Source organism: Streptomyces sp. NPDC087906 (assembly GCF_055584925.1).
The window spans coordinates 91,568-149,238 of sequence record NZ_JBVJLC010000012.1; the positions used below are offsets into that span (position 1 = coordinate 91,568).

At 70.3% G+C, this 57,671-nt stretch carries 37 protein-coding genes (1 of these 37 cut by a window edge); 22 read left to right on the forward strand and 15 right to left on the reverse strand.

Annotation, left to right across the window (positions count from 1 at the left end; genetic code table 11):
* From ACZ63I_RS28705 to ACZ63I_RS28715, 3 genes are all read left to right on the forward strand, one after another.
* Window positions 1-651: IPT/TIG domain-containing protein (locus tag ACZ63I_RS28705; RefSeq protein ID WP_469342051.1), on the forward strand; the 651-nt coding region annotated here is incomplete at its 5' end.
* Window positions 652-905: 254 nt separating this feature from the next.
* Window positions 906-1,424 (forward strand): Ig-like domain-containing protein, encoded by a 519-nt coding sequence (locus ACZ63I_RS28710; RefSeq protein ID WP_469342053.1) that lies wholly within the window; start codon window positions 906-908, stop codon window positions 1,422-1,424.
* 700 nt (window positions 1,425-2,124) lie between these two features.
* Window positions 2,125-2,511: a lactococcin 972 family bacteriocin gene (locus ACZ63I_RS28715; RefSeq protein WP_469342055.1), complete on the forward strand. Its 387-nt coding sequence runs from the start codon at window positions 2,125-2,127 to the stop codon at window positions 2,509-2,511.
* Window positions 2,512-3,312: 801 nt separating this feature from the next.
* Here the strand turns inward: ACZ63I_RS28715 and ACZ63I_RS28720 are convergent.
* Complete coding sequence (locus tag ACZ63I_RS28720; protein WP_469342056.1) at window positions 3,313-6,042, reverse strand: hypothetical protein; 2,730 nt, start codon at window positions 6,040-6,042, stop codon at window positions 3,313-3,315.
* A 209-nt stretch (window positions 6,043-6,251) separates the two neighbouring features.
* Here ACZ63I_RS28720 and ACZ63I_RS28725 point away from each other — a divergent pair, with 209 nt between their 5' ends.
* The 3 genes from ACZ63I_RS28725 to ACZ63I_RS28735 all read left to right on the forward strand — a co-directional run bounded on the left by ACZ63I_RS28725 (window position 6,252) and on the right by ACZ63I_RS28735 (window position 10,340).
* Window positions 6,252-6,425: a hypothetical protein gene (locus tag ACZ63I_RS28725; protein WP_469342057.1), complete on the forward strand. Its 174-nt coding sequence runs from the start codon at window positions 6,252-6,254 to the stop codon at window positions 6,423-6,425.
* 839 nt (window positions 6,426-7,264) lie between these two features.
* Window positions 7,265-7,531: an MbtH family protein gene (locus ACZ63I_RS28730; RefSeq protein WP_469342058.1), complete on the forward strand. Its 267-nt coding sequence runs from the start codon at window positions 7,265-7,267 to the stop codon at window positions 7,529-7,531.
* A complete protein-coding gene (locus tag ACZ63I_RS28735; protein WP_469342059.1) occupies window positions 7,518-10,340 on the forward strand; it encodes a helix-turn-helix transcriptional regulator in 2,823 nt (940 codons plus the stop codon). Before ACZ63I_RS28730 ends, ACZ63I_RS28735 begins: the two co-directional genes overlap by 14 nt.
* Before the next feature lie 208 nt (window positions 10,341-10,548).
* Here the strand turns inward: ACZ63I_RS28735 and ACZ63I_RS28740 are convergent, their stop codons facing one another.
* The 6 genes from ACZ63I_RS28740 to ACZ63I_RS28765 all read right to left on the reverse strand — a co-directional run bounded on the left by ACZ63I_RS28740 (window position 10,549) and on the right by ACZ63I_RS28765 (window position 15,854).
* Window positions 10,549-11,718 carry an acyl-CoA dehydrogenase family protein gene (locus ACZ63I_RS28740; protein ID WP_469342060.1) on the reverse strand — a complete coding sequence of 390 codons (1,170 nt, stop codon included), beginning with the start codon at window positions 11,716-11,718 and terminating at the stop codon, window positions 10,549-10,551.
* On the reverse strand, window positions 11,715-12,188 hold the full coding sequence (locus ACZ63I_RS28745) for a YbaK/EbsC family protein (protein WP_469342061.1): 474 nt from the start codon (window positions 12,186-12,188) through the stop codon (window positions 11,715-11,717). The genes ACZ63I_RS28740 and ACZ63I_RS28745 overlap by 4 nt, the downstream gene beginning before the upstream one ends.
* A gap of 20 nt (window positions 12,189-12,208) precedes the next feature.
* Window positions 12,209-13,771 carry an amino acid adenylation domain-containing protein gene (locus tag ACZ63I_RS28750; RefSeq protein ID WP_469342062.1) on the reverse strand — a complete coding sequence of 521 codons (1,563 nt, stop codon included), beginning with the start codon at window positions 13,769-13,771 and terminating at the stop codon, window positions 12,209-12,211.
* Window positions 13,772-14,494 carry a thioesterase II family protein gene (locus ACZ63I_RS28755; protein ID WP_469342063.1) on the reverse strand — a complete coding sequence of 241 codons (723 nt, stop codon included), beginning with the start codon at window positions 14,492-14,494 and terminating at the stop codon, window positions 13,772-13,774.
* A gap of 35 nt (window positions 14,495-14,529) precedes the next feature.
* The gene (locus ACZ63I_RS28760; RefSeq protein ID WP_469342064.1) at window positions 14,530-14,799 is read right to left on the reverse strand and encodes an acyl carrier protein; all 270 of its coding nucleotides are present in this window, start codon (window positions 14,797-14,799) and stop codon (window positions 14,530-14,532) included.
* 113 nt (window positions 14,800-14,912) lie between these two features.
* On the reverse strand, window positions 14,913-15,854 hold the full coding sequence (locus ACZ63I_RS28765) for a chlorinating enzyme (RefSeq protein ID WP_469342065.1): 942 nt from the start codon (window positions 15,852-15,854) through the stop codon (window positions 14,913-14,915).
* Between the two features lie 340 nt (window positions 15,855-16,194).
* On the opposite strand from ACZ63I_RS28765, the gene ACZ63I_RS28770 reads away from it, so the two are divergent.
* The 3 genes from ACZ63I_RS28770 to ACZ63I_RS28780 all read left to right on the forward strand — a co-directional run bounded on the left by ACZ63I_RS28770 (window position 16,195) and on the right by ACZ63I_RS28780 (window position 25,833).
* Complete coding sequence (locus tag ACZ63I_RS28770) at window positions 16,195-16,959, forward strand: thioesterase II family protein (protein WP_469342066.1); 765 nt, start codon at window positions 16,195-16,197, stop codon at window positions 16,957-16,959.
* A gap of 53 nt (window positions 16,960-17,012) precedes the next feature.
* Window positions 17,013-20,471, forward strand: a complete 3,459-nt coding sequence (locus ACZ63I_RS28775; RefSeq protein WP_469342067.1) for a non-ribosomal peptide synthetase — start codon at window positions 17,013-17,015, stop codon at window positions 20,469-20,471.
* Between the two features lie 214 nt (window positions 20,472-20,685).
* Window positions 20,686-25,833, forward strand: coding sequence for an amino acid adenylation domain-containing protein (locus ACZ63I_RS28780; protein WP_469342068.1), 5,148 nt, complete (start codon window positions 20,686-20,688; stop codon window positions 25,831-25,833).
* Between the two features lie 147 nt (window positions 25,834-25,980).
* On the opposite strand, the gene ACZ63I_RS28785 is transcribed toward ACZ63I_RS28780, so the two are convergent.
* The 5 genes from ACZ63I_RS28785 to ACZ63I_RS28805 all read right to left on the reverse strand — a co-directional run bounded on the left by ACZ63I_RS28785 (window position 25,981) and on the right by ACZ63I_RS28805 (window position 35,423).
* Window positions 25,981-26,703, reverse strand: a complete 723-nt coding sequence (locus ACZ63I_RS28785) for a thioesterase II family protein (RefSeq protein WP_469342070.1) — start codon at window positions 26,701-26,703, stop codon at window positions 25,981-25,983.
* On the reverse strand, window positions 26,700-27,971 hold the full coding sequence (locus ACZ63I_RS28790; protein WP_469342071.1) for a cytochrome P450: 1,272 nt from the start codon (window positions 27,969-27,971) through the stop codon (window positions 26,700-26,702). The genes ACZ63I_RS28785 and ACZ63I_RS28790 overlap by 4 nt, the downstream gene beginning before the upstream one ends.
* Window positions 27,972-28,029: 58 nt before the next feature.
* Window positions 28,030-30,333 carry an amino acid adenylation domain-containing protein gene (locus tag ACZ63I_RS28795; RefSeq protein WP_469342073.1) on the reverse strand — a complete coding sequence of 768 codons (2,304 nt, stop codon included), beginning with the start codon at window positions 30,331-30,333 and terminating at the stop codon, window positions 28,030-28,032.
* Window positions 30,330-34,934: a non-ribosomal peptide synthetase gene (locus tag ACZ63I_RS28800; protein ID WP_469342074.1), complete on the reverse strand. Its 4,605-nt coding sequence runs from the start codon at window positions 34,932-34,934 to the stop codon at window positions 30,330-30,332. Before ACZ63I_RS28800 ends, ACZ63I_RS28795 begins: the two co-directional genes overlap by 4 nt.
* Before the next feature lie 99 nt (window positions 34,935-35,033).
* Window positions 35,034-35,423 carry a hypothetical protein gene (locus ACZ63I_RS28805; protein ID WP_469342075.1) on the reverse strand — a complete coding sequence of 130 codons (390 nt, stop codon included), beginning with the start codon at window positions 35,421-35,423 and terminating at the stop codon, window positions 35,034-35,036.
* Between the two features lie 189 nt (window positions 35,424-35,612).
* Here ACZ63I_RS28805 and ACZ63I_RS28810 point away from each other — a divergent pair, with 189 nt between their 5' ends.
* The gene (locus tag ACZ63I_RS28810; protein ID WP_469342076.1) at window positions 35,613-36,215 is read left to right on the forward strand and encodes an HD domain-containing protein; all 603 of its coding nucleotides are present in this window, start codon (window positions 35,613-35,615) and stop codon (window positions 36,213-36,215) included.
* 4 nt (window positions 36,216-36,219) lie between these two features.
* On the opposite strand, the gene ACZ63I_RS28815 is transcribed toward ACZ63I_RS28810, so the two are convergent.
* Window positions 36,220-36,726, reverse strand: coding sequence for a DinB family protein (locus tag ACZ63I_RS28815; RefSeq protein WP_469342077.1), 507 nt, complete (start codon window positions 36,724-36,726; stop codon window positions 36,220-36,222).
* A 230-nt stretch (window positions 36,727-36,956) separates the two neighbouring features.
* On the opposite strand from ACZ63I_RS28815, the gene ACZ63I_RS28820 reads away from it, so the two are divergent.
* Window positions 36,957-37,691, forward strand: a complete 735-nt coding sequence (locus ACZ63I_RS28820) for a hypothetical protein (protein ID WP_469342078.1) — start codon at window positions 36,957-36,959, stop codon at window positions 37,689-37,691.
* Between the two features lie 70 nt (window positions 37,692-37,761).
* Here the strand turns inward: ACZ63I_RS28820 and ACZ63I_RS28825 are convergent, their stop codons facing one another.
* On the reverse strand, window positions 37,762-39,060 hold the full coding sequence (locus ACZ63I_RS28825) for an MFS transporter (protein ID WP_469342079.1): 1,299 nt from the start codon (window positions 39,058-39,060) through the stop codon (window positions 37,762-37,764).
* A complete protein-coding gene (locus tag ACZ63I_RS28830; RefSeq protein WP_469342081.1) occupies window positions 39,057-39,806 on the reverse strand; it encodes a 2OG-Fe dioxygenase family protein in 750 nt (249 codons plus the stop codon). The genes ACZ63I_RS28825 and ACZ63I_RS28830 overlap by 4 nt, the downstream gene beginning before the upstream one ends.
* Before the next feature lie 311 nt (window positions 39,807-40,117).
* Here ACZ63I_RS28830 and ACZ63I_RS28835 point away from each other — a divergent pair, with 311 nt between their 5' ends.
* The 11 genes from ACZ63I_RS28835 to ACZ63I_RS28885 form a co-directional block, all read left to right on the forward strand.
* Window positions 40,118-43,177, forward strand: a complete 3,060-nt coding sequence (locus tag ACZ63I_RS28835; RefSeq protein WP_469342082.1) for a condensation domain-containing protein — start codon at window positions 40,118-40,120, stop codon at window positions 43,175-43,177.
* A 50-nt stretch (window positions 43,178-43,227) separates the two neighbouring features.
* Window positions 43,228-43,941 carry a thioesterase II family protein gene (locus tag ACZ63I_RS28840; protein ID WP_469342084.1) on the forward strand — a complete coding sequence of 238 codons (714 nt, stop codon included), beginning with the start codon at window positions 43,228-43,230 and terminating at the stop codon, window positions 43,939-43,941.
* Window positions 43,938-44,768 (forward strand): SDR family oxidoreductase, encoded by an 831-nt coding sequence (locus tag ACZ63I_RS28845; RefSeq protein ID WP_469342086.1) that lies wholly within the window; start codon window positions 43,938-43,940, stop codon window positions 44,766-44,768. Before ACZ63I_RS28840 ends, ACZ63I_RS28845 begins: the two co-directional genes overlap by 4 nt.
* 144 nt (window positions 44,769-44,912) lie before the next feature.
* A complete protein-coding gene (locus ACZ63I_RS28850) occupies window positions 44,913-47,708 on the forward strand; it encodes a non-ribosomal peptide synthetase (RefSeq protein ID WP_469342088.1) in 2,796 nt (931 codons plus the stop codon).
* A gap of 20 nt (window positions 47,709-47,728) precedes the next feature.
* The gene (locus ACZ63I_RS28855) at window positions 47,729-49,138 is read left to right on the forward strand and encodes a condensation domain-containing protein (RefSeq protein ID WP_469342089.1); all 1,410 of its coding nucleotides are present in this window, start codon (window positions 47,729-47,731) and stop codon (window positions 49,136-49,138) included.
* Window positions 49,139-49,278: 140 nt separating this feature from the next.
* Window positions 49,279-49,866: a cysteine hydrolase family protein gene (locus tag ACZ63I_RS28860; RefSeq protein WP_469342090.1), complete on the forward strand. Its 588-nt coding sequence runs from the start codon at window positions 49,279-49,281 to the stop codon at window positions 49,864-49,866.
* A gap of 74 nt (window positions 49,867-49,940) precedes the next feature.
* Window positions 49,941-50,972, forward strand: a complete 1,032-nt coding sequence (gene hypE, locus ACZ63I_RS28865; RefSeq protein ID WP_469342091.1) for a hydrogenase expression/formation protein HypE — start codon at window positions 49,941-49,943, stop codon at window positions 50,970-50,972.
* A gap of 27 nt (window positions 50,973-50,999) precedes the next feature.
* Window positions 51,000-53,381 (forward strand): carbamoyltransferase HypF, encoded by a 2,382-nt coding sequence (hypF, locus tag ACZ63I_RS28870; RefSeq protein ID WP_469342092.1) that lies wholly within the window; start codon window positions 51,000-51,002, stop codon window positions 53,379-53,381.
* 26 nt (window positions 53,382-53,407) lie between these two features.
* Entirely contained in the window at window positions 53,408-54,748 is a 1,341-nt protein-coding gene (locus ACZ63I_RS28875) for a PLP-dependent aminotransferase family protein (protein ID WP_469342093.1), read from the forward strand.
* Window positions 54,745-55,476: a gamma-glutamyl-gamma-aminobutyrate hydrolase family protein gene (locus ACZ63I_RS28880; RefSeq protein ID WP_469342094.1), complete on the forward strand. Its 732-nt coding sequence runs from the start codon at window positions 54,745-54,747 to the stop codon at window positions 55,474-55,476. Before ACZ63I_RS28875 ends, ACZ63I_RS28880 begins: the two co-directional genes overlap by 4 nt.
* Window positions 55,477-55,584: 108 nt before the next feature.
* Window positions 55,585-57,671, forward strand: the 5' portion of a protein-coding gene (locus ACZ63I_RS28885; RefSeq protein WP_469342096.1) for a M20/M25/M40 family metallo-hydrolase. Its footprint extends 280 nt past the window's final position; the window shows 2,087 of its 2,367 coding nt (coding positions 1-2,087); the start codon lies at window positions 55,585-55,587; its stop codon lies beyond the right edge, outside the window.

A 57,671-nucleotide genomic window follows, 5' to 3' on the forward strand; every position in this document is an offset into this window, starting at 1 on the left:
TTCGGCGGCAACGCCGCCACCACGTTCACCGTCAACTCCGCGACGCAGATCACCGCCGTGGCACCCGCCGGAACAGGAGCGGTGCCCGTCACCGCCACCACCGTCGGCGGCACCACCGGCCCCGTCTATTTCTTCTACCTGAACGCGCCCTCCCTCATCGCCGTCTCCCCCAACCAGGGTCCGGCGTCGGGCGGTACAACGGTCACCCTCACCGGCACCGGCCTGTCCGGAGCCACGGCGGTGGCCTTCGGCGGCAACGCCGCCACCACGTTCACCGTCAACTCCGCGACGCAGATCACCGCCGTGGCACCCGCCGGAACAGGAGCGGTGCCCGTCACCGCCACCGGGCCGGGCGGGACCAGCAACACCGTGGTGTACACCTACGTGGCGGCCCCGGTGCTCACCGCTCTCTCGCCGGCTCTGGGGCCGACGGACGCGGGGGCCGGCATCACCCTCACTGGCACCGCGATGACCACCACGACCACCGTCTCCTTCGGTGCCGTACCCGCCGCGTTCACCGTGTTGTCCGACACCACCGTCGTCGCCCAAGCGCCCGCGGGACCGGCGGGGCCTGTCTCCGTCAACGTCACCACGGCCGGCGGCGTCAGCAACTCCCGCACGTACACGCGCGTTTCACCACCCGGGATCTAGGGCCTGCCCCGAACCCCGTCGAGGGGTGCGGCGGCCTGCCTGGCGCCGCGTGGGGGGTGTGGGCGCCTGCCCGGCGTGATGCCGGGCAGGCGCCCACCCGTGTGATGCCCAGGTCCCGCCCATCCGGGGGAACCTCCGTGACCAGATCCGCGGATCGCCAATTTTTGTCATGTAATGGCAGGATTAGCCCCTTACTGTGTCGCTACTGGAGTACCGCGTCGACCTCGGCATGTGCCCGAACAAGGAGTCGAACAGTGACACGTTGGAACGATCGGGCAGCCTGGAACCTGGTCCCCCTCGCCGCCTTGACGGCGGTAGTGGCCTTCTCCTCGCCGGCAGCGGCGGCGGAGGCGTCGACGACCACGGCCCAGGCGTCACCATCGGCCGCGACGATCGGCCAACCGGTGAATCTGACCGCGATGGTGGCCTGCGCGGATGATCCCAGCGGCGGCCTGGGCATGACGTTTTTCGACGGCGGCGACATTCTGGCCACCGTCCCCGTCACCGCAGCCGGGGCCGCGGCGTACACGGCCAACCTGTCCACCGTTGGCACGCACTCGATCACCGCCGCCTACAACGGCAACGACAACTGCAGCGCCTCGAACGCCGAAACGACAGTGCTGATCTCAGCGGCGCCGACGCCTCCCACAACCCCGACCGGTTTCTGCCTCCTCGCCTGCGGCGGCCTGATCAACTTCAACGTCGGCGACATCCACAACGAGGTCAACATCTACCGCGGGGGTCGGGCGCCCTTGGTGCGCCACCACGGCTAGCCCGATCGCCGCGGAACACGGCCCGGCCCGCCGTTCCACGCAGGTCAGAACGTCTCTGCATCCCCGCGCACGGCCTCGTGAACAGTTGGAAAGCGTGTGGGGGGCGACCCCTCACGAGTTCGAATCTCGTATCCTCCGCCATTGCTCTCACCGGGCAATACGACAGTGGCTCCGACCGGTTCCGACCGGCTGGAGCCACTGTCGCGTTCCGGCCCGAGACCGGACACCGAGACCAGACACGAAAGCCCGAGGTTGGCCGCCTAAGGCGGAATATACTTCTTCCAGTTAGCCACCAAAGGCGGAATACAATACTCCGAGTTGGCTACTGAAGACGGAATATGACACTCCGAAGTTCGGATTTCAGCCAGCATTCTCAGTTCGAGGCGATAGGCGACTGGCGGCGTAGCTGTGAGATCTTCAACGAAATATCGGACGCAACCCCCCGAAGCGAGCGTCGCGAAGTGGGGAAATGTCCGGACTGAGGCGATCGGACCCGGCCAGGCCGAGTTTTCGGCCACCTGGTTCTAAATCCCTTTACAGATTGGTGCGGACCTGCGGAAGATTTCTCCTGTTCCCAACAGGGGGAATCACGGGAGGGGATTCAATGAAGATCACCGGTAGATCCGTCACTTTCGCTTTCGCGGGTGCCGCTATCGCGGCTGTCGGCCTCGCTGCGCCGGCCACCGCAGACAGTACTCAGGTGACTACCACCGCCGGCGCCACCGTCACCGTCCACCACCGCGGGGACGGCACCAAGGCCCCCGCAGAGCTGGGTAACCCCTCTGAGTGGGGTGTGGTGACGTTCAAGATGGACGCTTCGCCGGGTACCGTTCAGCCGATGTCGGAGGCGTGCATCAGCCCGTCCAGCGGTGGCACATGGTGTTACGGCTGGTACAGCACCACATCCGGCGGCACAATCATGAAGAAGTGCTACTCGAACTACGCGCAGCAGACGAAGGGGCACTCGTCCACGGCGAAGATCGGGAACGGCAGCTCTTACGATCACGCCGCGGCCGGCGACACCTCCAACGCGAGCCGCATTGCCGGTTTCGCCTACACCTGCTCCACCTACTACAGCGTGGATTAGGTTCTGCTCCCGCACCAGGCGATAGCTCTTCGGAAGGTGCGGTAGGTTGCTGCGCCACTCAGGGGCTGTGCGGTCGCCCGCGCAGCCTCAGGGTGGCGCCATCTGCGACTATGGCTGACTCACTGAACGGGGAAGAGAGATCACAAGCAGTCTGCGTACGCACGTTGTGCCGGTCGCTGCGTCGCTCGGGACGGGATTGCTGCTCGGCCTGGTGGGCCCTGTCGCGGGGAAATGGGACAACCCCGTTTGCGTTTCCGTGAGTATTCTTTTCTCCAGTGGCTGGCCGTGGGCCTGTTATGCGTTCTTGGTGGGCTGTCTTTGCCGTTCCAAGATCGAGTCAGCCTTGCTGGCATCTTTAGGGTTGGCCATCGGTGTGGTCACATACTATCTTTTCAAGGATATGAACCCCACCATTCCGGCGGGAATGGAACCGGCCACCTCCGTCCCGACCGGACTGGAATCCGGCGCCTCCCGCGAGGGGCAAATTGCCGTGTGGGGGGTAGCGTCTTTCGTGTTTGGTGCACCCGTGGGACTCGTCGGGAACCTAGCGCGAACTCCCGGAATTAGCGGCCTCTTGCTCCGCCTTCTTGTGCCATTGATTGCCTTCTTCGAGGCCACCCTGCGATTGGGTGCGGAGGCCGATGCGCAAGGGCTTAATTTTTCAGTAACCTGGAACGCGATTCGCATTGCTGCAATCGCTTCTGCTGTCGCTCTCGTCGGGCACACGGTGTGGAGCCGGCGCACCCGGCGTAGCCTTCGGAGAAGCGCCGCCGCACGCCAGTAACTGTTGGAGAAAACCTCTCACGGTGTGCCTGGGGCGGGGGACTTATCGGCGCCGGCGAGGGCCAGCCAGACTGGGTCACCGACGACGAGAGTGGAATTGGGGGCGCCTGCGGCGATGCTTTCGATGGCTTCTGCGATGTCGAACGGCTCGTGGAGCCCCTGCGGACCCGTCTCGTCGCAGATCAACGGCCTTTTGGGCTTGCCCAGGTGGGCCAGTGTCGAGCGGGCCGTTCGGGTGCGTTCGGTGTCGCCGACTTCGGTGCAGGCGACTACAGCTCGTTCCAGTATCGGGCGGGCGCCGGCGCGATCTCCTGTATGCGCGAGGAAGGTACCGAGTTGGCACAGGGCCTGGGCGATGAGTTGATGGTCTGTGCCTTCTTCGGCAAGTGCTAGTCCTTCCCGGATCCATCGGATCGCCGCCGAGCCGTGGCGGGCCGGGCACCGCGTCCAGTAGGCGGTGCCGAGTCCGATAGAGGCGACCGCCACTTTCGCCTGTGAGCCTGTTTCCCGGAAGTCGCGGACCGCCGACGCCAGGAAGGTCAGCGCGGCCAACGGTGTCCGAGGATCTTCCAGCAGGGATTGTGCGTGGGTCAGCGCCACCATGGCGCTTCCGTGCACGTCGCTCGTTTCGTGGACGAGGCGCGCCGCTCGGACCAATGCCGCGGTCGCGGCCTCGGGGCTGCCCTTCCGGCGGAGGGTATGCGCGAGAGCGGCCAGCGCCATGGCTTCGCCCCGCCGGTCGCCGCAGTTCCGGGAGAGTTCGACGTCCAGGCTGTGGGCGCGTTCGGCCCTGTCCCATTCACGGCGCAGCGCGTGGACCAGGCCAAGGTTGTGGAGCGCCGAGCTGAGCGCACCCGCGTTGCCGGCGTTCGCTGCCGCACCCACGGCTTCGGTCAGCCGTTCAATTCCCTCGTCGAAACGGCCTGTCAGACGGCAGGCATTCCCGACGAAGGCCAGCGCGGCTGCCAGATCTGCCGGCGTCAGATGTCTGGCTGCTTCCACCGCGTGCACGCCGCACTCATAGGCGTCGGCGCCGAACCAGCCCTCCTCCAGGTAGTGGTGAAGGTTGAAGGGGATCGTGTAAGCCGAGCGCCAGCGCCCGCCGTGCCGGGCGGCGGCCACCAGGGCGACGACGTTGGCCCGTTCGGCATCGAGCCAGGCCAGCGCCTGTACGGCACTGGTGAAATCATGAGTGGGCGGCGCCCCGCCCGTCGTGCTGCCTAGACAGTCGCGTGCGGCTGCCGTCAGCTTCGTGAAACGTCCGTCGATTCTCCCCGCCGCGGCCGCGGCCTCGGACGGATGCCGGTCGGCCTGCTCGGCCCCGTAGAGCCGTACCAGGTCGTGCAGCGACCACCGTTCGGCGTCCTCGGGCGACAGCAGTGCGTCGGTGTCCGCGCCACGCAGGTCGGTGCGGGTGAGCAGATGATGGCGGGCCAGACCGGCGAGGTGGCGGCGGGCATCAGGGCGGGGGAGGTCGAGTACGACGGCGGCAGTGGCCGTCGAGACGTCCGGGCCCGGCGTGGTGGCGAGCAGGCGCAGGGCGCGGGCCGGCTGCGTCGTCAGGTGCCGGTACGACAGGTCGAGGCTGGCCCGCACCGCCAGGGGCCGGCCCTCGGTGTCTTCCTCGTCGAGTTCCAGCGCGTCCAGTCGGTTGCGGACCTCGCGTAAGTCCGCTGCGTGGGCCGACAACTGCCGATCGGGGTCCGCTCGCAGCAGCGCGGCCGTAATGCGCAACGCGAGCGGCAGTCGGCCGCACAACTCGGCCAGGTCCAGGACTGCGACCGGATCGGTGGCGCAGCGTACGTCGTCGGTCTCCCCCGCCCGTAGCGCCGTGTCCAGTACGGCCACCGCCTCGTCCGGTGGCAGCGGTGCGAGGCTCACGCGGTGGGCGGGCAAGGACGAGAGCGCCTGCCGTGAGGTGACCAGGGACCGGTGCGGCGACCTGGGCAGCAGCGCGCCGACCTGGCCCAGGTCACGTACGTTGTCCAGCACCACCAACAGCGGAGTTCCTTTCGCTGTCAGGGAGTTGAGCAGGCCTTGCCAGGCATCCACCGCGCCGTCGTCGGTGCCGGGTAACTGCCGTGCCGGTACGCCCATGGCTCGCAGCAGCCTTTCCGCGACAGCGCCCGCGCGCACGGAGCCCTGCGCGCTGTACCCGCGCAGGTCCGCGAAGACGGCGCCTCCCGGAAACCAACCGCGCCCGTGCGCCTGATGGGCCGCGTGCAGGGCGAGTGCGGTCTTGCCGACCCCGCCCATCCCCGCCACCGCCGAAACGACGACTGCGGCCGAGGTCTCGGATTCGGCGGCTTCCGGGTCCAAACAGCGCAGGACTTGGCCGAGTTCGGCGGTACGGCCCGCGAAGTCGGCGGGCGGTGGCGGCAGCGTAACCGGCCCGGACACCGGCCCTGCTTCTGGTTTCAGGGCCCGGGGCCGGCCGCCGGGCCGTTCCGCTGCCCGCTCCTTACGTGCGGCGCGCACCAGGCGCAGCCAATACGCCCTGTCAGCAGGGACGTTGGCGGGGGCACCGGCACGTCGGCGAAGGTAGGCGACGAGGTCGAGAAGGAAGACTTCGCTCGCCTTCGCGGGAACCGAGATGCCGCCCAGCCACTCGCTGAGGCTTGAACTGCCCGGCCTCAGCGCGGTCGTTGGCCGACCTCCCAAGCGCCGCATCTGACCGAGCGTCGGTTCACCTGCGGCCTCGTACGCCTTCTTCAACTCGGCGAAGAACCGCTCGGTCTTGCGTCCCATCCCTGCACCGCCTCCGGCTCTGGCCCTTCCGGCCCGCGCCCGGTCCCGGAACCCTCCGGAATACCCGCCACGGCCGTCCCGACCAGGCTAGCGATGGCCCTTCACCCCGGACAGGCGGTCGCCGGAAACCCTCCGGATGCTGCTCCATCGGCATCTCACCGGTCGCGCCCCGCGGCCGTGCCGATCCCGCACGGAGCAAGGAGAACGTCATGGACCTCACCCACGCAACGCCACAGGAGCAGGCCCCCTCAACCACAGACGCGACGCCCACCGGCGCCCTGTGGAGCCGCGCCGCACGGCACTTCGCTCTCGCCATGGCCACCGGCGCGGCCGACGCCCTGGTCACTGCCGTGCTGCGGCTGCTCCAGTCGCTCTTGGGTTGAGAGCGGCAGTCGTCTCGGCACGTTGGCGAACCACCACGGACCGCCGCGCAGTTTCGTGGCAGCCGAGCTGCCTCTTTCCCTGCGACCGTCGAAGGAACGCCGTCCGTAGCTCCGGGTTCCAGGTGGGGTACGGACCTGATCCTTCTTTCGATCACGGATGTGGTCTTCTCAGGTTTGCGGCCCTCATTGACCCGAATTGGGCGAGGATTTCCTTCCTCACCCAAGCGGCGAAGTAGGCGAAGTAGGCCTAGGCGGTGCCGTGGTTCAAAGTCTTTCGGGGCCGTTTCCCGGGATTCCAATGCGGTTCATGTTCAAGATTGCGTCAAAACATTGCACAGTTCGCCCCTGGGCCGGCCGGTCAGGCGCGCCATTTGAAAAATTAGGTGTTTCTATGACGCCCACGGATCAGACGGTAAAGGTGTACACAACACGGAACAAATGGGCGCCGAGAGCGGAGCCTGGAAGGCCGCGCTGCCTTCGGTCCGCGGGCGGCCCGGCCCGCGGTCCACCAGCGCTTCGCCCAGTGGGGCCGGGCCGCTGGTCACCGATCCGGAACGACCGGGTAGGCAACGACGTTGCCGTACTTCCAGGAACACATTCCGTCCGGATGCACAGTGCAAAACCAGCCGTTCTTTTCTCAACACATCCGGATTGCCGACCTCGGCGCATTTGCAAGATCATTCACTCCGCCGTCCGGCCAGTACCCCCTGACGAAGGGCATCGGGCACCGCACCGCACCGTCGTCTTTGGTCGACCCTCCAAAGAAGATGGTGTATAAGCTGCCGTTCACATAGGCTGCTGGCCGTGCCTGCAGTTGCACGTCTCTATGGGGGAGAAGTATGTCCATCGACGAATCCGAGCGCCATCTCGTTGTCGTCAACGAGGAAGAGCAGTACTCAATCTGGCCAGAGGGAAGGACACTCCCGGCCGGCTGGCGAGCCGTGCAAGAGCCGGCGTCCAGGGAAAAATGCCTGGAATACATAGAAACGCACTGGACCGACATGCGGCCTTTGAGTCTGCGCCGCGCGATGGTGGCCGAGAGTCGCACGCCGAGTACGACGGAGACGTCGGCTCAGGAGGTGACCGCCGTTCATGGCCGGCAGTGAGTCATCTCCGCGGCATCCAGCGGCCGAGCGAGCCGCGCTGACGGCGGAGGACATGGCGAACCTCCTCGATCCGAATCGTTCCGTGCCCGCGATCGTGGAGATTCACGGCGAGCCCTGGATCGGCAAGACCCGGTTGCTGCAGCAGATCGTCGGGACAGCGAGAGAGCGAGGCTGGGCCGTCGCCCACGCCGCCGCGGTCCCCACTGCGAGTGCTTCGCCCTACCAGCTCTTCGCCGACGCCTTCGAGGAGATTCTGTCCGAAAGGGCCGAGGCGGTGCTGGAGGCCATACCGGTCGCCCACCAACGCGTCCTCGTACCGGTGTTCCCCGCCCTCGACCGGAAGGCTCACCCCGGTCCTGCGGCTTCCCCGCCGGCTGTACCGGCGGGCGCGATGGGATCGGCGCTGCGCCAGGCGTTGCGCGAGCTGGCCGGGTCGAACGGCCTGGTGCTGGCCCTGGACAACATCCACTGGGCGGACCCGGTCTCCCTGGACCTGCTGGAGAGCCTCGTACGCACGCCGCCCCATGCCCGACTGTTGATCGTGGTCGCCCATCGCGACCGGCAGTCGCCGCTCCACCTGAGCGGACTCCTGGCATCCATCCCCGGGTCACACAGAATCGAACTCGGCCCCTTGCCCGAGCAGGAGCTGACCGCTCTCCTACCGAAGGGAACGGCCCGGCCGCTGCGCAAGACCCTGCTCAGCCGTGCGGGCGGCAATCCAGGGCTGTTGCTGGCCCTGTCGGCTTCCCACGGCGCCTACGAGGGGACCGCGCCTGACGGCTCGAAACTCGCACCGTTCGCCCGCTTCCTGGACGAGTTGCGCGCCGTGTCCGACGACGGCTGGCTCGCCGCACAGTCGGCCGCCGTCCTGGGCGAGAGTTTCACCCTCCAGGAGATGCGGTCCGTGGCCGCGCTGCCCACCGAACGTCTCGCGGCGGCCACCACGGAGCTTCTGCGCGAGGACATCATCCGGCTCTGCGGGCTGGAGGGCACCTACCGTTTCCGCCATCCCGCGCTGCGGGAGACGATTTATCACACCACCGGTGAGAAATGGCGGCTGGCCGCGCACTCCGCGGCCAGCGAGCTCATGCGACTGCCTGCCGCATGGACCCACTCGGCGCTCGAACCGATGCCGTCCCGGACGCCCGTGGCCGACCACGTCCGGTCAAGGTTGCTACCGCGCGAGTTCGGCCAATCCCCCGGCGACGAGATCAGGCTCTACGAGCAGCGTGTTCGCACGGGTAAAGCCCTGGTCGTCGCAGGACGGCCGAGGGAGGCCCTGGAGATCCTCGATCGGACCTCGCGGCCGTGCATCGATGTTCCGCTGATCGTCCGGGCGGAGGCAGCCGAGTGGCGGGCGTGGGCCCAGCGTCTGCTGGGCAGGCACGCCCTCGCCGAGACGCTGCTGGAGACCGTGCGGGCAGAGGTGGCCGCCGAACCCGAGGCACTCGCGCTGGTTGAGCTGGCGCAACTCGCGGCCACGCTGGAACGAGGAAGCCTGCCCGGCGGTGACGCCCCCGGAATTCGGTGGGCCGCCGGACAGCACGACCCGTTGGCCCGCGCGTACGCCTGTTCGCTGCTCGGTGCCCAGGAGGCGGACTCGGGCCGTACGGGGCGTGCCGCCGTCCGGCTCCGTGAGATGGCCGGCCTGCTCGACGGTCTGGACGACCTCACCCTCATCGGACGGCTCGACGCTCTGTACTGGCTGGCCAGGGGCCAGTCCCGACTTGAGCAGGACGCCGAGGCCGCACGCCACTTCGAGCGCGGCCTCGGCCTGGCTGCGGCGTACGAACTCGAGTATCTGATCCCGCAGTTCGCCACAGGGCTCGCCGAGGCCTGCCTGCGTCTGGGGCGAATCGACCTCGCGATCGAGTCGGGACGCCAGGCGATGCGTGCCGCGGAACGGATCGGCGCCGACCACCTCATGGCCGAGACCGGTGCCGGGCTTGCCAGGGCGATGTGGATCAACGGCGACCAGGCGACCGCTTGGATCACGGCGCGCAGGGCCGCGGAGCAGGCGGAGGCGTGGCGGGAGCCCTGGGCGGACCGCGTGCGCCTGGCGCTGCTTGAGACGACCTTCGACACGGGTGACCAGGAGTTGTGCAAGGCTCTCCTGTCAACGGGGACCGTGCGGCGCGCGGCCACGTTCCCGATCATCGCGCTGGCCCCGGCCGCCGCTGAGATCCTGGCCCGCCTGGAGTCGCAGCGGAGCGGGTCGGACGCGGAGGCGGAGGCGGAGCGGTGGGCGACGGCGGCCGAAGCGGCCGCCGGCCGACTACAACTACCGGGTGCGACCGGACTGGCGCTGCTGGCCCGCGCGCACCAGCAGCGGCGAGCCGATCCGCTCCTGGCCGCCGCCTTCGCGTCCAGCGCGGTCGTCACGCTGACCAGAGCGGGGCGGCTGCTCGACGTGGCCCGCGCGCACCTGGCCGCTGCGGCGGCCTGGGCCGTCGTCGATTCGGCGGTGGCGCACAGCCAGCTCAACGAAGCCCGGCTGTTGCTCGACGGGTGCGGAGCACACGGCTATCTGGAATACACCGTCAGCCTGGCCGCGAACGCACCCCGTCAGTCGGCCGACGCCCGGCTGACCCGGCTGAGTTGCCGGGAGCGGGAGATCTCGGTGTTGGTCAGCGACGGCTACACCAATCAGCAGATCGCCCGTGCGCTCCAGCTCAGCCACAAGACGGTGGAGACCCATCTCGGCAGGATCTTCAAGAAGCTCAAGGTCGGTTCGCGGGCCCAGGTCGCCGCCTCGATCGGCCGGGCGAGCACGATCACGGACACGCAGTTCTCCGGCCGACCGGCGTAGACCGGCGGCGCGCGCAGATCGGATCGCCTTGGGACGCGATCTTGTGGCCCAGCCAGGAAAGTGCCTCCGCCTGGACGGACAGAGCCTCTCAAGGTTCATGGTCGCCGGGCGGGCAGGGCACTTTCGCCTTTCAGCCCCATGGCCGGTGGTACCCGAGTGAAGCGGCGAGGCTGAGCGTGGCTCGAATCGAACCGGCGGTCGGCTCCGCTCACGGTCCGTACGACATGCCCTCGAAGATCATGTCACGCATCAGCTCGCTGGCGCCCGCGGCGATCGTTCCCGCCATCGCGTCGCGATAGTGGCGAGCCGCCGCCGAACCCTCGGCATAGCCCTGCGCACCGTGGTACTGGACACAGATCCGGGCCGTCTCGACCGCCAGTTCCGTCGCCCTCAGTTTGAGAATCGAGGCGGTCTGACCGTCCAGATCGCCTTGGCTGTGACGCCATGCCGCCCGGTGTGCGAAGTGGCGTACCAGCTCGAACTCCGCCACCAGATCCGCCAGTCGATGCTTGACCGCCTGCTTCGCGGCGAGCGGCGCGCCTCCCACGTGGTGCTCGCGGACGAATGCTCCGAGCACCGCCAGACAAGCGTGAACGCCGCCCACGGCGAGGATTCCGGCGACCAGCCGCTCGAACTCCAGTGCCTTCATCAGGTACATCAGCGCGCGATCCGGGCGGCCGATCAACTGATCGTTCTCCACCCGGACCTGATCGAAGTCGATGCGGCACACATCCGCGCTGCGCATGCCGAGCATCGGCTCGGGCCGACGGGTCACACCGGGGCTCTGTCCGTGGACGAGGACCAGGCCGGCCCCCGTCAGGCCTCTGTCCGAGGTGGCCTGACGGGTCCTGACGAGGGTGACGAACAAGTCGGCTCGGGAGCCGTTCGCCACAGGCCACTTACAGCCGTTGACGTAACGGCCGGAGTCATCGGCCGACAGGGCCTCTGTACGCAGCCGGCTCAGATCCGAGCCCGCACCGTCCTCGCTGATCGCCAACGCGACGACGCGCTCTCCGCTGCGGATCCGCGGCAGGTATCTCGCCTTCTGCTCGGCGGTGCCGAACAACTCCAGGTAGGAGGCGGCCATATAGGCGTGCACCCCGACAGCCGCCCGGATGCCCGCGTAGCCTGTTCGGCCCAGCTCCTCCAGGAAGACCGCACTGCGCAGGAAGTCCTCCCCGCTGTGTCCGAGCGCCAACAGACCCTGCTCGCCCAGTGCCCGCCATCCCTTTGCCGGGATGTACGCGTTCTGTTCCCACTCCTCCGCGTAGGGCAGCACCGACTGCGCGAGCAGGTGGCGTATTCGCGCCCTGAACTCGGCGTGCCCGTCGAACGAATACGGGTCCCGTATGGCTGACTCCCCGTCCGGCGGGCTCACTTGACGGAAACCACCGTGTGCTCGTCCAGGATGTCCACGATCTTTCCTGGAATCTTGAAGACCGCGTTGGGAGTGCCGGCGGCGGCCCAGGTCTCGTCGAAGGTCAGCAGATCCTCGTCGACCAGCACGGTTAGCTGCTCGCGGTGACACAGCGGTGGCACACCGCCGATGGCGTATCCGGTGACCCGCTTGACGAACTCCGCGTCCGCCTTGCCGATCTTGCCCCCGACGTGAGCCGCGATGGCCTTCTCGTTCACCCGGTTCGGTCCGCTGGCGAGCACCATCACCCCCTCGCCCGTCGTCTCGTCGCGGAACACCAGGGACTTCACGATCTGGGACTTCTGGCAGCCCAGCGCCTTGGCCGCGTCGTCCGCGGTGCGGGTCGAGTCGGGCAGTTCGACGACGGTCAGATCCAGACCGCGCTCCTGGAGGGCGTCCTGGAACTGCTGCGCGCGCTTACTGATGATCATACTGGCGTAATTCCCCTTGCTTAAAGGTGAGATGAGAGCAGGACCCGGCGGTCGACCTTACCGGTCGGGGTCAGCGGCAGCGCGGCACAGAGGTGGATGCCGGAGGGAACCATGTACCCGGGGATCCGCCTCCTGAGGTGTGCCCGCAGCACCTCGGTCGTGCAGACCTCGCCATGCGGCACGACGAAGGCCACCAGCGCCTTTTCCCCCGTCGCGCGCTCGGTGACCATCACATAGGCCTGCTTCACGGTGGGGTGGGACTCTATGTGGTGGGCCACTTCGGCGAGTTCGATGCGGAACCCGCTGACCTTCACCTGGTCGTCCTGACGCCCTTGGAAGACCACGTCTCCGTCGGCGCGGAGATAGGCGCGGTCACCGGTGCGATAGAGACGCTCGGGCAGCCCGGCCACGTCGCGGTCGATGAACCGCTCCCGGGTGATGTCCGGCATCCCCAGATACCCCGGAGAAAGGCCGGCGCCCGCCAGCAGTACCTCACCGGTCTCACCTGGTGCGCACAGCGTGTCGTCGTCCACCACGTACAAGCGGGTGTTCTGTATCGGCCGGCCGATGGGGAGCGCCGGATCCTCCGGGCGCACTTCCCTGACAGGGTGGAACGTGGCGAAGGTCGTGCACTCGGTGGGACCGTACACACTGACCAACCGCTCCCGGCCGTAGTGCCGCAGCGCCTTCTCGATGTGCTTGAGGGAGTGCGCCTCACCACCCGTGAGAATGGTGTCAAGGCCGCCGAGGGTCTCGGGCGCCTCGTCCACGACCGTGTTGAACAGGGCCGTGGTCAGGAACAGCACGGTGACACGGTGCTCGTCCAGAACCCGCTTCAGCTCGGACAGACGCACATGCTTCCCGGGGTACAGCACACAGGTTCCCCCGTGGAGCAGCGCACCCCAGATCTCGAATGTCGCCGCGTCGAAGGAGACGGAAGCCAACTGCAACAGCGTGGTGTTCGCGTCGAGGCGCGCGTATACGGCGCCGAACACCAGGCGCGCGATCGCCTGGTGCTGGATCGTGACGCCCTTGGGTCTGCCCGTCGAGCCCGAGGTGAAGTTGATGTACGCGATGTCCTGGGGGCCGACGGGCACTGCCGGGTTCGTCCGGCCGCGCGGCGGCTCGGCGTACGTGGCAGGGACGACCTCGCACTCGGGGAAGCGCTCGGCGAGCGCGGTGTCCCGATCGGTGAGCACCCGGCGACAGCGGGCCTGACCGAACAGGGTACGCAGCCGTTCATCGGGCCATGAGGCGTCGAAAGGGAGATAGGCCGCACCGCACTTGAGCACCGCGAGCAGGCCCACGATCAGTTCGGGGGACCGCTCGACGCACACCCCGACGGCATCGCCCGGGTGTACGCCCCGCGACCGCAGCACGTCCGCGAGACCGTTGGCGAGTTCGTTGAGTTCGCCGTACGTCAGCGTTCGGTCACGGTGGACGACGGCCACGGCGGCGAAGTGCCGGTCCACGCAGTCCTCGAAGAGATCCTTGACGCTGGACTCGTCGGGAAAGGGAACGGCGGTCCGATTGATCTCCTTGTGGATCGACAGCGCCTCCGCTGTGCAGACCAGGCTCTCCACTCACGTCCCCAATCGGGCGTTGACGACCGCCAGCAAGGGCCGGCTGTGTGTCTCCAGGAAGAAGTGCCCGCCGGCCATGTCGAGCAGCTCACAGTCCCGCTCGGTGAAGAGCTTCCAGTCCCGCATGGACTCGCGCCCGTCGATCGGGTCGTCCTGGCCGTACAGGGCGGTGACGGGTACGGTCACACCCTTGTCGTGCCGGTCACCCCACAACTCCGCCAGCCGGATCTCCGCGCGCGTTGTCGGCAGGAAGAGCCTCATCAGCACCTCGTCGTCCAGGACTTCGGCGGGGGTGCCACCCATGTCACGGAGGGCGTCCAGGAATCCGGCGTCCGTCAACTCGTGCAGGTACGGGCGGCGTTGGGGATCGCTGGGGCTGCGGGACGCGGCGAGGAAGAGCCTCCGGGTGAGATCACCGTGCTCGGCCACGGCCACATGGGCCAGTTCGTAGGCCAGTCGTGCCCCGAAGCTGTGGCCGTAGAAGGCGTGGGGCTCGTTCAGGTAGGGGGCCAGGGCCGCATAGGTGTCCGCGATCAGCGGCTCCCACTCGGTGTAGTGGCCTTCCGCCAGTCTTGGCCCCCTGCCGGGCAGCCTGACAGCGAGCAGTTCGATGTGAGCGCTCAGACCGTCCGCCCAGGCCCTGAAGAGATCGGGGCTTCCGCCTGCGTAGGGGAAACAGATCAGCCGGGTGACCGGCACGCCGGACGCCGCCCTGAGCCTCATCACCCATCTGTCGCTGTCAGGCAGCACCGTGGCGCCTAGCTCTCGCCGACGGCGCCCACGGGCGAACCGTTGCGTCGGATCGTCGCCGCGATGTCCCGCAGCCTGCTCTCGGCGTACAGGTCGTCGGGGGGCAGGGCGTCCTCGCCATATGTCCCTTCTGCCTTGCCGATCAGCCTCATCGCGGTCAGCGAGGTACCGCCGGCCTCGAAGAAGTCACTGTCGGCATCCGTGACCGGAAGGCCGAGATCCTTACAGGTCTCCACCACCCAGGCGTCGATCTTGTCGTCATTGTCGGAAGCACTCATGGCGCTACTTCGTCTCCTCTCGCGCTCGGCGCTGTGGCCTTGGCTCGGACGTGCCGGGGCGTGCGGGGGCGGACGCCCCCCTCCGGGAGGGGAACCCGCCGACGCGCAGCCGCCTAGCGGACCGGGAAGCGGTATCCGTTGACCGTGGTGTCGACGAATCGGTTGTGCTGGAATTCGTCCTTGCCGGAGACGAGCACATTGCCGAACTTTTCGAGGCTCGCGGCACCGCCGAACTCCTCAAGGGCGTCGGAGTACGGATAGACCTTCACGGACGTCGGAAGATAGCGACTGGCGAATCCCAGCCGCATCTGGTCGGTGAGACCACTGTGCGGGTGAGACGCATGCATCAGCGTCGACCAGAAGATGATGAACTGGCCCTGTCGCATCACCTGGGATTCGGCCTTCGACTCGTCCGGACTCCAGTCGGGGTCCTTCTGCAGTTGGCGGTAGTCATAGCCGAAGAATCCCCTCCGCACACCGCCCTTTTCCTTCTTGTTGATGGAGTCGGCGTCGTACGTCATCGTCTTCGACTCGTCGTAGTTCATCGTCCTGTGCGAACCCGGGATGAACTGCAGGCAGCCGTTTTCGAGCGACGCCTCGGTGAAGGCGGACCACACGGTGATGGTGCCACCGAATTCGGCGTCCTCAGGCCAGACGATCTGCGGGTGCTTGGAGCCGGCCACGTTCGAGAAATTGTCGGCCTGGTGCCAGTCCGTGCCCTCGTCACCGGGGTACTTGGGGAAGAACTCGCTCCGCCAGCACAGCACGTCCGGGCCCAGCAGACTGGAGACCCGTTGGACGATCTCGGGCCTGGCGATGTGCTCCGCCAGGAAGTCGACATCGAGATGCCGGTCGTAGCTGGCCAGATTCGTGCTGCCCGAAACAGCCTTGTCCTGACTGTAGATCGCTTTCTTGCCGCTCAGCAACTTGGGACGCAATGCGCGGAGATTCTTCTCCATCTCTTCGGCTTCATACAGGTCAAATGGACCTATGAACCCGTTGCGATGGAACTGCTCGATCTCCTGGTTCGTGAGAGAGAAGTCCAGATCCTGCATTTCATACCTTTCGCCGAACACACACTGGAGCAGAGCTGGAGAACGGAGACCCAAAGAGGTGAAATCGACCTCGGATTCCTGCACCACCGCGGCGCGCCGCCCCAGGGTCGAGCCGGGCCGACAACGCAACGAGGCAGAAGGCAAGGTGCCGTCATCGTCGCCTCTTCGCAATCACCGTCAGCGCGCAACGCAGTCTGGCACGGAACGTCGCTGTGTCCGAGGAGTTGCCGCCCTTCGCCGGGTAAGGGAACTCCCCGACTGGTCGGCGTCCGTACAGGCTGCGAACCTCGATGCGACTTCACAGAGATCGTTTGACTCAACGGGAACAGTGTGGTGTTGCATGAACGCGCTACGGGTGTGGTCGGACCCGGACGAGGTCCGGATGTGGCTGCTCTGTCTGCCGCCCGGAGGTGGCGGTGCGCGGCTGTTCAAGGACTGGGCGGGGCTGCTTCCTGAGGGCCTTGGCGTGGCCGCGCTCGAACTGCCCGGACACGGTGGGCGCCCGACCGAGCCGCCGGCCACGAGCTTCGAGGACGCCGTCGCGGAACTCGCCGACGCCGCGACACCGCTGCTGGAGCGACCGGTGATGCTCTTCGGTCACAGCATGGGCGCGGTCCTCGCACTCGACCTGGCCTACGAGCTGCGTACCCGACGCGGCTGGAGTCCGGTGGCCCTGGTCGTGGCCGCGAGTGAGCCGCCCGAGCGGCACAGCGCGTCGGAGGCTTCGTCCGACGCCTCGGACGAGGAGCTGGAGACCTGGCTCCGCGGCCTCGGCGGCATGTCGGAGGAATTGCTCGCCAGCCGGGAGTTTCTCGACGAGATGCTGCCGGCGCTGCGTGCCGATCTGCGTCTCGTCGAACGCAGGACGCAGCGTACGGAGACGCCGCTCGACTGTCCGCTGCACGTCTACCTCGGCGAACAGGACCCGACGGTCGACGGGCCCGCGGCGGAGCGGTGCTGGGCCACGCACACGACGCGCGCACAGCCGCCCCGTAGCTTCCCTGGCGGTCATTTCTTCGTGCAGGAATCCGCCGAGCTGGTCCTGGCCGCGCTGGCCGACGACGCGAACGCCGCGGTCGGCGGCCGGCTCATGCGATCCGGGTGAGCGGTCCAGGCGCACGAGGGCGACGCCGAACTGGAGGAACGGGAGGAACGGGCATGGTCAAGTCGGATACATCCGCGGCCCACGAAGGCGACGCGGACAGCGGCGCTGCGGGCGGGACAGCCAGGGAGACGGCCCAACTCCCGTTGGAGGGGCTCTCGGAGGAGCGCAGGGCGCTGCTCACCCTGGAGCTTGCCCGGCGAAAGGCGGTGGCGCTCAAACCGCGACGGCTGCCGCGTGAGGGTGCTGAGCCGCGTTTCCCGCTGTCCTACGCACAGGAGCGGCTCTGGTTCCTCTCGCAGGCGGACCCGGAATCGACGGCCTATGTGATGTCCGGAGCGCTGCGCCTCCGCGGCGAACTGGACCGGCAGGCCCTCAGCGGCGCCCTCGACGAGATCGTGCGCCGGCACGAGGTGCTGCGCACCACCTTTGTCGACGAGGGCGGTCGGCCCGAGCAGCGTGTCGGGCGCCCCCGGCCGGTCCCGCTTCCTGTGCTGGACGCGGCGGCGAGCGAGGAAGCGGTCGACTCCGCGTACCGGTCCGAAACCACCACACCCTTCGACCTCACGTCCGACCTCATGGTGCGCGCCCGGTTGTTGCGTCTGTCCGACGACCACCACGTGCTCGTGCTCGGGCTCCACCACATCGCCGCCGACGGCTGGTCGCTCGGCGTCCTGCTGCGCGAACTCGGCGCGCTCTACGACGCTTTCCGGCGCGGTGCGCCCTCGCCGCTGCCGGAGCTCGAAACGCAGTACGCCGACTTCGCCGTCTGGCAGCGGGACTGGCTCGCCACCGGACCGCTGGACGAGCAGATCGGCTACTGGCGGGAGCGTCTCGACGGCGCCCCCGTGCTGGAACTGCCCGCGGACGTCGCGCCTGCGGCGGCGCGCACGTGGCGGGGCGCGTCGGAGCCGTTCGCCTTCCCGTCCGAACTCTGGAAGCGGGTGGCGGCTTTCGCCGAGCGGCACAGGACGACTCCGTACATGGTGCTGGTGGCGGCGTTCGCTGTCGTGCTCGCGCGGTGGAGCGGCGAGCGGGACGTGGTGATCGGTTCGCCGCTGGCCGGCCGGACCCACCCCGAACTGGAGCCGCTGGCCGGGTTCTTCGTCAACACCTTGCCGCTGCGCGTGGACGTTCCGGGCACGGCGTCGTTCGCGGCGCTCCTCGCCGAGGTGAAGCAAACCTGCACCGAGGCCTACGCGCATCAGGACATCCCCTTCGGCAAACTCGTCCAGGCGCTGCGGCCGGACCGCTCGCTCGGCTCTGTGCCGCTGGTGCAGGTGATGCTCGCGCTGCGCGATGTGCCGGGCCAGGCGCCCGCGTTGGCCGGGCTCGACGTGGCGGAACTGGACCTGGCGACCAACCAGGACGCCAGCAAGTTCGACCTCGTCCTCGATCTGGTCCCGGAGCAGGACGGCCGGCTGCGCAGCCGGGTCGAGTTCAGCACCGACCTCTTCGAAGCGGCCACCGCGAGGAGGGTCGCCGACGCGTTCGTCCGGGTGCTCGATGCCGCGCTGACCGAACCGGACCAGCTCGTCGACCGGCTGCCGCTGCTGTCGGGGGACGAGCGGGGCCGGCTGGTCGGCGAGCTGTCCGGGGACGGCGACGCGAGCGCGGCCGACGCCGCCGGCTGCCTGCACTCCCTCATCGCCGCGCAGGCGGAGGCCCGGCCGGACTCCCCGGCGGTCGAGTGCGGCGGCACCGTGCTCACCTACCGCGAGCTGACCGAGCGCGCCGACCGGCTCGCGCACCGGCTGCGCTCGCTGGGTGCGCGACCGGAGCAACTCGTCGGGGTCTGCCTTCCCCGCTCGGCGGACATGGTGGTCGCTCTGCTCGGCATACTCAGAGCGGGCGCCGCGTACATGCCGCTCGACCCCGGCTATCCGCAGGGCCGGATCGAGCTGATGGTCCGCGACTCGGGTGTCTCGCTCGTCGTCACCGACAGCACTGTGGCCGCCACCGGGCGGCTGAACGTGGGAGACAGGAACGGCGCCGCCCCCTCCCCCGGGCTGGTCCTCGTGGACGACATCGGTGTCGGGGGGCCCGCGGAACCACTGCCCGAGTGGGCGCACGCACGCACTCTGGCCTACGTCATCTACACCTCGGGCTCCACCGGCCTGCCGAAGGGCTCGGCCAATGAGCACGGCGGCGTGGTGAACACGCTCGCCGGACTGAACCGGACGCTCGGTCTCGGGCCGGCGGACCGGATGCTGGCGATATCCAGTCTCAACTACGACATGTCGGTCTACGAGATCCTCGGCAGCCTGCTCGCGGGCGCGTGCGTGGTGGTCCCGCCCGACGATCTCGAAGTCACCGATCCGGTGAAGCTGCGCCGGCTTCTCGTCGACGCCCGGGTCACCACGTGGAGTTCCGCGCCGGCACTCCTCGAACTGCTGGTCAACCACGTGCACGGCGGCCCCGGCCTCGACGGCGCCGCGCTGCGTATGGCCGTCCTCGGCGGCGACCGGCTACCGCCGGGGCTCGCCGAGCGGCTCGGCGAGTTGCTGCCGGATCTGCGGCTCTACAACCTCGCCGGCATGACGGAGGTTTCGTACTGCTCCACCTACCACCTCGTACGGCGGCCCGAACCGGTCCCCGGCATCATCCCGTGGGGCAGGCCGCTGCCCAACCAGCGCCTGTACGTCCTCGACGCGCACGGTGAACCCGTCCCCGTCGGCGTGCGTGGCGAGCTTTTCATCGGCGGCGCGGGAGTGCGGCGCGGTTACTGGCGACGGCCGGGCCTGTCGGCCCAGCGGTTCACGCCCGACCCGTTCGGCAATACCCCCTCCGGGCGGCTCTACCGCACCGGCGACGCCGCGCGCTGGCGTTCCTCGGGCGAGCTGGAGTTCCTGGGCAGGCTCGACCACCAGGTGAAGCTGCGCGGCCTGCGGATCGAGCCGGGAGAGATCGAGGCCGCGCTGACCTCCCATCAGGACGTCAAGCGCAGCATCGTGCTCCTGCGCGGAGCGGCCACCGACCAGCGGCTGGTGGCCTACCTCACCACCCGGGGCCAGTTGCCGCCGAGCGTCGGCGAGCTGCGCCGGTACCTGCTCGACCGGCTGCCCGACCACATGGTGCCGTCGGCGTTCGTCCTCATGGAGGAATTCCCCCTGCAGCCGAGCGGCAAGCTCGACCGGGCCGCACTGCCCGACCCTGCCGCGGACCGGCCCGAACTGTCCGGTGCCTACGTCGAGCCGACCGCACCACTGGAGTGGGTGCTCGCCGGGATCTGGGCCGAGGTGCTGGAGCTCGACCGGGTGGGGGTGGCCGACGACTTCTTCGACCTCGGCGGGCACTCGTTGCTCGTCACACAGGCGGTGTCCCGGATCCGTGACCTGTTCCGGGTGGATTTCTCGATCCGCAGCTTCCTGGCCGCGAGCACCGTGCTCGCACTGGCCGGCCAGATCCGCTCCGCCGCGGCCGAAGCGGGAATGGACGCCGACCGCACGGCGGATCTGATCCTCCAGGTGAGCGGCATGGACGCGGACCAGGTGACCAGGAGGCTCGCCGAATGATCCCGTCCGGCGCTGTCGCGCTCGCGCGACGTACCGGGTACGCGGCGGCCGGCAGCCGGCCGTCACCGGCGGCATGACCACACTCCGTCCTACCCGGCTCGGTCAGCGCGATCAGGTCCTCCTCTTCGAGTGCGCGCACTGAGCGGGCCGGCGCGGGTCCGGGCCGCGACCTCCCGCTCCGCCACCGCTGACCGACTTCGTCCGAGGAGTTCACATGGGCCCCACCTTCATCGAGACCCTCCGCCGGCGGGCCGAGAGCACTCCTCATCGCCTGGCACTGGAGTTCGAGGTCTCGGAGACAGAGATCCGTACGCTGGAATACGCCGGTCTCGACCGGGGTGCCAGGGCGGTCGCCGCGCTGATCCAGAAGCGCGCCGGACGGGGCGACCGGGTCCTGCTCCTCCACCAGCCCGGCCCCGACTATGTGACGGCGTTCTTCGGCTGCCTCTACGCCGGGGCGGTCGCTGTCCCGGTCTACCCGCCGCTCGGCGCACACGGCCTGGAGCGGGTACGGGCCATCGCCGCGGACTCCGGCGCCGTGCTCGCCCTGGTCGACTCCGCGACGCTCGCCGTGATCGATGACCGCGGCAACCGGCCCGACCTGGGTTCAGCGCTCACGTGGGTGACCACCGATGACGCGACCACAGCGCCGGAGGACTGGCGGGAGCCGGAACTGTCCCCGGACGACCTGGCATTCCTCCAGTACACATCGGGCTCCACCGGGACGCCGAAAGGCGTCATGCTCAGCCACGCCAACCTCGTGCACAACTCGGCGACGATCGGGCGCTCACTCGGCCTGGACGAGAACAGCCGCGGCGTGAGCTGGCTTCCGCCCTACCACGACATGGGACTGATCGGCGGCATCCTGCAGCCCATACACACGGGCTTCCCCTGCACGCTTCTCTCCCCCCTGACCTTTCTCCATCAGCCGATGCGCTGGCTGCGGGCACTCAGCCGCACCCGGGCGACCATCACCGCCGCCCCCGACTTCGCCTACGCCGAGGTGCTGCGCCGCACCGCGCCCGCGGATCGCGACGGGCTCGACCTGTCGGCGCTGCGGCACGCGCTCGTCGGCGCTGAGCCGGTGCACCGTGCCACGATGGAAGCGTTCGCCGAGTCGTTCCGCACAGCGGGTTTCCGCAGCTCGGCCTTCTACCCGTGCTACGGGCTCGCCGAGGCCACCCTGTTCGTCACCGGCAGGGACGACCCGGCGGCCGAGCCCGCCGTCCTGCGCGTACGGCGGCCCGACCTGGACACCGGCCGGGCAGTCGCAGCCGCACCCGGTGAGCCCGCCGCCGAGCTGACCGGCTGCGGCTGGGCGCACCACGAGGACCTCACGCTGATCGTCGATCCCGCCACGGGCGAGCCGTTGCCCACGGGCGCCGTCGGCGAGGTCTGGGTCAGCGGCCCGACCGTCGCCCGCGGCTACTGGAACCGGCCCGAGCAGACGACTGCCGCCTTCGGAGCCACGGCGCAGGGGCACCCCGGACGGACCTTCCTGCGCACCGGGGACCTGGGCTTCCGACACGGCGCCGAACTGTACGTGACCGGCCGCATCAAGGATCTGATCATCGTCCGTGGCCGCAATCTCTACCCACCGGACCTGGAGGTGACGGCCGAGCGGGCCCACCCGCTCCTGCACCCGGGCCGGAGCGCGGCGATCGCGGTCGACGACGGGACGTCGGAGCAGGTCGTGCTCGTGCACGAGGTGGTCAGGAAATTCCGGGAAGAGGACGGGCCCGACGTCGTCAGGGCCGTGCGCGAGGCAGTGGCGGCCGAACACGGGCTCGCACTCGCGGACGTCGTCCTCGTCCGGATCGGCAGGATCCCGCGCACCAGCAGCGGCAAGATCCGGCGCGCGGAGTGCCGCGCGCGCTGGCTCGCCGGAACGCTGGAGCCGGTGGCGACGGCCGAGCGGGCCGCACCGGCGGCGACGATCCCCGTCGAGCTGGCCGCGCTCGTCGCCGAGGCGCTGGACACCGACCCCGCCGCACTCGTCGCTGACGCACCGCTGGTCGGCCAGGGTCTCGACTCGCTGCGCGCCGTCCGGCTCAAGGCGGCGCTCTCCGAAGCACGCGGCGTGGACGTCCCGCTCACCCGGTTCCTGGACGGCCTCACACCGCTGGACCTCGCCGCGTTCCCCGTTCACGAACCCGCGCGACCGGCCGCTGCCCCGTTCGCGGGACCGACCGTCGTCACTCCCGAGCAGGAACGGATGTGGCTGCTCGACCAGATGGGCGCGGGTACCGCCTATCACGTCGCCGGCGGCCTTCGGCTGCACGGTCCGCTCGACCGGGCGCTGCTGGAGCGCTGCCTCACCGGGCTCTTCGACGAAGTCCCGCTCCTGCGTTCGGTGTTCCTGCGAGGCCCGGACGACGCGCTGAGTCTGTCCGTCCGGCCCACCGCCGACGCGTTCCGGCTGCCGTTCCACGACCTGACGGCGCCCGGCGAGGACGGGGTGGGAGAAGCACTGCGCGCACTGGCCGCCGAACCGTTCGATCTCGGCTCCGGGCCGCTCGTACGCCTGCTCCTGCTGCGGCGGGGCCCGCGGGAATGGGTGCTCGGCGTCGCCGCGCACCACGCCGTGCTCGACGGCTGGTCGATGGGCCTGCTCCTGCGGCGGCTCGGTGACGCCTACCGGGAGGGCGGGACGGCCGGCCCGGTACCGGCGGCGGTCCCGCCCCGCGCGCCATGGCCCGAGGCGGCCCTCGGCGCATGGCGCGACCGACTCGACGGGGCGCAGGCGCTGGCTCTGCCCACCGACCGTCCCGTTCCGGCCTCGCCCACCTGGCACGGCGGTTCACTGCCCGTAGAGCTCCCCGCAGCTCTGGTCGGAAGGCTGCGGACGGTCGCCGCGGACCGGGAGGCCACCCCCTTCATGGTTCTGCTGGCGGCCTTCGGCGTGCTCCTCGGCCGGTGGAGCGGCCAGGACGACCTGGTGGTCGGCACCGTGGCGGCGGGTCGGGACCGGCCGGGCACCGAAACCGCCATCGGCATGCTCGCCGACACGCTGCCGCTGCGGGTGCGGACCGGTTCGGCCAGTTTCGCCGCCGTCATCGACGACGTGCGGACCCAGTGTCTCGCCGCCTACGGTCATGAGCGGCCGCCGTTCGACGAGATCGTCCGTGCGACCACCGAGCGGGCCGCCGACGGCCGCGCTCCGCTTGTACGCGCTCTTCTCGCGCTCCAGAACCTGCCGACCGACCCCTGGGAGGCCAGGGGTGTGCGCGCTGAGCCCTTCGAACTGCCCGCACCCGGTGCACAGTTCGAGCTGTCCGTGCACCTCGGACCGGGACTCGACGGGACGCTGACAGGCCATGCCGTCTACGCGGCCGATCTGTTCGAGGAGCAGACCGTCGCAGGTCTGCTGGCCGGGCTGCCCGTCCTGCTCGAAGCAGCGCTCAGCGAGCCGGCCACCGCTGTCGCGGACCTGCCGACGCTGGCTCCCGCCGAGGCGGAGCGGATCGCACGAACCGTCGCGGACGGCGGCCCGGCGGCGATCGGCGACGTGCTGGTCCACCAGCTCGTCGAGCGCGTCGCACGGTCGGCCCCCGAGGCAATAGCGGTGGCATGGGACGGCGGTTCGCTCACCTATGGCGACCTCGACGCGCGGGCCCGGGGGCTGGCGGCCCGGCTACGCGCACTCGGCGTGACCCCGGACCAGCCGGTCGCCGTATGTCTGCCGCGCTCGCCCGAGCTGGTCACCGCCGTGTACGCGGTACTGCTCTCCGGGGGCGCCTATCTGCCCCTCGACACCTCTCATCCGCCGGCCCGCCTCACGCGGCAGCTCGCCGACGCGCGGGCCCGGGTACTCATCGGATCCGCGCCAGGGTTCACCCCTCCCGAGGGCACCGTGCTGGTCGATCCCGACGGGAGCGGCGCCGGCCCGTTCAGCCACGCGGAGGTGCTGCCCGGCCATCTCGCCAACGTGCTGTTCACCTCGGGCTCGACGGGCGAACCCAAGGCCGTGATGACGACCCACGCCGCCCTGGCGAACATACTCGTGTGGTTCCAGCGCGCCTACGGGCTGGCAGCCGGGGAGGCGGTGCTGCTCAAGACCCCGGTGAGCTTCGACGTAGCCGGGCTGGAGCTGCTGGGGCCACTCGTGGCCGGGGCCACGCTGGTCCTCGCCCGGCCTGAGGGCCACCGCGACCCCTATTACCTCGCCCGTCTGATCGCCCGGCACGCCGTCACCACCTGCCACTTCGTCCCGTCGATGCTCCAGGTCTTCCTTGAGGAGCCCGATGCCGTGCACGCCGCGCGGACGCTGCGTCAGGTCGTATGCGCGGGCGAGGAGCTGGCTCCTGCGCTGGCCGAGCGCCTCGCCGAGGTGCTGCCCGGTGTACGGCTGCACAATCTGTACGGGCCGACGGAGGCGGCGATCGACGTCTCGGCCCAGCACGTCGGTGCCGCGGAGGCACGCCTGATCCGCGTCCCCATCGGCCGCGCGATCGCGGGCGCCCGTCTCTACGTTCTCGACTCGTCGGGCCGGATCGCCCCACCGCTGGCCCCGGGGGAGCTCCACATCGGCGGGATCGCTCCGGCGCGCGGCTATCTCGGCCGCCCCGGCCTGACCGCCGAGCGGTTCGTGCCCGACCCTTACCACGCCGGCGAACGCCTGTACCGGACCGGCGACCGCGCACGCATGCTCCCTGACGGGACATTCGAGTACCTTGGCCGGCTCGACCGTCAGCTCAAGATCCGCGGCCAGCGGGTGGAGCCCGGCGAGATCGAGGCGCTGCTGAACCGGCATCCGCTCGTGCGCGCCTCGGTCGTAGAGGCACGGCCCGACAGCTCGGGCAGGCCGCATCTGCTGGCCTGGGTCGTACCCGCAGGCACGGAGTCCCCCTCCCCCGACACGCTGCGCCACCATCTGGAGCAGGCACTGCCGAAGGGGCTGGTACCGGACGCGGTGACCGTCCTGTCGGAACTCCCGGTGGGGCCGCACGGCAAGCTCGATCGCGCGGCGCTGCCGGATCCGGCCCCGTGGGCGGCCGCACCTGAGGAGACGATCCCACCGCGCAACCCCGTGGAGCGCAAGATGGCAGCGATCTGGAGCGAGGTGCTGGGGATACCGGAGCCGTCGGTGACCGCCGACTTCTTCCAGCTCGGTGGTCACTCGCTCATGGCCACCCGGCTCGGGATGCGGGTGCGTTACGCGTTCGGCGTCACGCTGTCCGCCGGTGAGCTGCTCAGCGGCTCGCTGACCATCGAGCGGATGGCGTCCCTGGTGCAGAGCAGGCAGCTCGCCGAGGCGGGCGACGGCGAGGTGGCCGACGTACTCGGCTGGCTGTCCCGGCTCTCGGACGAGGAGGTCACCAAGTACCTCGCCGAGGAGCCGGGCGGTGGGGGCACGCCGTAAGAGGCGTGGCGCGACCTCCGCGACGAGGTCCCCGAACTCACCGGACGCCGTCCGGGAACTCACCGGCGGTGTCACCGGCGAGTAGCGCGGCATCAGCCGCGCGCGGCGCCGCCGCCGGGGCGGCGCGCCGCGCGCTGCCGTCGCCAGTCAGGTGCTGAGATCAGCGAGGAAGGCGTCCATCAGGTCGTCCGGGGCATCCATGAACCGGTAGTGCGGTCCTTCCAGGACCCGGAAGGTGGTCTCCCCGCAGTCCGCCCAGGAGCCCATCAGCCGGTGGTCGACCTCCACGTCCTGGTCCCATCCCAGCGCGGTGATGGGGCAGGGCAGCCGGACCGGCTCGTCCGGGTGGTAGCGCTTGTTGGTCTCCACATCGGCCCGCAGGACCTCCAGGCTCAGCTCGACCAGGTCAGGACGTGGCTTGCCGCCCAGCCGCACGATCAGTGTGCGGACCTCGTCGGCCAGTTCGGCGTCGGACATCTCCAGGAAGCGGCCGTGCGGCCCCCGATGCGGGGCGACCTGTGAGGAGACGAACAGCCGGTCGGGGACGGGATATCCACGCTCCAGCAGTCGAACCGCGGTCTCGTAGCCGGGCAGTGCCGAGCCGCAGTGGCCGAAGAGCCCGAACGGGCGGTCCAGGTAAGGGTGCAGCACCTCGACGAGATCGTCGGCGAGAGCCTCGTACGTCTCGTACGGCGTCTCGCGGAAGCGGTTCTCGCGGCCGGGGAGCTGGACCGGGACTATTTCCATGTCACCGATGAGCCGGGGCCACTTGCGGTACATGCTCGCCCCGCACCCGGAGTAGGGCAGGCAGAACAGGCGTACGGCACTTTCCTGTGACGGTTCCCGCAGGAACCATTTCGAGGCGCTCACTCGGCGAGAGGCGAGTGCGAACGGGCGGCTTCCGCGCGGACCTTGCCGACCAGCGGCATGTGCTTGATGCCGGCGACGAAGTTGGAGTGCAGGTGTTCCACCTCGCCCGCGGACTCGAAGTCGTCGAAGCTCTCGAAGAGTTCGGTGAAGAGGATCTTCACGCTCATCCGGGCCACCGTATGGCCGACGCAGTAGTGCGGACCGCTGCCGAAGGCCAGGTGACGGTTGGGCTTCCGGCGGATGTCAAAGGTGAAGGGGTCCGGGAAGACCTCCTCGTCCCGGTTGGCGGAACCCAACCAGACCACAACGGCATCGCCCGCCCGGATCTTCTTGCCGCGCAGCTCGATGTCACGCAGCGCGTAGCGCATGAAGTGGTTGGTCGGCGAGGCCCAGCGCAGCGCCTCGTCCACTCCTGAGTTCAGCAGCTTGGGGTCCGCGCGCCATTCGTGCAGCGCCGGGGTGCCCACGATCTCGGCCATCGCACCCGTCGGGACGAACGGAGTGGTGACGTTGGCGCCGAGGATCAGGCTGTAGCAGTTCGAGAGGACCGCACCGGTCTCCAGGCTCCGGCCGTCGATCTCCATGCCCAGCAGCAGGCTTATGAGGTCGTCGCCGAGGTTGTTGCGCCGGTCCCGCAGAATGTCGTGGAAGTAGGCGAACAGCTCCCGGTGGGCCGCCTTGAGCGTCTCCTCGGCGCCGTTGGGGCCCGCGAACTCCGGGTCGTCGGGAGCGATGGACATCGTCGTCAACTGGGTCAGCCGGGTCCAGTCCTCACGGGGGAGGCCCATCATGGTGCCGGCCGTGGCCATCGGCAGCGTCATCATCGCCTCGGCGAAATCGAACTGCTCCCCGCTCAGGGCAGGTTCCAGGAGCCGGTGCACCTCGTCGGTGACGGCCTCCCGGTACTTCTCCACCTGCTTGCTCGTCAGGGCCCGCTGCATGGGGGCCCGCATCCGGGTGTGCCGAGGCGGGTCGGTGGCGGCCATCTGCCGGCCGCGTGCCGGATCATCCTTGCCCAGCAGGAAGAGCATGGTCCCGCGCTGGGAGGTGAACATCGTGTGGTCGCGCAACACCAGGTCGGCGTCATCGAACTTGGTCACCGACCAGAACCCCAGCGTGTCGTCAACCTGCTGCCAATGCACCGGGTCGCGTCGGCGCATGGCGTTCCAGATGGCGTGCGGGTCGCCCTCCCCGTACAGGGCGGAGTCGGTCAGATCGACGGAATCGAGGTCGATCCGGTCCGGGTGCTCCAGCATGCTGAGCTTCATTTCGGAGGTCTCCCTGTCTCAACGAGAATTCAGGCGGTCGCCCAGGGCCGGACAGGGCCTAGGTGTCAAGCTCTTCGGCCAGTTCGGCGACGGTGGGGCGCAGGTAGAGGGTGCGTGCGGACAGCTCCACACCGAAGCGGTCCTGGAGGCGGCCCAGCAGGTCGGCCGCGATGAGCGAGTGGCCGCCCAGTTCGAAGAAGTCGTCGTCCACACCGACCGGTTCGACCCCCAGGAGGTCGCCCCACTCCTCGGCCACGGCGCTCTCCGTGGCCGTACGCGCGGCCAGGTACTCGGTGGTGAGCGAGCGGGCGGCCCGGCGGGCGGTGGGCAGGGCCGACCGGTCCACCTTGCCGTTGCGGTTCAAAGGCAGCGCGGGCAGCGTGAGGATCGCCCACGGGACCATGTAGGCGGGCAGTTGTCCCCGCAGCCACTCCCGCAGCCGCAGTCCCAGAGCGGCCGGGCTGTCGTCGTCCGGCCGCTCGGCGGTGATGTAGACGAGCAGCCGCTTGCCGGTGACGTCGTCGCTCTGGGCCACGACGACGGCCTGGCGCACGTCCTCGTGCCGGCCGAGCACGGCCTCGATCTCGCCCGGCTCCACGCGGTAGCCCTGTACCTTGATCTGCCGGTCTGCCCGGCCCAGGAACTCCAGAGTGCCGTCGGTCCTGCGGGTCACGAGATCACCGGTGCGGTACAGGCGCGCACCGGGGCGGGGCGCGAACGGGTCGGGCACGAAGCGCTCGGCGGTGGCGCCCGGCAGGCCCGCGTACCCATGGGCCAGCCCCTCGCCGCCCGCGTACAGCTCACCGGGCACACCGACCGGTACCGGCTGCATCTCCGGGTCCAGCACCAGCGCGCGGGTGCCGCTGATCGGCGTACCCAGCGGGACGAAGTCCCCGGCCGGCGGCTCGGCGGAGGTCCAGCAGGTGGTGAAGGTGGTGTTCTCCGTGGGGCCGTAGCCGTTGGTGAACACCAGGCCCGGGTGGGCGCGCAGCAGACGTCTCACGTGGGTCGCTGAGAGCACATCGCCGCCGGCCACCACATGGCGCAGACCGGCGAACGCGGCCAGGTGCTGGTTGACCATTTGGTGGAAGAGACCCGCGGTCATCCAGGCGACGGTCACCTTCTCGTCCACGAGAGTGGCGGCGAGCCGCTCGGTGGAGAGCGGGCCCGGCGGGTGCACGGCCAGGCGCCCCCCGTTGACCAGCGGCGCCCACAGTTCGAGAGTCGAGGCGTCGAAGGCGACCGGAGCGAGCTGCAGGAAGACGTCGTGCGGGCCGAACTCGGCCCAGTTGGGCTCGACGACGAGCCGGGAGACGGCGGCATGCGGAACCCGAACGCCCTTGGGGGTCCCGGTCGACCCGGAGGTGAAACTGACATACGCCACCGCGGCGGGCGCCACCTCGACGCAGACCGGTGACACCGCGTTCTCCTGCCCGGCCGCGGTCAGCGGCAACACGCTGATGCCTGCCGGCACCGACGCGGCGAGCCTGTCCTGTGCCAGCACTTGGCCGACACCGGCGTCGGCCAGCGATCGGTGCAGCCGCTGGGCCGGGAGGTCCGGCTCGAACGCCGCGTAGGCGGCGCCGCACTTGAGGATGGCCAGCAGCGCGATGACGAGGTCGGGCGACCGCTCGGCGAGGACGCCGACGACCCGGTCGGGACCCACGCCCTCGTTCTGCAGCCGGCGGGCGAGCCGGTCGGCGCGCGAAGTGAGCCCGCGATAGGTCAGCTCCGCTCCGGCACAGCTCACGGCGACCGCGTCCGGAGTACGTTCCGCCTGCTCCTGGATCATCACGTGCAGCGGCCGGGCAGGCACCGGAGCGCGGCCCGTACCCGCCTGGGCGCGCACCAGGGTCAGGTCGTCGGCGGTGGTCAGCGGGAGCACCGACAGCGGCACGTCGGCGTCGGCGGACACGGCCCGGTGCGCGGTGTGCAGCAGCCCGGTGTACCGCTCGGCGTCCTCCTCGGTGTACCGCCCGGCGCCGGCGGTCGCCCGCCACTGGGCGGGACCCGCCTCGACGGTCAGTCCCGGAGCCGTGCCCGCGGGCTCGGCGTCCCATACGAGCCGGACATCGGCCACGGCTGACGGGTCCGCCTCCGCGCCGTCCTGGTCCGGCGCCGGAGCGGCCAGAGCCGCGCGCGCCTCGGCGGTCAGAGCGGCCGGCGTCGGATCCTGGGACAGGTCGAACGACAGCACGCGTTCGGTATCGGCGTCCCGGCAGGCGACACGTACGGTGTCCTGAAGCGTGCACCGGTGCAGGACCGCGACCACACTGGCCACAGCAGCAGCGGGCTCCTGGGCGAAGGCTTCGTCCTGCGGACTGCTCGCCCCGCGCTCCTGCGATTCGGTCCTTGATGTCACGAGTTCTCCTTGGAGGGGGCGGACGCGGCCGCACCACGGCGACGGCGCAGGGCCGCCCGGTCGATGCGCTGGATGGGGGCCACGGCCTCGCCGGGCTTGGCCAGTTGCTCGTCCACGTACGCTCCGACGGCTGCGATGGTCGGCGACTCGAAGAGCAGGCCGAGCGGTACGTCGACCTTGTACTCCTTGCGCACGGTGTCCATGACCTCGGAGCCGAGCAGCGAGTGGCCGCCGAGTGCGAAGAAGTCGTCGTGGACGCTGACCCGGTCCACGCCGAGGGCCGCCGACCAGATGACGGTGAGCCGGCTCTCGGTCTCGGTGACCGGCTCCCGCTGCGTCTCGGCCGCCGCGGCCGCGAGGTCGGGGTCCGGGAGGGCCGCGGAGTCGGCCACGCCCGCGCGGCCGATGGGGAAACCGGGGACCACCACGAGATGCTCGGGCACCGCGTGGGCGGGCAGTCGCTGCTGCAGGTGCCGGCGCACCCTGGTCACCGCGGCCCGTTCTCGGGTGAGGGTGAGCGGGTCGTTGTGCAAGGCGCCGTGCGGGGCCGTCGCGGTGCCGGCCGCCGGCCTGCTGCCGAAACCGTCCGGCAGCGGGCCGGCGGAGCCCGCCTGCCCGGCTCCTGCGGCGTCCGCGGCTTCCGCGGCTTCCGTGCGGGTGAGCAGCACCTCGACGGTGCCGGCTGCCGCGTTCTCGGCGTACCGCACCAGCGCGGTGTAGCCGGCCTTCTCGGCAAGTGCCGCGAACACGTACGGATCCACTGGTCCGCCGGGCTCGGTGGGGCGAGGGGTGAGCGCCGCCACGGTCTGGGAGACGTCAGCGGTGCGACCCGCGATCAGGTCCGACCAGGCGCGCAGCCGGGTGTGCACGCGGCTGTCCGGCACGGCGGCGAGCAGCATCCGCCGGGGGGCCCTCTCCCGCAGGAACTCGGTCACGGCGCCGGTGGTCAGGCCGTCCGTCTGCCAGTCGAGGGTGAGGTCGGCGGTGCCGGGGCGTACCGGCTCGCCCGCCCGCAGTACCACGTCGTAGCGGTACGCTCCCAGCTCGTTGCGGTGGCGGCCGAGCCTGGGGAGCACGAACGCCTCGGCGATACCGGGCAGTCGCTGAGCCAGTTCGCTGAAGTACCGCGGATCGAGGGCCAGTTCCTCCTCCCTGCCGACCCGGGCCGACACCGCCTGGCGCAGCCGGCCTGCGGGATCAGTTGCCTCCAGGAGGTCCAGTTGCCGGGGCAGATGCAGGGCGCCCAGCAGCGGGAAGCTGCGTACGGAACCGAGGTAGATGTGGCCGCCGGGGCGCAGCATCCGCAAGGCGCCGGCCAGGACCCGCTCCAGGTACCGCGTGTCGGGGAAGTACTGGATCACCGAGTTGAGCACGACGGTGTCGAAGCTGCCTTCGGCCAGTCCGTCGTAGTCGTCGGCGGCCCGTTCCATCAGCTCGACGTCGTCGACCTTGCTGGCGAGCCAGTCGCGATGGTCGCGGATGTGCTGCAGTGCGTGAGCGGAGAGGTCGGTACCGACGTACGAGGCACAGCGTGGCGCCAGCCGGAACAGCAGCCCACCGGTCTTGCAGCCGATCTCAAGAACGTGAGCCGGTTCGAGCGCGAGGATCTGCCGAAAGGTGATGTCGGCCCATTCGCGCATTTCGGCGCCGGTCAGATATTCGCCGGTCTGCGGGCTGTTCCAGCCGCCCCCGTTGAGCGTCGGATCGTCCTCGGCGGCGCGTGTGGAGTAGATCTCCGTGAACCTCGCGCGGGCCGTGGCGCCGCTGTCGGGGTCGTCTTCCGGGGACAGGGACACGTGGGCGATCACGCTGGGACCCTCGTCGCCCGGCCGTGCGGTGACCATGGCCCGCTCGATCCCGGACGCGCCGTGCAGCACCGCCTCCACCTCGCTGGGCTCGACGCGGTGAGTGCGTACGCGGATCTCCTCGCCGAGCGGGTCCAGGGTGCCGTCGGGAAGGCGGCGTACGCGCTGGTGGGTGCGGAGCAGGCGGCCGCCTTCGTGCAGCGGGTCGTCGGCCAGCAGCGAGCTGCTCTCGTGTGGCCTGCCGAGGTATCCCTCGGGCAGCGGGGCGCCGCCCAGCCAGAGTTCGCCGGGCATGCCGATCGGAACCGGCAGGCCCGCCGCGTCCAGGACGCGCAACGTGGCGCCGGACTCGGGCGGGCCGGCCGCCGCTGTGAGCGCCTCGGGGCGGTGTCCGGTCCCGAACCGCTGGGCGATGACGTCCAGCGCCGCGTGGGCGGGGCCGTACTGGAGGTGGACCCGGCAGCCAGGGGCGATCTCGCCCAGCCGGGCGATGAGGCCGGGCCAGGGCCGCTCGTCGCGCAGGACGACTTGGCGCAGAGTGGCGGGAACCTCGTCGGCTTCGAGCAGTGCGGCGAGTTCCGACGGGGTGCACCGCAGGACGGTGACCGCCTCGGAGGAGAGGGTCCCGGCCGGCGCGGCGGACTCGTCGCTGTCGGCGATGACCAGGCGCGCTCCGGCCGCCGGAGCCCACAGGAACTCCCATGGCGAGAGATCGAATCCGGCTCCGGTCGACAGCACCGTGTGCTCTCCGCCGTCCGCCCCCCTGCCGTCCAGGTAGGTGGCGGCGGCCCAGCGGAGCCGGTGGACGACGCCGGCATGAGTGTTGACCAGGCCGCGCGGGGGGGCATCCAGCGGGTGGCGGTAGTTGACGAAAGCGCCCTGCTCCGGCGCCGGGACGGATGCCGGGCCGTCGGCGGACCACCGCGCCAGATCCCCCGTCACGTCGACCGGGCTGACCATGAAGTCCAGCCCGTCCGGGGCCTCGCCGTCGAGAAGTACCAGTCCCGTGGAGCAGTCCAGGAGGGCTTCGTTGATATCGGCGACCGGACAGCGGGGGTTGAGGGGGACGGCCAGACCGCCGGCCTTGAGTACGGCGAGCAGTGAGACCACGAGGTGGGCGGACGGCGGCATGCAGACCGCGACGGGCTGGCCGGGGGCCACCCCCAGGTCGCGCAGCCACCAGGAGAGGCGATTGGCGCGTTCGTCCAGTTCTCGGAAGGTGAGGCCGCCGTTGTGGTGGCGGACGGCGGGCGCGGCCGGGCGGAGCCGCGCCTGTTCTTCGATGAGCGCCGGGACCGTGGCGCGGACATCCGTCCGCCCCGGGCGGACGTCGCTGTGGTCCCTCAGCAGGGCCAGTTCGCGCTCACCGAGGACCGGCAGGCCGGTGACGGGCGCGTCCGGCTCCTGGCCCGCCCCGTCGAGGACCGTGCGCAGGGAGTCCAGCATACGGAGCACGATGTCTTCGGTGAAGACGTCGGTGGAGAAGTACACGTTGGCGCTGATGCCGCCGTCGCCGTCGGGCGAGAGGTCCACCTCAAGGTCGAAGCGCGCGGTATTGGTGCTCAACGGCTCCACGGAGAAGGAGAGTTCCGGCATCTCGATGCTCGAACGCGGCTCATTGTGGAAGCCGAGCTGATGGCGGATGAGAGGTACCCGGGCGAGCGTGTCCCGTTCGGGGACGACGACCTCGACGACCCGCTCGAAGGGCACGTCCTGGTGATCGTAGGCACCCAGGCACACTTCCCGGGCCTGCCGGACCAGATCGCGGTAGCTCGGCGCCCCTGAGGTGTCCATGCGCATGGCGACCTCGTTGACGAAGCAGCCCACGAGGTGTTCCAGCTCGGCGTGCCTGCGCCCGGCGACGGCACAGCCGATGACGATGTCGTCCTGGCCGCTCCAGCGCGAGAGCACCACCGACTGCGCCGCGATCAGCGCCATGTACGGGGTGGCCCGCTCGGCCTCGGCCAGGTCGGTGATCCGGCGGACGATGTCCGGGGTGATCCGGTACTTGAGCGTGCCGCCGTGCCAGGTCAGTTCGGTCGGCCGGGGCAGGCCGGTGGCGATGTCCACGAGGCGGGTCCCGGCGAGTTGCCCGCGCCAGTAGTCGAGCTGGCGCGCCACCACCGGCTCGCCCATCCAATCGCGCTGCCAGGCGGCGAAGTCGCCGTATTGAATCGGGAGTTCGGGAATGTCCGGCACGTCGCCACACAGGTGTGCGCGGTACCGCTCCCCCAGCTCGCGGATCAGGACGTTGAGCGACCAGCCGTCGGTGGCGATGTGGTGCTGGCAGATCAGCAGCAGGTGCTCGTCCGCCGCCAGCCGCAGCAGAACCGGCCGCAGCATCAGATCGCGTTCGAGGTCGAAGGGCCGGTCGGTCTCGGCCTGGCAACGGCGCAGCGCCTCGGCCTCCCGCTCTCCGGCCGGCAGGTCCGTCAGGTCGGCCAGCGGAAATTCGATGCCGGTGAAGGGGCGGACGGTCTGTACGGGCACGCCGTCGACCTGCCCATAGGTGGTGCGCAGCACTTCGTGCCGGTCGACGATCTCACCGAGGCAGCGGTGCAGCAGTTCCCTGTCGAGCCGGCCGCGCAGCCGGGCGGTTCCCGCGACGTTGTAGAGGGTCGCCTCGGGCTGCAACTGGTTGAAGAACCAGATGCGCTGCTGGGCAGAGGACAACGGCATGGCACCGCGGTCGCCGCCGTACGCGGTGATGCGGCTGTTGGCGGCAGCCGGGGCCTGGCGGTCCACCAGGCGGTTGAGCAGTTCCCTCTGTTCGGCTGTCAGCGTTGCCGGTCGCATGGGCGCCTCACTCTTCGGTGACGGGACGGTGGACTTGGCTGCTTCGGTGGCCGCCGCGGCCGTGGGCGCGCTCGCGGTGGGGCGCCGTGCCCGCGCCCCTCACAGCAGTCGTGCGCGGTACTCGGGCCGGTGAACCGGCGCGGGACGCGTGACAGCACCGAGCGTGGCGGCCACGTCGGCGCGCAGCCGCTCCAGCACCTCGGTCACCTTGTCCTGGCTGAAGAAGTGCCCGGAGGCCGTGAGCCGTCGGGCGCAGTCCGCCGGCGGGCGGCCGGCCGGCGCGGCCGCCTCCTCGCTCAGCGGCCGCAGGATCTCCTCCGTCGAGTGCACGGCGGGCTCACCGATACGGGACCAGGGCCGGAACGTGTGGGCCGCGGTGCCGGCGCCCGGGAGGCAGAGCACCCGCGGTGCGACGTGCTCACTGTGCGACCAGTCGCCCAGCCATGTCGTCGGTGTCCGACTCCCCGCCTCGGGGCGAATCCGGGTCATCAGCACCTCTGTTGTCCGAGGGCGCTGCGAAGTCACACCCGTGGGTCCCGGAAGAGACTGGCAACCCCACAGGCCGCGCTGACAGTCGGGAACACTCCTGACGGGCACTCCGGCCACCGGCAAGGCAGCCCGAACGCCTGCCCGCGTCGGCCGATTTCCGGGATCTTGACGACAGGCATACTCGTCGCCATGACTTTTGACGCGCTTGACATTCCCGACACTCCCGCGTGCGGGACCGCCCTGGAGGTTGCCACCTTCTACTGCTCCCCGGCGCTGCTGAACCATTCTGTACGGGCTTATGTCTGGGCGGCGGCCTACGGCGCGGCACACGGCATAGCGTTCGACCCCGAGTTGCTGTACGTCGGAGCGATGTTCCACGACATCGCCCTGGTGCCGGAGTTCGACAACCGAACGGTGGGGTTCGACCACGCCGGCGCCCACGTGGCCCGGGTGTTCGGCGCCGGGGCCGGATGGCCGGCGGCCCGGCGGCAGCGACTGGCGGAGGTAGTCATCAGCCACATGCTCAACTCCGTCGACGTGGCGGCGGACCCGGAGGGGCACCTGCTGGAGCGTTCCACCAGCATGGACATCTCGGGGCGGCACATGGACGATTTCTCCGCCGACTTCAAGGCTGAGATCCTGCGGCGATACCCACGCGCCGGGATCGCGGAGGAGTTCCTCGCCTGCTTCCGCGACCAGGCGGAGCACAAGCCGGACAGTTCTCCCGCCGCCTCGCTGCGCGACGGAATCGCCCAGCGGATTCTCACGAATCCGCTGGATCGCACCGGCTGACGGCTCAGTCGCCGGTGACCCCGTCCGCCAGTTCGCGGAGGATGTCGATGTGGCCGTTGTGCCGGGCGATCTCCTCGACCAGATGCATGAGCACCCAGCGGAGCGTGACGTGGCGGCCGTCGCTGATGGGCAGTGCGGCCGTGGTCTCCAGGTCGAGGCCGGCGAGCAGCTCCCGGTACTCGGCGCACTGCTTCTCGTACGTGTCGAGCAGTTGTGCGAGGGGTACGTCCAGGGCGATCCGGAACTCACGGTCCGGGTCGTCCTCCGTCCCGGGGTGCTTGTTCGCGCCGCCCTGGAACACGACCGCGATCCAGTAGTTCTCGACCCAGTGCACATGGCTGACCAGGCCGGCCACCGTCATCAGCGGCGAACCGGGCAGGAGGGCCTTGCGAGCGTTCTCGTCCGAGAGGCCCTCGCACTTGGCATGCACGGTGGCCCGGACGTAGTCGAGGAACGTGTCCAGCGTGGCGCGATCGTCGAAGGTCGGCGGAGTATCGGTACGTTGGGGCATATGTGACCTTCTGCGAAGTAGCGGAGAATTACAGCGTTTTGCGGCTGTACCCAGACTACAGAGGGGTGGCGGAGTACAGCGGGGAACAGCCTGAAAGCTTGGCAACTTGCCTGGTGAGGACAGTAGTCGGGAGCACTCCTGACAGTTGGTGAGCCCCGGCACACCGCCGGTCCTCACGTACAGTGCGGTCGCGAGGAGACAGCATCCGAGCGCCGTCGAGGGGACGTCTTTTGTCCGCGATATCCACCTTCAGCATCGCTCCCGGTTTCAACGGCCCACCGAGCAGCGCCAACGGCGGTTACGCGTGCGGCACCCTGGCCGGCCTGGCCGAATCCGCCGGTCATCTGACGGGGCCCGCGGCGGTGACGCTCCACCTGCCCGTGCCGCTGGACACCCCGCTCGAATACCGGCCGGCCGGCCGGCGCGGCCATGCCTGGTACGGCCAGGATGTGGTCGCGTCGGTGGCCACGGCGAGCGGGGACATTCCCGTACTCACGTCGGTGACGGCGGCGGAGGCCAAACAGGCGGAAGAGTCTTTCGACGGAGCCGGGCACCCGTTCCCCACCTGCTTCGTCTGCGGCACCGAGCGTCCGGGGACCGGCCTGGGTCTGCGGCCCGGCCCGGTTGCGGCGCGCCCGTCCACCGTGGCCTGCACATGGACACCCGCGCCCACGGAGGCCGGCCCGGACGGCACGGTCCCCGCCGAGATCGTCTGGAGCGCGCTCGACTGTCCGGGCGGCTGGACGGCGGATCCGGTGCGGCAGCCTCGGCTGCTCGGCCGGATGACCGCCGAGATCGACGTCCTGCCGCGGACCGGACGCACCTGTGTGGTGGTGGCCAGGCTGGAGAGGACCGAAGGCAGGACAGCGGTGAACACCACCGCTCTCTACGACGCCTACGACGGCACACTGCTCGCCAGGGCGTCCGCCCTGTGGATCGCCGTCGACCTCGATGCTGTCGCCTGACGAGCACCACCGCGCCGGCACGGCTTGCCGGTAGCCGGTCCCGCGGCGCCCGGCGGGATCGTACGGAAGCTCACGAGGAGGAGCTGTCCGTGACGGAAAGGCCGGGCTCCGGGCCGTCGGCGGCGGGCTCTTCGGACGATTCCGGCAGCGCGCCGAGAGTCCGGTTGGTCAGCAGGAACAGCGAGGCGACGGCGCAGGCGGCGAGCAGCACGGCCGCCGCGAAGAACGGGGCGCGCAGCCCGAACCGGTCGGCGAGCAGGCCGCCGCCCAGTCCGCCGAGCGGCGAGAGACCGTTGACCACGAGGCGGTAGGCGCCGTTGACCCGGCCGAACCGGTCGGGCGGGATGAGTACCTGCCGCAGAGTCGTGGTGGCGACGTTGACCAGCGCGACACTCGCTCCCACGAAGGCGAAGGCGACGGCGGCGATCAGCGGCTCGGATGCGATGCCACTGCCGACGAACGCGAACGGGCAGATGGCCAGGGCGATTTGGAGAACTCGACCGCGGCCGAGTGTCGCGATGAGGTACTCCGCGCTCAGCAGCCCGAGCAGCCCGCCACCGGCGATCACGAGAAGGAGCAGCCCGTAGACCGTCTCGCTGACGTGGAGAATGTGCAGGGCGTAGAGCACCGCGATGCCGAGCACGGCGAGCACGGCCGAGTTGAGCGCGCCCACCATCAGGCAAACGGTGCGCAGCACGCGGTGGCGCCACAGCCAGGAGATGCCTTCGGCGGTCTGGGACCCGAGAGCGCGCAGCACCAGGGGAACCCCGGGAGCGGCCGCTGTCTCGGGCCGGGCGGCGAAGATCAGCACCGTGGAAACGGCGAAGCAGAAGGTGGCCAGTCCGAAAGGAAGCAGGTGGGCGACCACGAACAGCGCGGTGCCGACCGGTGCGCCGAGGAACTCCATGGTGACCAGCCGGCCGGTCAGCAGCTTGCTGTTGACCGAGTCGAGGCTGCGTGAACCCGTCACATCGGATGCCACGGCCTGAGACAAGTTGTCGGCCATCGTCTCGATCGCGCTCAGCAGAAACGCCGTGGCGACGAGTACGGCGATGCCCACCCGGTCGGTGAGGATCGCGACGACGAAACAGCCGAGGACGGCCGACCGCGCGGCGTCACAGACCCACAGCATCCGCCAGCGGTCCACCAGGTCGATGAGAGTTCCGCTGAACGGACCCACCAGGACCCAGGGCAACTGGCCGGCGACAGTCACCAGCGACACCTGGAACGGATCGCTGGTCAGGGTCGCGGCGAACACCGACAGCGCGATGAGCCGGACCCCGTCGCCGAGGCCGGAGACGGTGGTGGCGGTCCACAACCGCCAGAAGCCCTTGCCGAAGCGGCGGTCGCCGGCAGCGGAGGCGCTCACAGCCGGTCGAAGTCCACGATCAGCACGTCACGGTAGGCGGGCACAGCGACGTCGACCGGGAGTACCGGCGTCACGTCGTGCAGGACGACCCGGTCGTCCACCAGCAGTTGGTCGCCGGGCTCGGCCAGGGTCGCGGCCAGCAGTTGCTCACCCTGCGGGGTGTAGAGCGAACTCTCGCCGCCCGTCACGTTCGTCCGGTTGACGAGCAGCGAGGTGACGAAGGTGGAACCGTCACGGTGCCGCCCCTGCGGCGCGGGGCGTCCGGTCTCGCCGGGGCTGGTGACGATGCGGAACGGGTGCAGCTTGACGTCCCAGCCGGTGGCCCCCTCGACGGCGGAGAAGATCTCACCGAGCGCCAGCACGATGGAACGGGTCAGCGGGTCGGCGAGGAAGTCGTCGGTCAGGGGGTCGAAGTGGCGCTCGATCCCGCCGTTCAGCGGGTTGACGTCACTCTCCTGCCGGTAGGGGCCGTGCGGCAGGGCCGACAGCTCCGCGGCCGCGGCGTCGAGCCGGAAGTGTCCGTAACGGCGGTAGCGATAGGCGCCGCCGTCCCGCATGTAGGTGTCGACGGTCAGATCGTCCCAGTGCCCGGCGAACCTGGCCCAGTCCTCCGATGACGCGCCGATGAGGTCGGACTGCTCGGCCGCGGGCTGAAGGTATCCGCCCCAGGAGGACAGCTCCCGCACCGCGGTGGACGTCGCCGGGTGGACGGGGCCTGTGCGCGCTGCGGTGGTCGGCTCGGACACGTCGGTGCCCCTTTCTGTACGACAGGGGAAGGAACCCGATCGTGGCAACGCGAGAGCTTCGGCAGGAGTCAGGGGAATGCCCGACGCCACTCGCGGGCGGCACCGCACGGACCCGCGTAGGGGAGTCCCCCGACTACCCGGTGCGGTGCGCTCGGGCAGAACATCCGTTACAGGCCATGGCATCTGCTGAGGGGACCGACCGCACTGACGGGAGCCCCGGTGGGACCCCTCAGCGGATGCCACCAGCCGTTCATGTGCCGGGACGGGCGTCGGCTTCGTACGGGCGGCGCGAATGAGGAGGATGTACGCCGATGACCGAGGAACCCCTGGTGGTCGACACCTCGTTCGCCCAGCAGAGTCTGTGGCTGCAAAACGAGATCGACCCCGGCCAGGCGGCGTACAACGTCACGGCGGCGGTGCGGATGAGGGGCCCGCTGGATGTACAGGCGCTCGAACACGCCCTCAACACGCTGGTCGAGCGCCACGAGGTACTGCGTACCGTCTTCGACCTCGACGGGGAGGAACCCGTCCAGGTGATCGGGCCGATGGCCCCGCTCACGGTGCCGGTGCTCGACACCGTCCCCGGGGAGTTCGAGGAGCAGGCCCGCGTGGAACTCGCGGCCCCGTTCGATCTGCGCCGGGGCCCCCTGCTCCGGCTCAGCCTGCTGCGCCTGGGCGAGCGGGAGCATGTGGCGCTTCTGGTGATGCATCACATCGTGACCGACGGCGTCTCCTCGGGCATTCTCTTCCAGGAACTGACGGCCGCCTACCGGGCCCATTCGACCGGCCGGCGGCCCGCACTCCCCGAACTGCCCATCCAGTACGCGGACTTCGCGGTCTGGCAGCGCGACCACCTGACCGGAGACCGGCTGCGGGAGCTGACCGGCCACTGGTCCGAGACGCTGGCCGGCGCCCTGCCCCCTGAGCTGCCGGCCGACCGGCCGCGCCCGGCCGTCCCTTCGGACCGTGGCGGAGCACACCACTTCACCATCCCGGGCCCGCTGGTGACCCGGCTGGAGGCCCTCGCCCGTCGGCAGAACGCGACGCCGTTCATGGTGCTGCTCGCCGCGTTCGACGTGCTCCTCGCCCGGTACAGCGGGCAGGACGACATCACCGTGACCTCTCCGATGTCCGGCCGCACCCGGCCCGAACTGGAGGGCCTCATCGGCTACTTCGTCAATCCCCTGCTGCTGCGCACCAATCTGTCCGGCGATCCGGACTTCCTCGAACTGCTCGACCGGGTAAGGGCCGTCTGCCTTGCCGCCTTCCGGAACCAGGAGCTGCCCTTCGAGCACGCGATGGACCTGCTGCGCAGGCAGCGCCCGTCCGGCGCACAGTCGCGGGCCCAGGTGATGCTGGTGCTCCAGGCCAGGTCGCCCGAACGATGGGAGTCGGCAGGCCTGGATTTCGAGATGGTGCACATCGACACCGGCACCGCCAAGTCCGATCTGATCCTGGACATCCGGCCGGGTGACACCGGCCACCATGCCGTGCTGCAGTACAGCGCCGACCTGTTCGACGCGACCACCGCCGAGCGCGTCAGCGCTCACTTCGTCGCCGTCCTGGAGGCGATCGCCGAGCGGCCCGACCGTGCCGTCTCCGAACTGGCGCTGCTCTCCGCCGAGGAGCGGGACACGCTGCTGACCCGCTGGAACAGCCCGGCGGCCGACCTGATGGCCGGGCAGGTGCACCGGGCTGTCGCCTCGTGGGCGGCCAGGACACCCGGTGCGCCGGCCGTGGTGGCGGGTGACGGACGGCTCGACTACACCGCACTCGACCGGCGCTCCACCGAACTGGCGCTCCGGCTGAGGCGGTCGGGCGTGCGGGCCGGCACCCCGGTGGTCCTTTCGATGCCGCCGTCCTGCACCCTCGCCGTCGCGGCACTGGCGACGCTCAAGGCCGGCGGCATCTGCTTCCCCGTGGACCCCGCGCTGCCCGAGGACCTGGTCCGACGACTGGTGGCCGAGCCCGGTACCGCTTTCGTCCTCACCGAGGCAGCGGTGCGGTCCACGGATGCGGATGCGGATGCGGATGCGGATGCGGACACATCACAGGCCGTGGACCCTGCGGGTCCGCACGACCTCGCCCTGCTCTCCTGGACGGCTTCGCGGGAGGGGTCCTTCGTGACGGCCGGTCTGACCCACGGTGCCGTGCTGACCGGCGCCCGGGATACCGCGCGGCTGCTGTCCCTCACCTCCGGTGACCGCTGGCTCTGCCCGGCCCCGCAGCCCGAGCAGGTGCTCCGGCAGATGTTCCCGGTGCTGCTCCACGGCGCGGAGCTCGTCCTGTCCGGCGCGCCCGAGGAAGCGGTCTCCTCGGCCTCCGTGGCGTCCCTGGTGGGGCTGCGCCCCGCGGACTTCCCCACCCTTGCGGCCACCGTCACCAGGGCCGTCGTCGGCGACGCCCCTGAGGTTGCGCGCCGGGCTCACGAACTCGTCGCCGACGGTGCGGTCCAGGTGTTCCAGCTCCTCGGCCTGCCCGAGGCGGGCGGCCCCCTCACGGGGCGCGAGGCCGCCCGCACCACCACAGCGGCGGGCGGACAGCGGCTGCCCGGCCACGACCTCCACGTCCTGGACGACCGGCTGGAACCGGTACCGCTCCGGGTGACGGGCGAGCTGTACGTCGGCGGTCCCGCGCTCGGTCCCGGCTTCCTCAACCGGCCCGGCCTGACGGCCGCGCGGCTGGTCCCCGATCCGTACGGGTCCCGTCCCGGCGCCCGGCTCCTGCGTACGGACGAGCGGGCGCGCAGGTTGCCCGACGGCACGGTGGAACTGCTGGACCGTACGGATCAGCTACGGCTGGTGGACGGAATCCGGCTGGATCTGCGGGAGACGGAGCGCGCCCTCGCCGCCCTGCCCGGGGTCGAGGCGTGCACGGTGCTGATGCGGCCCACCGCGTCGGGCGGTTGGCTTCCCGCGGCGTACGTGGTTCCCGTACCCGGAGGGCGGCTTGACGCCCCCGCCACGCTCGGTCTGCTGGCCGAGCGGCTGCCCGCCGCTTGGCTGCCGTCGCAGATCGTGGGGGTCGAAGCGATCCCCCGGACCGCGTCCGGGGACGTCGACGTGACGGCCCTTCCGCTGCCGGACGGGCAACCGGCCGACGAGGACGGCGGGTACACCGCCCCGCGTACGCCGCTGGAAGTGGAGGTCGCCCGGATCTGGGAGGAAGTGCTGGGAGTCGAACGCGTCGGCGCGAACGACAACTTCTTCGACCTCGGCGGCCAGTCGCTGACGGCCGTGCGGCTCGCGGCGCGGGTTCGCGACGACTTCGGGATCGACATCGCGGTCCGGGATCTGTACGCCGACTTCACCGTGGCCGAGGTCGCCTGGAAAGTCCTGCGACTCATGGTCGAGGCCGACGACGGGGCCTGAGCCGCGACCGGTCCGACCGTAACCGACCAACCCTCAGGGAGTAGAGACTCATGTCGAGCACCACCCTGCTGTGCTTCCCGCCCGCCGGAGCCGGAGCCGCCTTCTTCCGGCCCTGGATCGGGCACCACGCCGGCCTGCACGTCGTCCCCGTGGAGATCCCCGGCAGGGAGAAGCGATTCGCCGAGCCCGAGTGCACGGACATGGACTCCCTGCTGGAGGTCATCGTCCCCGAACTCCTGGAGACGGTCGAACACGCGGACCGGGTCGCCGTATTCGGCCACAGCTTCGGTGCGATCCTCGCGTACGAGACGGTACGGGCGCTCGTCCGGCGCAGCCCCGGGACCGACATCACCCTGGTCCCCAGCGGCTCCACCCGCCCCGGAATCCCGCGGGCCGGCCGGATCACCGGTCTGTCCGACGACGCGTTCGTGGCCGGGGTCCGGCGGATCTCCGGCTATCACCACCCCGCGCTCGACGAGCCCGAGCTGCGGGAACTGCTGCTGCCTCCGCTGCGCGCCGACGTGGCGATGCACGAGAACCATGTGTTCGACCCGTCCGAACCGCTCACCGCGCCCGTACTCGCCGTCCGGGGCAGCGACGACGACATGGTCTCCGCGGCGGATGCGGGCGCCTGGCGCACCGTCACCAGCGCCGGGTTCCGGCTCGCCGAGATCGACGGAGGCCACATGTACCTGGTCGACCACTGGACCGAGCTGCTTCAGTTGATCGCCGACGAGGTCCATGCCGCCAAAACCGCCTCATGAGCGGTCGCCTGGCCGGCAGGACCGCCGTCATCACCGGTGCCGGTCGCGGCATCGGACGGAGCTGCGCGACCGCGTTCGCCGGACAGGGAGCCTCTCTCGTCCTGGTCGACATCGCGGCCGACATCCCGGGGGTGCCCTATCCGCTCGCCTCGCGCAGCCAGCTCGACCACACCGCCCGGCTCTGCCGGGAGCTGGGCTCGGCGGTACTGCCGCTGGTGGCCGACGTGCGCAGCGCCGAAGAGGCGGAGCGCGTGGCCGCGGAGGCCGTGGAGCGGTTCGGGAAGGTCGACATCCTGATCAACAACGCGGGAATCGCCGGTCCTTCGGGGAAGATCGTCCACGAAGTCACCGAGGACGACTGGGCCGTGCTGATGGACGTCAACCTCAACGGCCCCTGGCGCATGACCAAGGCGGTCGGCGCCGCCATGACCGAGCGCCGTACGGGCAGCATCGTGAACATCGCCTCCACCGCGGGCCTGGTCGGCTACCGGAACTTCGCCGGCTACGTGGCCTCCAAGCACGGCCTCGTCGGCCTCACCAAGGCGGCCGCTCTCGACTATGCGCCGTACCGGGTGCGGGTCAACGCGATCTGCCCCGGTTCGGTCCGCGACGGGCACGCCGACGAAGGCCGGATGCTCGTCGAGATCGGCCGCAGCATCGGCATCGACCCCGCCGACCACGAGGCGTCCTTCATCACGCAGCAGCCCATGAACGCCTTGGTCGAGGCCGAGGACGTGGCGGCGGCCGCCGTATGGCTGGCCTCCGACGAATCCCGGCATGCCACGGGAAGCGTGGTCAGCGTCGACGGTGGCTACAGCATCCGCTGAGCTCCAGTCTGGAGACGGAACGTGTCATCACCTTCGGGACCGCCCCCGCAGCGGTCCGGGCCGGTCTGCCACGGCGCGGCGCACCGCGTGCCCGCGGATACCGGTCCGCGACAGTGCCGACGAAACCTGGCGAACGCGCTGAACGTGGCGCCGTACCTGACCGACGGCGCGCTGCCCGCCCTGTGGTGTGATCCGGTTGCCGGGCCTCCCGGCAGCCCGCTCGCCGTACGCCGGCTCGCAGCCGAGTTGGACACCCCGATCGGGATCGGCGGGCGCTCGCCCTTCCGCCTCACGCTTCTTGAGTACACGGGAGGGGTGAGCGACCTGGTGGTGGTGGCGGACGCCGCCCGCGTCGACCGCACACGGCTGGACGAGATCGCCTCGGCGGTCCTGTACGGAGCGGTCTCGCGACCCTCCGGCGCCGCCCGTCCGGCAAAGGGCGTTCCGGCCGGCACACCGGCCCCGGCCGCCGAGGCGGGCAGGCAGCTCAACGCCGACGCGGACTTCGCCGTGGCACTGCCCGAGCTGAAGTCCGGACCGGACGCCGCCCATGATCTGGCCGCCGCTGTCCACCTGCTCCTCGCCCGCACCCTGGCCGAGGACCAGGTGCTCCTGGACGTGACCTCGGCGGACGGCGCCCACGGCTGGGCGGTGTCACAGTGGGACGAGAGCGAGCCGGTGTCCGCGTACCGCGCCCGGACCGCCGGGCTCTTCGGTCCGGCCGGAGCCGGGCGGAGCGAACCGCGGGCGCGGTCCGCGGGCCTCCGGGTGGCACTGGACGTCGACGTGTCCGAGCAGCCGGCGGATCTGCTCCACTACCGGCCGCCGGCCGGTGAGCACGCGCTGACGATGTACGCGGAGCCGGACGGCGAAGGCGGCCTGCTGCTGCGGGGATGGCGGCGTCCGGATCTCCTGAAGACCTGGCTCACCGACGCCCTCGTCCGTCATCTGGCCCATACTGTCCGCGAGTTGACCAAGGGTGACCAGCAGCGTCCGGTCGCCGACGTGTCCCTTTTCGACCGGACGGAACGCCGGCGCGTCCTCGACCTCGGCCGGACCGGGCGTCCACGGAAGGCCGAAGCCCGGACTCTGCCCGAGCTGGTCGCGGCCCGCGCCGCCGCCGCTCCCCGCACGATCGCCCTCACCGAGGGTGGCACCTCCCTCGACTACGGCGAACTGGTCGAACGGGCCGGCCGGTTCGCGCGGGCGCTGCGCTCTCTCGGTGTGGGGCCCCGCGACCGGGTCGGGATATGTCTGGAGCGCTCGGCGGACCTGGTCGTGGTGATGCTCGCTGTGCTGACAGCCGGCGGTACGTACGTCCCCCTGGACCCCGCTTATCCGAAGGAGCGACTCGCCTTCACCGCTGAGGACGCCGGTCTTGGCCTCGTCCTGGTCGACACGGACGGCCTCGCTTCCGAGGGCGCGTTCGCACCTGGCGTCGCGGTACCTCTCGACCGGCTCCGCCTGCTCGCCGAGGACACCGCGATCGCCGAAAGCCCTCTGCCGGCTGCCACGGGCGAGCCCGACGACGCGGCCTACGTCATCTACACGTCCGGCTCCACCGGCCGCCCCAAAGGCGTCGTCGTGCCGCAGCGCAACGTGGCCGCGCTGCTGAACGCGACGGCCGCCGACTTCGAGCTCGGCGGCACGGATACCTGGGCCTGGTTCCATTCAGCGGCCTTCGATTTCTCGGTGTGGGAGATATGGGGGGCACTGATCACCGGAGGGCGGCTGGTCGTCGTGCCGTACTGGACCTGCCGCTCACCGGAGGACTTCCGCGAGTTGCTCGTCCGGGAGCGGGTGACCGTTCTCAGCCACACGCCTTCGGCTTTCTCCCGCCTGTTGGAACTGGAGCGCGGCCAGGCGCGGTTGAGGGACGTCCGCCTGGTGGTCCTCGGTGGGGAGCCCCTCGACGCCCGTGGTCTGACCTCCTGGTTCGACGCCCATCCGGAGAGCAGGTGCCGGATGGTGAACATGTTCGGCATCACCGAGACGACCGTGCACGTCACCGCCCGGACACTCACCCGCGCCGACGCGCTGGCGGCCACCAGGTCGGTCGGCCGGCCCATCCCCGGCTGGGCCGTACGGGTCCTCGACGGCGGCGGACGCCTGCTGCCGCCGGGAGCGGCCGGTGAGATCGCGGTGTCCGGCGACGGGCTGGCGCATCACTATCTGCACCGTCCGGAGCTGACCGCCCAGCGCTTCGTGACCGACCCGGACGACGGCACCCGGCTCTATCTCAGCGGTGACAAGGGCAGGATGCTCCCGGACGGGTCCCTGGAGCACCTTGGCCGGCTCGACTCCCAGGTGAAACTGCGCGGCTACCGGATCGAACTGGACGAGATCCGGAACGTGCTGCTCGGCCACCCCTCCGTCGTGGCCGCCTCGGTCGTGCTCAACCGGCCCGAGGGCGACGAGGACGCCGCCCGGCTGGACGCGTACGTGGTGCTCGACGGCGCCACCCCGGCCGAAGTGCGCCGCAGGGCCGCCGCCGCACTGCCCGAGTACATGGTGCCCGCGACGGTGACCCGGCTCGCCGAACTGCCGCTCACCGTGAACGGAAAGGTGGACGTCAAGCGGCTGCCGGCCCCCGCGGCAGCGGAACCGGTGGCCGCCCCGGGCCCCGCGGCCGGCTCCCCGCGGGGCGGCACGCTCGCAGCCGTACTCGGCGCCTGGCGCACGATCCTGCGGACCGACTGCGCCCCGGACGAGGACTTCTTCGACCTGGGCGGCAACTCGCTGACGGCCCTGCGGATCTCCCACTCGCTGCGGGACCTCGGGGTCGCGGTGAGCGTGCGGGACATCTACCGGCTCCGCACCGCCGCGCTGCTCGCCGAACAGGCCGACAGCCAAGCCGTTCAGCGGCCCGGCACGCCGCAGCCGGCGGGACACGGGGGAAAGCCCCGACTTCCGGACACCGCCACGGACTGGTCACCTTGACCGACGAGGGAGACGACCGGATGACCGGAACACATCTGTCCAAGACGGACCTCGACGCCAGGCGGCGGCTGGAGGAAGCCCTGCTGCGGACCCGGCGTCCCCGGCGGGCGGATCCGCCCGCACCGGCCGCCGGCCGGCAGGCGGACACCGCCGTAGTGCGGTTCCGGGCCTCGGTGTCCCAAGAGGGCATGTGGCAGTCCCTGCGAGGCGGGCCGGGGACCACCCCGGCCCTCATCGCGGGCGGTCTGCGGCTGTCCGGGCCGCTGGACACCGCGGCGCTGGAAGAGGCCTGGAACGATGTGGTGGCCCGGCACGACAACCTGCGCAGCGCCCTTCGGGAGGAGGACGGACACCTCACCCAGGTGATCGCACCGTCCCTGCGTCTGACCGTGCCCGTCCTCGAACTCGCGCCCGGCGGACTGGCGGACTTCACCCGCCAGGAGGTGGATCAGCCGTTCGACCTCGGCGCCGGACCGCTCGCCCGGCTCCGGCTGCTCAGGACCGCGCCGGACGAGCACATCGCGTTCCTGCTCATGCATCACATCATCGGCGACGGCCGAGCCCTGGAGGTCCTGGTGCGCGACCTCGGCGCCGGCTACCTGGCCCGCACCACCGGGACCGAACCGGGGCTGCCCCCGTTGCCTCTGCGCTACGGAGACTTCGCCGCGGCCCACCGCGCCCTGGTCGAGGGGCCGCGCGCCGCCGAGGTCACCGCGTACTGGGCGGCGCGGCTGAAGGGCGCCGTACCCGCCGAGCTTCCCACCGATCTCCGGCCGCCGGCCGAGCCGACGCCGTACGGAGCCTTGCTCGACCTCCCGGTCCCGCCCGAGGTCTTCGGGCCCCTCGTCCGACTGGCGCGCAGCGCCCGTGCCACCGTCTACACCCTTGGCCTCGCAGCCTTTCAAGTGACCCTCGCCCGCGCGTCCGGACAGCGCGACATCTGTGTGCGGGCCCCCGTCACCTACCGGGACAGCACCGACGTCCAGGACCTGGTGGCCGACTTCTCCAACGACGTGGTGGCCAGGACGGACCTCTCGGGTGACCTCACCTTCGCCGAACTCGTCGCCAAGGTCGCCGAGGAGACCAACCGCGACTTCATGCACCACGATGTGCCGGCCCATCTGCTGGATCCGCACGTCGGCGAACCGGGCCTGCTGGACCGCCTGTTCCATGTGCAGTTCACCGCCGAGAACGACATCGACGTGCCGGTCGAGCTGGGTCCCCTGAGGGCCGAACGGGTGGTCCCGCCGATGCCGTACGTCTCACGTCCGCTCAGCCTCAGACTGCGCCATGACGAGAACGGTGCGCGCAGCCTCGCCGTCTACAGCACCGACGTGTTCTCGGAGGGCCGCGTCGTGCGCCTGGTGGAGGATTTCCACGCCGTGCTCGGCGAGCTGGCGCTCCACCCCGACCGCCGCGTACTCGGCTGACCGCAGCGCCTCCCGGCGGCCGGGCGGAACCGGTCAGGGGATCCCCCGACTACCGGCTCCGTCCTCCCACGGAGATCTTCGGACCACGACGAGTCGCGGATCGCGAGCCGCCGCCCCCTGTCTCGAAGGAGCAATCAGGCATGAGCAAGATCGCAGTACTCACCAACGACCTGCAGTACGACTTGGTCAACAAGAACCAGGAGCGCATCGACGCGGTCGAGGAGGCCACCCCGAGCTTCTCCCGCTTCCTGAACGACATGCGCGAACGCGGCCACCACGTTCTTCACCTGCAGCTCATCAACCTTGAGGACGACCCGGTGGCCGAGCGCTACGAGGGCGGCCGCCTGCCGGCCCAGAAGGGCACGAAGGGCGCCGAGATCCTCCCGGTCTTCCTCGGCGAGTCCGACATCCTCGTGGAGAAGAACAAGGACAGCGGCTTCTACGAGACCGACCTGCACGAGCGGCTGCAGGACCTCGGCGTCGAGACGGTCATCGTGACCGGCATGCAGGGCCAGATCTGCGTCCAGACCACCGCCGCCGACGCGTTCTTCCGCGGCTACAACGTCTGGGTTCCGAGTGACTGCGTCGTCTCGGCCCGCGAACACGACAGGACCCGTGCCCTCGACTGGCTGGACGGCTACTGCGCCACGGTGCAGCCCTCGTCCGAGATCATCCGCCTGCTCGACGAGACGAGCGAGCTGCCCCGCAAGGTGTTCCGCACCCCCTGATCCGGCGAGCAGCGGACCGGCGGGCCCCCGCTACCCCGACACATTCCCACCTCCGAACCGACATGGGAGCACCGTTGCAGACGGGCACGGAATCCTTTCTGGACCAGCAGATCGTCCTTGATCACGGGACCGGCGCCCGACTCAGCCGGGAACTCGTCGAGTTCATGGTGGGCGTGCTGGGAGACGTCTATGTGGGCGAGATGGAAGACAGCGCGATGTTGCCGGTCCCGGTCGGCAACATCGCCATGACCACCGACTCCTTCGTCGTCAGCCCGCCCTTCTTCGGGAACGGCGACATCGGCAAGATCGCCATCTGCGGCACGGTCAACGACCTGGCCGTGGTGGGCGCGGAGCCGCGCTACCTCACCCTGGCCATGATCCTGGAGACGGGCTTCCCGATCCGGCGCCTGCACCAGGCGCTGGTCTCGCTGCGCGAGACCGCGATCGAGGCCGGGGTGCAGATCGTGGCCGGCGACACCAAGGTCGTCGGCCCCGGCGAGGCGGACGGCATCTTCCTCAACACCACGGGCATCGGCATCTTCCATCGGCCGCCGAAGCGCATGACCGACGTCCGGCCCGGTGACAAGATCATCCTCAGCGGTCCGATCGGCAACCACACGGTTCATCTCCTTTCCGTCCGCGAGGGACTGGGCTTCGAGAAGAACGTGCTCAGCGACTGCGCGCCGCTCAACGGGCTGATCGACTCGGTCAACGCCGCGGTCGCCGAGGACGCCGTGCGCTCCATGCGCGATGTCACCCGCGGCGGCCTCTCCGCGGTGCTGCACGAGTACTCCGCCGCTCTCGGCCGCACGCTGCGCATCGAGGAGGAGGCCCTGCCCATCGACTTCGAGACGCGGATGGCCTCGGACATGCTCGGCATCAACCCGATCAACGCCGCGAACGAGGGCTGCCTCGCCCTGTTCGTCGAACCCGACGCGGTGGACACCGTCCTGAAGACACTGCGCGCCCATCAGTACGGCCGGAAGGCGGTGGTGATCGGCCAGGTCACCGACCGGCCCGAGAAGGCGGTCGAGATGGTCGGCAAGGACGGAAAGGTCAGCGAGATCGAAGAGTTGCAGGGCGCGGAACTCCCGCGACTCTGCTGATCGGAGCGCATCGTGCAGCGGATCACCATGCCAAGTGACGGCCCCACGAGCGGGCGCCCGGACATCCCGCCGGCTCAGCGTTGGCTCGTCCGGGTCTGCGGAGTGGTGCAGGGAGTGGGCTACCGGCCCTTCGTCTACAACCTGGCGAAGTCCCTGGGGCTGACCGGCTGGGTACTGAACGACACCCAGGGGGTACTCGCCTCGGTACACGGCCCGCTCCCGCATCTGTCCGCGTTCACCACGGCGCTGCACGATGACGCACCGCTGCTCTCACGGGTCGACGAGGTGCGGGTGGAGGACCGCGCCGCCGTCCCGTCCGACACCCCTGAGGGCTTCGAGATCCGGCAGAGCGCCAAGAACGGCCGCTCCGACACCATCGTGGCGCCCGACTCGCACGTCTGCGCCGACTGCCTGCTGGAGGTCCGCACCCCGGACGACCGGCGATACCGCTACCCCTTCACCAACTGCACCCACTGCGGTCCTCGTTACTCCATCGTCAAGGAACTTCCCTACGACCGCGAGCAGACGACCATGGCGTCCTTCACCATGTGCGACGACTGCCGCCGGGAGTACGAGGACCCGGGCGACCGCAGATACCACGCGCAGCCGAACGCCTGCCCGGTGTGCGGTCCCCGGCTGACCCTTTCCGGCCCGCGGGCGCCGCTCGCCGAGGCCGACGACGCCCTCCGGGCGAGCGTCGAGGCACTGGCCGCCGGGAAAATCGTCGCCGTCAAGAGCATCGGCGGCTTCCACCTGGTCGTCAACGCCCGGAACGCGGACGCCGTCGCCCGGCTGCGTACCCGCAAGAAGCGCGACTCCAAGCCCTTCGCGATCATGGTGGCCGACCTCGCCGCGGCGGCGGCGGTCGCCGAGTGCAGCCCCGCCGAGGCCGAACTGCTGGAGTCCCCGGCGCGTCCGATCGTGCTGCTGCGCAAGAGACCGGACGGGCTCCTCCCTGAGGAGATCGCCCCGCGCAACCCCAGCCTGGGCATCATGCTCCCCTCGGCGCCGCTGCACCATCTGCTGCTCGACCACCCAGGACTCGACGTCCTGGTGATGACCAGCGGCAATGTGTCCGGCTACCCGATCGCGTACCGCAACGAGGACGCGCTCGGCCAGCTCTTCGAAGTCGCGGACCTGATCCTGCACCACGACCGCGACATCCATGTCAGGGTGGACGACTCGGTGGTCCGCTGTTCCGGCCATCCCCACCTGGCCGAACCGCTCATCACCTTCGTGCGCCGCTCGCGCGGCTACGCCCCGTACCCCGTCGAGGTCGATGAGGTGCCGGAGCCCGTACTGGCCTACGGTGCCGAGCTGAAGACCACGGTGGCCCTCGGCACCGGCCCCAAGGTCTACGTCAGTCAGCACATCGGCGATCTCAAGAACGACGAGACCTTCGCCTCCCACAAGCAGACGGCCGCCCATCTGTCCGAGCTGTACGAACTCGAACCGCGGCACGTCGCGGTCGACATGCACCCCTCGTTCCGCTCCCATGTGCTGGCCGGCGACGAACGCCCCGAGGCGGTCGTGGAAGTTCAGCACCACCACGCCCACATGGCGTCGTGCATGGCGGAGAACCGGATGACCGGCACCACGCTCGGCGTCGTCTTCGACGGCGCGGGGTACGGCCTGGACGGCACCATCTGGGGCGGCGAGTTCCTGCTCGGCGGCTTCGAGAACACCGACCGGGTCGCGCACCTGCGTCCGATTCCCCTGCTGGGCGGCGACATGGCGGTGCGCCAGCCCATCCGTACCGGCTTCGCGCTCGCCCTCGAAGCCCTCGGCTCACCCGACGCCGCGCACGAGGCCTTCCCCGCGCTGCGGATTCTCAGTGACCAGGAGCGACACGTCTACACCACCATGGTGCGGCGCGGCCTGAACGCTCCGGCCGTCTCCAGCATGGGCCGGCTCTTCGACGGCGTCGCGGCCCTGCTCGGCGTCTGCTCGTACGCCGAGTACGAGGCGCAGGGACCGATCGAGCTGGAGGGACTGCTCGGCCGCGACTTCGCACCCGCCGACCGGTCCTACCGCTTCGCCGTCACAGCGCCCGCCGGCGGCGGCCCGGCGGTGATCGATCCGAGCCCCCTGATCCGAGAGATCGCGGCCGATCTGGGCGCGGGCACCGACACCGCGACGATCAGCCGTCGCTTCCACTCGGCGGTGGTGGCCATGGTCGTCGAGCGCTGCGACGAGCTGCGCCTGCGCCATGAGGTGGCCCAGGTCGCGCTCTCCGGCGGTGTCTTCCTCAATGAGTTCCTTCTCGTCAACTGCCTTGTCGAACTGAGGCGTGCGGGTTTCGACGCCCGTTCCCACCGGCTCGTTCCCACCAACGACGGAGGCATCGCCCTCGGCCAGGTGATGGTGGCCGCCGCCCGGCTCCTCAAGAAGTCGCGGGTCTCCGCGTGAACCACGTCAGAAAGGAGTCACCAACCATGAATACCGCCGTGACGCTGGACGATGTCGTACGGCTCCTCGCGGAGAATGAGAGCGAGGCCCGGCGAGGCCTGAGCATGGTGCCGTCCGAGAACGCCATGTCGGGAATCTCGAAGCTCCCGATGCTGCTCGACCCGTACCACCGCTACTTCTTCAACGAGTCGGACCATCCCGACCGCTGGCATTTCCGCGGCGCGCAGAAGCTGCGTGACCTGGAGATGGGACTCACCGTGCCGCTCCTGCGTGAACTCGGGCATGCCGAACACGTCTCGGTGCGGCCCCTCAGCGGTCTCAGCGCGATGACCCTGGTGCTCGCCGCGCTCGGCGGCGAGCCGGGCAGCACCGTGTTCACCATCGCCCCGGAGAACGGCGGTCACTTCGCCACCGCGAGCGTCGCACGCCGACTGGGTCTGAAGGTCGAGTTCCTGCGCGGTGCCGGGCCCCACGAACTGGACCTCGACCACGCTGCCGAACTCCTGGCCAGGGTCCGTCCCTCGCTGGTCTACGTCGATCAGTCGCACTGCCTCTTCCCTGTCGACGTGGCGAGCCTGGTGGCCACGGTGCGGACGGCGGCCCCGGACACGCTCGTGCACGTCGACGCCAGCCACTGGTTCGGGCTCGTGCTCGGCGGCGCCTTCCGCAACCCGCTGGACGAGGGCGCCGACAGCTTCAGCGGCTCGACCCACAAAACGTTCCCCGGCCCCCAGAAAGCCACGGTGTTGACCCGTGACACCCGGATCGACGAGCGGGTCCGGGAGACTCAGGACTACCTGATCAGCAGCCACCACTTCGCCTCCACCATCGGCCTCGGCATCGCCCTGCTGGAGTTCCGTGACTGCGGCGGACCCGAATACGCCCGGACGGTCGTCGCCCATACCCAGCGCTTCGGCCGGCTGCTCGACGAACGCGGGATCACGGTCGCGGCCAAGGAGCGCGGTTACTCGGCCGGCCACCAGCTATGGCTGGACACCGAGACCGACGGCATCGCCCCGAAGGTCGCCAGCGACCGGCTGTTCGCCGCGGGACTGCGGGTCAACTTCATGGCGGGCCTCCCCGGATTCCCGGGACAGGGAGTCCGTATCGGTCTGAACGAACCCACCTACCAGGGCCTGGCCGGCGACGACCTGACCGAACTCGCCGACGTCTTCGCCGCGGCCGTGCACGACAGCAGCCCCTCGGAGGATCTCGCCGAGCGAATCGCCGCGCTGCGCCGGCGCACCCGTTTCGGCGCGCCCGTCGACAGCACCTCGCGGCTCCTGGAGAGGGCCCTCGCCCTGTGCGCGGACGCGCTGCGCACAGATCCTGTGGCCACCCACCGGCGTCAGGCCGTCGGCTCGTGACCCGCCCCGTCATAGGGATCGCGGCCTACCTGGAACAGGCCCGCTGGAACATATGGGACGCTCCCGCCGCAGTGATCCACGAGAGTTACGTGCGCGGCGTCAGCGCCAACGGGGGCCGTGCGGTCGTCCTGCCGCCGGACGACCTGGACGCCGATGTGCTGGACCGGCTCGACGGGCTCCTGCTGCCGGGCGGCGTGGACATCGACCCCGCGTTGTGCGGCCAGGGCCGGCATCCGGAGACGGACCGCGCCCAGCCGCTGCGCGACACCGCCGAACAGATGCTGCTGCGCGGCGCTTTGGAGCGGGACCTGCCGGTACTCGGCGTCTGTCGCGGACTGCAGTTGCTGGCCCTTGAGTACGGCGGCAGTCTGCACCAGCACCTGCCCGATGTGCTCGGACACACCGCGCACTGTCCTGCGGAGGGCGTGTTCGGTGAGCACGGGATGGAGTTCGCCGCCGACAGTGTCATGGCCGAGGTGTACGGGCCCCGTACCCGGGTCAACTCGCATCATCACCAGGGGATCGACGAGCCCGGCACCCTCAGGGTGACCGGCCGCAGCGACGACGGGCTGGCCGAGGCCGCCGAGGACCCCACCCGGCGGTTCGTCGTGGGCGTCCAGTGGCATCCCGAAGTCTCCGGTGACCACGGCCTGTTCGCTCGCTTCGTGACGGCTTGCGCCGTCCGGGCCGCCGCCTTCGCCCCGCCGCTGCACGCCAACCCCGTGTGAGCACGGGCCGGACCGGCCCGGCAGCCGCCACATACGACGCGGCGCATCGCGCGGGCGCCGACAACCCGCGCCGCCGCCAGTGACCACCAGCACAGGAACGGCTGACCAGTGACCCTTCGCGAGAGCGCGACCTCCGACACGCCCACCAGGCCACCGGCCGTACCCTCCGCGGCACGACGGCGCCTGCCAGGCCTGCTGCTGCTCGCCGTCGTCGCGCTGATCGCGGTGGTGACCACGGTGACCGGCACCCTGACACCCCCTGACCCGGTGCCCGGCGACGCGCCCGCCAAGGAGTTCTCGGCCACCCGGGCGCAGCGCCAGGTCGCGGAGATCGCCTCCGTACCCCACCCCATCGGATCGGTCGCGCACGACCGGGTCCGCGACCGGCTGCTGAGTGACCTGACCCGTCTGGGGGTCAAGCCCGAGACCGGCGAGTCGGTCGGTGTCGACGACACCGCGGGACACGCCATGGCAGCGCGGGTGCAGAACATCCAGGCCACCGTGCACGGTACGCACCCGACCGGCCGGGTGCTGGTCGTCGCCCACTACGACTCCGCCGAGAACGGCCCCGGCGCCACCGACGACGCACATGGCGTGGCGACCCTCCTCGAAATCATCCGGGCGCTGCGCGCGGGCCCCGCGCCGCGCAACGACATCACCTTCCTGTTCACCGACGGCGAGGAAGCCGGGCTGATGGGGGCCCGCGCCTACGCCGCCTCCGGCAGCCTGGGCGACCCGGACCGGACCGTCGTGCTGAACCTGGACGCCAGAGGGACGTCCGGGCGTGCGGTGATGTTCGAGACGGGCGCGCACAACGGAGGGCTCGTACCGGCACTCGGCGACCACGTCCCGGTCACCACCTCGCTCGCGTACGAGGTGTACCGGCTGCTGCCCAACAGCACCGACTTCACGGTCTTCCGCGACGCGGGTCTGACCGGGATGAATTTGGCCAACATCGGCACGTCGGCGAATTACCACACCGTCCAGGACGACCTCGCCCACTCCAGCGCCGCGTCCCTTCAGGACATGGGCTCGACGGTGCTGGCCGCCACCCGGCAGCTCGCGGCCGACGACATCCCGGCGATCGCGGACAGCTCGGACGCCACCTACTTCTCGCTCGGCGGCCTGCTGCTGCGCTACCCGGGCGGCCTGGTCCTGCCCCTGGCCGGTCTCTCGGCGGTGGCGTTGGCGGCAGCCGTGTGGTTCGCGGTGCGCCGCCGGGCCGTCGGGGGACGCTCGGTGGCGGTCGTGGCCGCGACCGTTCCTGTGCCGCTGATCGCGGCGGCCGTCATCGGCTGGGCGGGCTGGCAGCTCATGACCTTCTTCCGTCCGCACTACGCGGGCTTCATCTTCGGAGACCCGTACCGGCCGGGGCTCACCGCACTCGGTCTGGCGACGGTCACCGCCGTTGCGGTCTGGATCTGGGCCTCGGTCCTGCGGCGCGGGCACGGGGCCCTGGAGGTGAGCGCCGCCGTCACCTGCTGGCTGACCGCGCTGACCGTACTCACCGCCCTCCTGGTGCCCGGCGCCTCTTACCTCTTCCTGTGGCCCGCGCTGGCCGGCGCGGCGGGGCTGGTGCTCGCGGCCCGGCTACCGGACAGCTCGGCGTGGCGGGACTCGCTGTCGGCGCTGGCAGCGGTGCCCGGGGCCGCGCTGCTGGTCCCCATCGCGGCGCTGTTCTTCGACGCGCTGGGACTGGCCCTGGCCATGGTGCCGCTGATCGTGGTGGCCCTCTTCGCGGCCCCACTCGTGGCATCCTTCGCCGGCCGCCTCCACGGCAGGCCCCTCGTCGTATGGACCTCCGTGGCGGCACTGGTCGGGGCCGCGGTGTGCGTGGCAGGGGTGGCACGGGACGGCGTGGACAGCCGGCACCCGGCGCAGGTCAGCTTGTTGTACGTGGTCGACGGCGACCGGAACAAGGCCCGCTGGGTGAGCTCCGGGTACGGCGACGACCCCTGGCTGGAGCAGTACGTCGGCGCCGGTACGGCACCGATGGCCGACGTGTTCCCCTACTTGAGGAAACCGGACGACTGGCGTACGGGTCCGGCGCCGGTGGTCCAGGCTCCGACGCCCGAGCTGCGGGTGCTGTCCACCCGGCGCGGCGCCGGATCGAGGGACGTCGTGGTGCGCGTCAACGCCACCGGCGGGACGGCCGGCCAACTGATGCTGTACGCCGACACGGCGGGCAGCTCCTC

What these genes read in the sequence shown, in the direction of transcription:
- ACZ63I_RS28815 (WP_469342077.1), bottom strand. Translation starts at nt 36,726, where the DNA reads ATGCCCCAACGTACCGATACTCCGCCGACCTTCGACGATCGCGCCACG.
- ACZ63I_RS28730 (WP_469342058.1), top strand. Translation starts at nt 7,265, where the DNA reads ATGTCCATCGACGAATCCGAGCGCCATCTCGTTGTCGTCAACGAGGAA.
- ACZ63I_RS28860 (WP_469342090.1), top strand. Translation starts at nt 49,279, where the DNA reads ATGAGCAAGATCGCAGTACTCACCAACGACCTGCAGTACGACTTGGTC.
- ACZ63I_RS28875 (WP_469342093.1), top strand. Translation starts at nt 53,408, where the DNA reads ATGAATACCGCCGTGACGCTGGACGATGTCGTACGGCTCCTCGCGGAG.
- ACZ63I_RS28765 (WP_469342065.1), bottom strand. Translation starts at nt 15,854, where the DNA reads ATGCAGGATCTGGACTTCTCTCTCACGAACCAGGAGATCGAGCAGTTC.
- ACZ63I_RS28735 (WP_469342059.1), top strand. Translation starts at nt 7,518, where the DNA reads ATGGCCGGCAGTGAGTCATCTCCGCGGCATCCAGCGGCCGAGCGAGCC.
- ACZ63I_RS28810 (WP_469342076.1), top strand. Translation starts at nt 35,613, where the DNA reads ATGACTTTTGACGCGCTTGACATTCCCGACACTCCCGCGTGCGGGACC.
- ACZ63I_RS28780 (WP_469342068.1), top strand. Translation starts at nt 20,686, where the DNA reads ATGGGCCCCACCTTCATCGAGACCCTCCGCCGGCGGGCCGAGAGCACT.
- ACZ63I_RS28770 (WP_469342066.1), top strand. Translation starts at nt 16,195, where the DNA reads ATGAACGCGCTACGGGTGTGGTCGGACCCGGACGAGGTCCGGATGTGG.
- ACZ63I_RS28760 (WP_469342064.1), bottom strand. Translation starts at nt 14,799, where the DNA reads ATGAGTGCTTCCGACAATGACGACAAGATCGACGCCTGGGTGGTGGAG.
- ACZ63I_RS28835 (WP_469342082.1), top strand. Translation starts at nt 40,118, where the DNA reads ATGACCGAGGAACCCCTGGTGGTCGACACCTCGTTCGCCCAGCAGAGT.
- ACZ63I_RS28805 (WP_469342075.1), bottom strand. Translation starts at nt 35,423, where the DNA reads ATGACCCGGATTCGCCCCGAGGCGGGGAGTCGGACACCGACGACATGG.
- ACZ63I_RS28800 (WP_469342074.1), bottom strand. Translation starts at nt 34,934, where the DNA reads ATGCGACCGGCAACGCTGACAGCCGAACAGAGGGAACTGCTCAACCGC.
- ACZ63I_RS28775 (WP_469342067.1), top strand. Translation starts at nt 17,013, where the DNA reads ATGGTCAAGTCGGATACATCCGCGGCCCACGAAGGCGACGCGGACAGC.
- ACZ63I_RS28720 (WP_469342056.1), bottom strand. Translation starts at nt 6,042, where the DNA reads ATGGGACGCAAGACCGAGCGGTTCTTCGCCGAGTTGAAGAAGGCGTAC.
- ACZ63I_RS28790 (WP_469342071.1), bottom strand. Translation starts at nt 27,971, where the DNA reads ATGAAGCTCAGCATGCTGGAGCACCCGGACCGGATCGACCTCGATTCC.
- ACZ63I_RS28745 (WP_469342061.1), bottom strand. Translation starts at nt 12,188, where the DNA reads ATGATCATCAGTAAGCGCGCGCAGCAGTTCCAGGACGCCCTCCAGGAG.
- ACZ63I_RS28840 (WP_469342084.1), top strand. Translation starts at nt 43,228, where the DNA reads ATGTCGAGCACCACCCTGCTGTGCTTCCCGCCCGCCGGAGCCGGAGCC.
- hypF (WP_469342092.1), top strand. Translation starts at nt 51,000, where the DNA reads ATGCCAAGTGACGGCCCCACGAGCGGGCGCCCGGACATCCCGCCGGCT.
- ACZ63I_RS28725 (WP_469342057.1), top strand. Translation starts at nt 6,252, where the DNA reads ATGGACCTCACCCACGCAACGCCACAGGAGCAGGCCCCCTCAACCACA.
- ACZ63I_RS28845 (WP_469342086.1), top strand. Translation starts at nt 43,938, where the DNA reads ATGAGCGGTCGCCTGGCCGGCAGGACCGCCGTCATCACCGGTGCCGGT.
- ACZ63I_RS28855 (WP_469342089.1), top strand. Translation starts at nt 47,729, where the DNA reads ATGACCGGAACACATCTGTCCAAGACGGACCTCGACGCCAGGCGGCGG.
- ACZ63I_RS28755 (WP_469342063.1), bottom strand. Translation starts at nt 14,494, where the DNA reads ATGAGGCTCAGGGCGGCGTCCGGCGTGCCGGTCACCCGGCTGATCTGT.